This window comes from Novosphingobium cyanobacteriorum, from assembly GCF_029436685.1.
Lineage (GTDB): Bacteria > Pseudomonadota > Alphaproteobacteria > Sphingomonadales > Sphingomonadaceae > Novosphingobium > Novosphingobium cyanobacteriorum.
In genome coordinates, this window is sequence record NZ_JAROCY010000011.1 from 111,960 (window position 1) to 169,630 (window position 57,671).

The window sequence follows — 57,671 nt, forward strand, 5'->3', positions numbered from 1 at the left end:
GTGCGGTTGCCCGATGGCGTGGTGGTGGAACGGCACCTGCTCGACAACGGGCAGGCGGTGGCGGTGCTGCCCTTTGACCCGGTGCGGAGGGTGTGCCTGCTGGTGAGCCAGCCGCGCGCGGCGGTGCTGGCGGCGGGAGAGGCGCCGCTGCTGGAAGCCATCGCAGGCGGGCTGGACGGCGTGGCCCCCGAGGACCGCATCCGCGAGGAAGCGCTGGAGGAAGGCGGGCTGCGGCTGGGCACGCTGGAACCGGTGGCCAACATCTGGCCGATCCCGCCGGTCTCCACCGAGCGCGTGGCGCTGTTCCTGGCGGAATACGAATCGGCGGACCGCGTGGGCGCAGGTGGCGGCGCGGAGGGCGAGTTCGAACACATCACCGTGCATGAGGTGCAACTCGACGCGCTGCGCGCAATGGCCATGGCGGGCGAGCTGACCGATGCAAAGACGCTGGTGCTGGCGCAGGCGCTGCAACTGCGAAGACCGGAGCTGTTTGGACGCTAGAGCTGCTCCAGTTCGGAGGGGAATTTCAGGGATTTTACCCTGCCTTATCATGCGTATAACCTAAGTGGTAAGGTGACTGCTCGTGAAATGGAGCAATGTGACCTGCTTATAGTTAGGTGGATCGGTATGCTGCGACGCAACATTCGTTGCAGAGAGATGACATGCCAAAGCGCATTCCGATCCACGGCCTGGACCTGCTTCGCATGGCGGCGGCAGCGATGGTCATGCTCTACCACCTGGCGTTCAAGGCGTTGGCCATGGGTGACAACACCCTGCTGATTGCAAGCGGCAAGGCGGCGATGAACCCGCCATGGACCGGCGCAACCTGGTTTGGCTGGATCGGCGTGCAGGTGTTTTTCGTGATATCGGGGGCGGTGATCGCCTATTCCTCCACCGGAGTTTCGGCACGCAGCTTTGCCGAACGGCGATTTGCCCGGCTCTGGCCCGCGCTGGCGATCTGTGCGACGCTGGCGCTGATCGTGCCGCTGGTGACCGACGAGATGTGGGATCGGCCGGCTCTTTCCGCCTATGCGAGGACGCTGACCTTCTTCCCCTTTGGTCCGTGGATCATGGGCCAGTTCTGGACGCTGCCGATCGAGGTGATGTTCTATGGCGTGATCTGGCTGTTGATCGCGGCAGGGCAGGGGCAACGGCTGGAAGAGCTGGCCTGGGCACTGGGCCTGGCCAGTGCGGCGTACTGGGTTGTGCATGTGCTTCTTCCAATACCGGACGGGCGCATCATGGCGCTGCTGCTGGTGCAGCACGGCTGCTTCTTCGCGCTTGGCATGATCGTGGCCAAGGGGGACGCCGATGGTTTCCATTATCGCCATGGCCTGCTGGGTGGCATCTGCGTGGCGGCGGCGGCGCTGCAGATCAGGACCGCAGCGGGATGGGAGCTTGAAGGCTTCCCCGTATTGCAGGCGCGCTGGATCGTCCCCTTCTTGGCATGGCTGGCGGTGTGCGTGGCTTTGGTGCTGTCGTTCCGCGCCAAGGAGGCGATTGCCAGGTTCGTGGGAAAGCAGGCCGCCGCGCTGCGGATGTGCGGGATGATGACCTATCCGCTCTACCTGATCCACATGCACACCGGCGGGCCGGTGCTGGTGCTGCTGCGCAAGGCGGGCTTTGGCGATGCCGTGGCGATCGCCGCGAGCCTGGGCGTGGCGGTGGTGGCGGCGTGGGTGGTGGCGCGGTGGATCGAGCCACCGCTGCACGGATTGGTGAAGGATGCGTTGGCGGCGCTGCCGGGGCGGCGTTCGGCCAGCCGCGCGGCGGCCTGAAGGGGGTCAACCCTCCAGAAGGGCCCTGGTTGCGGCGGTGACATCGGCCTGGCGCATGAGGCTTTCACCGACGAGGAAGGTGCGGGCGCCGCAGCGTTCCAGCCGCAGGATGTCTGCGTGGGTGTTGATGCCGCTTTCGGCCACCAGCAGCGTGCCTTCGGGGGCGAGCGGGGCGAGGCGTTCGGTGTTGGCGAGGTCTGTGACGAAGCGCTTCAGGTCACGGTTGTTCACCCCGATCAGGCGCGATTGCAGGCGCGCGGCGCGTTCCATTTCGGCCTCATCATGGACTTCGACCAGCACGTCCATGCCCTGTTCGCGGGCGGCGGCCTCGATCTCGGCCATCTGCGCGTCATCCAGCGCGGCGACAATGATCAGGATGGCGTCGGCGCCGATGGCGCGCGCTTCGGCGCACTGCCAGGGATCGATCATGAAGTCCTTGCGGATGACCGGCAGGGTGCAGGCGGCGCGCGCGGCGACGAGGTAGTCCTCGTGCCCCTGGAAATAGGGCGCGTCGGTAAGCACGGAGAGGCAGGCGGCGCCCCCGGCCTGATAGGCGCGGGCGTGGTCTGCGGGCTGGAAATCGGGGCGGATCAGGCCCTTGGACGGGCTGGCCTTCTTGATCTCGGCAATCAGGGCATAGCCGGTGGCGGCGCGGGCGCGCAGCGCGGCCTCGAACCCGCGCGGCGCAGTCTGCTCACTGGCGCGGGCGGCAAGCGTGGACAGGCCGGTGGCGGCCTTGCGCGCGGCGACTTCGCTGCGCTTGGTGTCGCAGATTTCGGTGAGCTTGTCGGTCATGGCAGGACGCGCAATGGCGCGCGGGGGGCGGTTTGTCGAGAGGGAGGTGGTGATGGTTTCTCGCAGAGACCGCAGAGGGAAAGGAGGGCGCGGAGAAGAAGAAGGGGTTTTCGCGCGAAGACGCGAAGACGCCAAGAGGTTGGCTCTTGGAGGTGATGCTTCTTCTTGCCTGTGAGGTTGGACGTTTGGGGGCCTGCGGCGCGACATCTTTGCGTCTTTGCGTCTTTGCGCGAAACCCTTCCAACCCCTACTTCAGCGCGGCGATCCAGCAGTTGAGGAGGGCGTTGGCGAGGCCCTTGTCGAGCGCCTCGGCGGCTTCTTCCACGCCTTCGTGCCAGCTTGCCACTTCGCCCGCGACGATCAGGGCGGCGGCGGCGTTGAAGAGGACGGCGTCGCGGTAGGGGCCGGGTTCGCCCAACAGCAGATCGCGCAGGGCCTTGGCGTTGTGCGCCGGATCGCCGCCACGGATGGCGTCGATGGGGGCGGGGGGCAGGCCCGCGTCTTCGGGCCGGGCGCGGCGCATCAGGACGCGGCCGTCCTTCACTTCGGCCAGTTCGTTGCCGCCGGCGAGGCTCAGTTCGTCGAGCCCCTCGTCGCCCGAAACGACAAGGCTGTGCTGCGTGCCGAGGCGGCGGATCGCTTCGGCATAGAGCGGCACATAACCCGGCCGGGCGATGCCGACGAGCTGGCGGGTGACCTGCGCCGGATTGGCCAGCGGGCCGAGCAGGTTGAGAATGGTGCGGCGGCCCAGCGCCTTGCGTAGGGGCATGAGCCGGCCCAGCGCGGGGTGGTACTTCGCCGCGAAGAGGAAGCCGATGCCAAGATCGCCCAGCGTCATCTCGGCGGTTTCGGTGGCGCGGTCGAGATTGAGGCCGAGCGCCTCGAGCGTGTCGGCCGCGCCGGCCTTGCTGCTGGCGGCGCGGTTGCCGTGCTTGGCCACGGGCACGCCGCAGGCCGCGACGACGAGGCTGACCGCGGTGGAAACGTTGAGCGTGTGGTGCCCGTCACCGCCGGTGCCGCAGACGTCGATGGCGCCCTCCGGCGCTTGGACCGGGATCATCCGCGCGCGCATGGCGCGGGCCGCGCCGGCGATCTCGCTGGCGGTCTCGCCCCGGTCAGACAGATCGGAAAGGAAGCGGGCGATGTCCTCGTCGGCCACGCCGCCATCGAACAATGCGGCGAAGGCGGCCTCCGCCTCGTCCTCTTCCAGCGGGGTCTGCGTGACCGGGGGCAGGCGGGTCATGCCGGCTGGACCGCGTTGATCCCGCAGACCTTCAGGAAATTGGCGATCATCGCGTGGCCGTGTTCGGTGGCGATGGATTCCGGGTGGAACTGCACGCCGTGGATCGGCAGCGAGGCATGGCGGAAGCCCATGACGTGGGTATCGTCAGACCGGGCGTTGACCACCAGGCAATCGGGAATGTCGGTGACGATCAGCGAGTGATAGCGCGTGGCGATGAAGGGGCTGGGCAGCCCTTCGAACACGCCGGTGCCATCATGCGTGACCGGGCTGGTCTTGCCATGCATCAGCCCCCCGCGCACGACCTTGCCACCGAAGTGCTGGCCGATCGACTGGTGGCCGAGGCACACGCCGAGCAGCGGCTTGCCTGCATCGGCGCATGCGGCGACGAGATCGAGGCTGATCCCCGCCTCGTTCGGCGTGCAGGGCCCCGGCGACAGCAGGAACCCCTGCGCGCCCGTCTCCAGCGCCTGTGCGGCGGTGAGCGCATCGTTGCGCACCACTTCGACCTCCGCGCCCATCTCCATCAGATAGTGGACGAGGTTCCAGGTGAAGCTGTCGTAGTTATCGATGACGAGGATCATGGGCGCGGCCTAGCGACTTGGTACGTTTGCGGCAACGAGAAGTGAGCGCAGGGATTCCAGAGTGCTACTATCGAGGTCAGCCTTGCGGACGATGAAGTAATTCGCTCTCGTAAGCATCAGCACGAAGACTTGTCCGTTCTCCAGCCAGCGCTCGAATTGTGACCAATTGACGGAGCTGGTGCTGATGGCATTGCGGCTCCGAATTCCGCTTTGATCGGCCTCATAGTCAGTCTGCGGTGCAAGGCGTTTCGTATCCTCGACGGCCTTGCGAACACGCCTTGGTGTTGCCGCGATCGTTATCAAAATGAGGACAGCGGAAACGGTCAACGAGTAGACCGCAGACATCCGAAGCCAGCTTGCTAGCCACTGAGGGTGCCAGCCCGCGTTCGCAATGTCGATCCCAGCCACAAGAGCAAAGTACGCAGTCCAGACAAACACAAACGCGATGCAGATTCGCTTCCACAGCCAACGATGACGAACTGTCAGCCAATAGGCGGAGAGCCAGTCCTTGAAGTCCGGATAGGTTGTGAAGGTCACGCTCTGGTCAGACATGCTACCTCACTGCCCGAACCTCGGTTCGCTCGCCACGCGCACCGCTTCCCGCGCCGCCGCAAACAACGCCCCGCTCTTGTGTTCGCATTCGCGCTGTTCGCTGGCCGGGTCGCTGTCGGCGACGATGCCGGCGCCGGCTTGCACGTGGAGGACGCCGTCCTTGAGGACGCCGGTGCGCAGGACGATGCAGCTGTCGACCGAGCCATCCGGGGCGAAGTAGCCGACGCCGCCGGCGTAGGCACCGCGGGTTTCGGGTTCGAGCTCGGCGATGATCTCGCAGGCGCGGACCTTAGGCGCGCCGGAAACGGTGCCGGCGGGGAAGCCGGCGAAGAGGGCGTCCACGCTGTCGGCCCGGGCGGTATCGAGCTGGCCGACCACGTTGGACACGATGTGCATCACGTGGCTGTAGCGTTCGATGGTGTAGCTTTCGGTGACCTTGACCGTGCCCGCGCGTGCCACGCGGCCCACATCGTTGCGGCCGAGATCGAGCAGCATCAGGTGCTCGGCGCGCTCCTTGGGATCGGCGAGCAGCGACTGTTCGTGGTCGAGGTCTTCCTGCGGCGTCTTTCCGCGGGGGCGGGTGCCCGCGATAGGCCGGATGGTGACTTCGCCATCGCGGATGCGCACGAGGATTTCAGGGGACGAGCCGACCAGCGCGAAGCCCGGCAGATCGAGGAAATAGAGGAAGGGCGAGGGGTTGATCCGCCGCAGCGAACGATAGAGCGCGGAGGCCGGCAGCGGGAACGGCGCGGTGAAGCGCTGCGCCAGCACGACCTGGAAGATGTCTCCCGCCTCGATATAGTCCTTCGCGCGGGCGACCATCGCGCCATAGGTCTCGGGCGCCATCACCGCCGTGCGCTCCACGTCGACCGGCGCATCGAGCCGCACATCGGCAGGCGCAGGGCCGGATAGGCGGGCGAGCGCGGCGTCGATGCGGTCTGCCGCCGCGTCAACCGCGTGTTCGGCATTGCCGCTTTCGGCCCAGACCGGCGCGACGGCAACGAGTTCGTCGCTCAGCCGATCGAACACCAGCACCACGGTGGGGCGCACGAACAGCATGTCTGGCAGCTGCAGGTCGCTTTCCGGCGCGCGGGGCAGCTTTTCCACCAGGCCGATGGTTTCGTAGCCGAAATAGCCGACGAGGCAGGCCAGCACCGGCGGCAGCCCTGCGGGCACATCGATGCGGCAGGCATTGACCAGCGCGCGCAGTTCATCGAGCGCATTGCCCGAAAGCGGGGCGAAGCTGGCGCGATCGTGCCGCCAGATGCGGTTGACCTCGGCCGAATGGCCCTGCGCGCGGAACACCAGATCGGGATCGAGCCCGAGCAGGCTGTAGCGCCCGCGCACTTCGCCGCCCTGAACGGATTCCAGCAGGAAATCGCCGCGTCCCGGCTCCATCAGCTTCATCGCTGCGCCGACCGGGGTTTCGGTATCGGCAATCAGGCGGCGCCAGACGAGCGCAGGCTTGCCCGCACGCAGCGCTTCAAGCGCCTGATCCCGGTTTTCCGGAGCGACCGCCGTCAAGGTATCGACCATGCTACTGGCCCCCGTTACTGGCCGGTAAGCTGCTTGCGCATGGTGGCGACGGCGGCGGGATAGGTCTTCACGCCGATTTCCGCCTTCATCGCCGCGCGCAGCTGGTCGCTGTATTCACGGGCGACGGCCTGCGACAGTTCCCGCGCGGCCTGCGCCACGACAGGATCGTTGGCGGGGATCACGCCCGGCACCACGTCCTGCAGCGAGACGACCAGCCAGCCGGCCTTGTTCGGCGCTTCGAGACGCTTGGTGGTGCCCTTGGCCATGGCGAACATCAGCGCCAGCGGGGCGGGGATGCGCGGCTGCATGGCGCTGAGTTGTTCGCGCGTCATGGTGATGGGCTGCACCTGCGGGCCGATGACGCCTGCGGCCTTGACCGCATCGGCGAGCGGGGTCTTCTTCGCGGTGGAGGCCAGCACCTTGTCAGCAGCGGCGCGGGCACCGGCCGAACCCTGGTCCAGCGCATAGTCGCGGGTGACCTGGTCCTTGATCTCGGCCAGCGGGGCGGCGGCGGCCGGCACGATCTGGCCTACGTCAAACAGCGCCACCTTGCCGGCGTCAGGGCCGGCGGCGGGCAGCTCCGTCACCTGTGGCTGGCCTTCACGCTCCATGCCGAACGCGGCCTGCACCAGCGCGAGCACGGCGGTGGGGGCCTTTGCTTCGGGCTTGCCGAACACGGTGCCATTGGCGATCAGCGGCTCGGTGGTGGCGATCGTGAGGTTGAGCGACTTGGCGACATCGGCGAGGCTGACGCCGTTCTCGAACTGCTCCTCGGCCTTGGCCGACAGGTCGGTCAGCGCGGCGCGGCGCTTTTCGGCGCTGATTTCCGCGACGATGGCGGGCTTGGCCTGTTCCAGCGTCTTGCCGGGGATCTTGGTGACCTTGTCGACATGGATCACGAACCAGCCGAGCGGCCCCTTGGTGGGGACGGCGAAGGAACCCGGCGCGGCGGCAAACGCGGCCTGCGCCACGGCCTTTGACGTCTGCGCGGCAAACGAGTCCTGCGACTGGTCCTTGAGCGCGCTGGTGGAAAGGCCGGCGGCCTGCGCGGCGGCGGCGAGCGGCTTGCCCGACCCGATCAGCGCCTTTGCCGCAGCCTCGGTCGGCACGACGACCTGCGTCACGTCGCGCGTTTCCTTGGCGGCATAGCTGGCGGCGTTGAGCTTGTAGCGCGTGGCGATCTCCGCATCCGAAGGCGCGGGCACGTTGGGCACCGAGGCGGCATCGAGCAGGGCATAGCGCACGGTGCGGCGTTCCGGGCGCAGGTAGGCGGATTCGTGCGCCTTGTAGAACGCAGCCAGCTGCTGATCCGACGGCGCAGACTTTGGCGCATAGGCGGCAGAGGGGATGAACAGGATCTGCCCGACGCGCTTTTCCTTGAGCATGGCGGCATAGCGCAGCGCCACGCCCTGCGGCATCTTGGCGCCGAAGCTGGCGGGCACGAGCACCTGGCGCGCCATCAGCCCCTTGCCGAGGTCATCGCGCACCAGCGCGTCGGTCAACCCGCGCTGGGTGAGCAGTGCCTGGTAGGCGGCCTGGCTGAACTTGCCATCGGGGCCCTGGAACGCATCGATCTTGGCGATTTCACTGTCGACCAGACGCTTTGACACGCCGAAGCCGTATTTGCGGCCCCATTCATCCATCGCGGCACGTTCCACCAGGCCATCAAGCACCTGATCGAGCCCGCCCTGTGCGAGCAGGTCCTTCATGGTGAGGGTGGGGTTCTGCTGGCGCTGGCTGTCGAGCGCGGACTTCACCGTCTTTTCAACATCGGCGGTGGAGATCGCGGTCTTGCCGACAACGGCCGCCTTGTCGGTGCCGGAGAGCGAGCCCGAGCGCATGCCGGTGACATCCGCCCCGGCAAAGGCGAGGCCCAGCAGCACGACGAAGGCCACGCCGATGAAAGCGCCGAAGCGGGATTTGGAAAGCTTGCGGATGAAATCGAGCATGAGGGCCGTGCCGGAATGGAAAGGGATTGCCGCGTGCCTTAGGAGCCAATCGCGTTTCCCGCAATGGGGCGAGGGGCGCGCTTCCCCCGCCAAGCGCGTTCAAGCGGGCGGTGTTACGTTGCGGTGTCCGCAAGTAATCGGTCCAAGCGTTTTGCAATCCGGGCAAGTGTTTGATAGCGGCGCTTGGAATTCAGGGATTCGTTCAAACAGAGGGACTCGTCGAAGCCAATGTCGCATCGACCTTACATCGTCGGAAACTGGAAGATGAACGGCAGCCGCGCCATGCTGGCCGAGGCACGCGCCATCGACCGGGCGGCCGCGCGCCATCCGCACGTGCAGATCGCGCTGGCGCCGCCGTTCCCGCTGATCGGCCTGCTGCGCGAGGCGGTGAGCGGCATCGGCGTGGGTGGGCAGGATTGCCACACCGAGGCCAAGGGCGCGCACACGGGCGACGTTTCCGCCGCGATGCTGGCCGATATCGGCGCGGACTTCGTGATCCTGGGCCACAGCGAGCGGCGCAAGGACCATGGCGAGAGTGACGCGCTGGTGCGCGCCAAGGCCGATGCGGCGCTGGCCGCAGGGCTGGGCGTGATCGTCTGCGTGGGTGAAACGCTGGACGAGCGCGACGCCGGCCGGGCCGAGGCGGTGGTTTCGGGCCAGATCGATGGATCGATCCCGCTGGGCGAGGCGGCGGCGGAAGCCGTGGCGCTGGGCAAGGTGGCGGTGGCCTATGAACCCGTATGGGCGATCGGCACCGGCCGCGTGGCGGCGGTGGAGGACGTGGTGGCGATGCACGCCGCGATCCGTGCGCGCCTGACCGAAGCCTATGGCGAGGCGGGCGCGAAGGTGCGCATCCTCTATGGCGGCTCGGTGAACGCCGGCAACGCGGCGGACCTGCTGGCGGCAGAGGGCGTGGGCGGCGCGCTGGTGGGTGGCGCGAGCCTTACCGCCGATGCGTTCCTGCCGATCGTGGCCGCGGCTCCGCAGCAGGACGATTGACACCAAATTGCGTTGATAGGGTCCATAAGCCCCTCCCCGGCGGGGAGGGGTGGGGGTGGGGGAGCAAGGCCGCAAGGCCGAGCGTCCCCGCTGGCGCAGGTGCCCACCCCGCTGCGACTAACCCCCGCTGATGCGGGGGAAGTCTCGCTGCCCCTCCCCGCCGGGGAGGGGTGAGTCCGTATGAACGCAGCTCGGTATGAGGCACTTTCAAGGGCAGGGTTGCGCGCGGGGCCTTGCGGCCCTAGATGGCGCGCAACAGTTTCAGGCGAGAACCGATGTCGCTCTTCATTTTCCTTACCGTCGTGCAGGCGCTGGTCGCAGCCGCACTGGTCGGCGTGATTTTGATCCAGAAGTCCGAAGGCGGTGGCCTTGGCGTGGGCGGCAGCCCTGCCGGCTTCATGTCTGCGCGCGGCGCGGCGGACTTCATGACCCGCGCCACGGCGATCCTCGCCACGGCATTCGTGGTGCTGTCGATCGCGCTGGCGGCCCTGGCCGTCAGCACCACCAGCGCCAGCAAGATCGACACGTCGCTGAATCGCACGGTTCCGGCGGCGCCCGCTGATCCGCTGGCGCAGCAGCAGGCTCCGGCCGCAGCGCCGGCTGCTCCGGCCCAGACCGCTCCGGCGGCTCCGGCCGATCCGCTGGCGGGTGCCGCGAAGAAGTAACCGCTTTTCCGCATCGAGATGCCGACCTGGCCTGCCGCATGGCGCGGCGGGTTGGGGCGGTGTTGTTTGCGTTTATCCGTTTGCGTCTGTGGATTGCCGGGCTCATTTCACCGGCAACCGCTTGCGCGTGTGCAACTTCTGACGCTAAGGCCCGACTCCCATGGCGCGGTACATTTTCATCACCGGCGGCGTGGTCTCCTCGCTCGGCAAAGGACTCATGGCGGCAAGCCTCGCGGCGCTGCTGCAGGCGCGCGGGTTCCGCGTGCGGATCCGCAAGTTCGACCCCTATCTGAACGTCGATCCGGGCACGATGAGCCCCTATCAGCACGGCGAGGTCTTCGTGACCGACGACGGCGCCGAGACGGACCTCGACCTGGGGCACTACGAGCGCTTCACCGGCGTTTCGGCCCGGCAGGCGGACAACATCACCTCGGGCCGCATCTATCGCGACATCATCGCCAAGGAGCGGCGGGGCGATTACCTGGGCGCGACAGTGCAGGTGATCCCGCACGTGACCGACGCGATCAAGGACTTCGCGCAGGCGGAGACCGAGGACCTTGACTTCGTGCTGTGCGAAATCGGCGGCACGGTGGGCGACATCGAGGGCCTGCCGTTCATCGAGGCGCTGCGCCAGCTGCACAACGAGCTGGACCGCGACCAGACCTGCTTCGTCCACGTGACTCTGGTGCCCTATATCGCGGCGGCGGGCGAGCTGAAGACCAAGCCCACCCAGCACAGCGTGCGCGAGCTGACTGGCCTGGGCATCCAGCCCGACATCCTGCTGTGCCGTTGTGAAAAGCCGCTGCCCGAGGGCGAGCGCGCCAAGATCGCGCAGTTCTGCAACGTGCGCAAATCGGCGGTGATCCCGGCGCTGGACGCATCGAGCATCTATGCCGTGCCGCTGCAGTACCATGCCGAGGGGCTGGACAACGAAGTGCTGCGCCACTTCGGCCTGACCGCGCCCGATCCGGACCTGGCGCGCTGGGACGACATTGTCGACCGCTACCAGAACCCCGAAGGCGAAGTGACTATCGGCGTGGTGGGCAAGTATGTCGGCCTGCAGGATGCGTACAAGAGCCTGAACGAGGCGCTGGCCCACGGTGGCATGGCCAACCGGGTGAAAGTCAACGTCAAGTGGATCGACGCCGAGATCTTCGAGAAGGGCGACAGCGAGATCGCGGCCTATCTTGAACCCATGCACGGCATCCTGGTGCCCGGCGGCTTTGGCGAACGCGGCACCGAGGGCAAGATTGCCAGCGTGCGCTTTGCCCGTGAACGCAAGGTGCCATTCTTCGGCATCTGCCTGGGCATGCAGATGGCCTGCATCGAAGGCGCACGGAACACTGCCGGGATCGCGGCGGCAAGCTCCACCGAATTCGGCCCGACCGAGGAGCCGGTGGTGGGCATCATCACCGAATGGATGACCGCGGAAGGCCTGGAAAAGCGGTCGGAAGGCGGGGACCTGGGTGGCACGATGCGCCTTGGCGCCTATGACGCGAAGCTGGGTGGCAACAGCCGCGTGGCCAGCGTCTATGGCAGCACCGAAATCAGCGAGCGCCACCGCCATCGCTATGAAGTGAACGTGGCGTACAAGGAACGGCTGGAACAGGGCGGGCTGGTGTTCTCCGGCATGTCGCCCGACGGGCTGCTGCCCGAGATCGTGGAGCGGCCTGACCATCCCTGGTTCATCGGCGTGCAGTTCCACCCCGAACTGAAAAGCCGCCCGTTCGATCCGCACCCGCTGTTCAAGGGCTTCATCGAAGCCGCGGTAAAGCAGGCTCGACTGGTTTAAATACCGCGTCAGGGCTTCTCAAGGCGTCTCAACCCCTGTTATGGCCGTCTCAACTTACGGGGCGTAAGGGTGCGGGGGATTGGCATGGACGCGGCGAAGCTGGCTGAGACACTGACATCGCACAGCCTTTTGACGGAGTGCGAGCCGGAAGAGCTTTCCGCCATCGTGGCGCGCGCGCAGGTGCGCAGCTTCAAGCCCGGCCAGGCGGTGATGACCCAGGGCGATCCCGGCGACACGCTGCACATCGTGATGAAGGGGCTGGCGCGGGTGAGCATGGTTTCGGCCAACGGGCGCGAGATCGTGCTCGATTATGCCGAGGCGGGCCATGTGCTGGGCGAGATCGCGTTCCTGGATGGCGGGGAGCGCACGGCGACGGTGGAAGCGATCGAGCCGGTGGAGACGCTGTGCCTTTCTCGCAAGGCGTTTGACGATATCCTGCAGGATTACAGCGGTTTGGCCATGCGCCTGCTGAAGGCGATGGCGCGCCGGCTGCGGCAGAACAACGCGGTGATCGAGGCCGACCGCGCCTATACCAGCGGGCCGCGCCTCGCGCGTTTCCTTCTGCGGCTGATGATGGGCGGCGGCGAGACCGAGAGCGGCGAGGCGCGGCTGAAGATCGCGCTGAGCCAGGGCGAACTGGGCAACTTCGCCGGCATGTCGCGCGAACAGATCAACCGCCAGCTTTCGGCCTGGGCCGACAGCGGCATCGTGGCGCTGAAGACCGGGCGGGTGACCGTGCTGGACCGCGAGGCGCTGGTGGATATCGCCGAGGCCTGGTGAGGTCCTGTCCGCTCGCTCAGTGCGAGGCGACCCAGTCCTTCAACACCTGATCGATCCGCGCCTGCCAGCCTTTGCCGGTGGCGCGGAAATGCGCGACGACATCGGGCGAGAGACGCAGCGTGGTGCTGACCTTGGTCGGCTTCTTCTGCGGCCCGCGCTTGCCGATGGTGGCGGCAAGGTGGGAAAAAACTTCGGCAAAAGGACGCGCGTTGCGGAAGTCCTCCTCTGTCCATTCGGGATTGTCTGAGACTTCGTCCCAATCGGCCTGGGTGAACTTCTGGTCCGTCATGATGCCCACATCCTCCGTTCAGCGAGGTATTTGAGTGATCAAGATAGCGGGACTTTTTGTAGTAACAATTAAAGGTAGTTCAACTGGCAGCAAAAAGGGGCGAGCCTTGCGGCCCGCCCCCGGTCGTTTGCTATCCCGTGTGCCGATCAGGCGACGTTGGCTTCGCCATCCACCACGGACAGCGCCTTCTGGCCACCGATGAGGACCTTCTTGGGCTTCATCGCTTCGGGCACTTCGCGCAGGAGATCGATGGTCAGCAGGCCATCGGCGAGATCGGCGGCTTCGACGCGGACAAAATCGGCCAGTTCGAAGCGGCGTTCGAAGCCGCGGTTGGCGATGCCGACGTGGAGGAAGTTCTTGTCTTCCAGTTCAGCCTTGCTTCCCTTGATCACCAGCAGGTTCTGCTGAGCGGTGATGTCGAGCTCTTCCGGCTTGAAGCCTGCAACCGCGAGGGTGATGCGGTAGCTGTCTTCGCCGCGGCGCTCGATGTTGAAGGGGGGATAGTTGTCACCGGCATTGGCGCGAGCCTGGCGTTCGAGCAGGTCGAACAGGCGATCAAAGCCCACGGTGGTGCGGCGATAGGGGGTGAAGTCGAAACGGTTCATGGCAATATCCTCCAATGAGCAATCTGCACTGTGATGGTCGTACTGGCCCGCCGATGGACCCGATTGGCATCCGGGCGGGTTGCTACGATGGCCATGCCCGACTTGCGGCGCATGACACGAAAAACCATGTGTGTTAGCGAACCGGAAATTCAAGAGGCGACGATGAGCGATCCCAACACCGTTCCCAAGGTCGAGATCTATACCAAGTGGGGCTGCCCATATTGCAGCAGGGCCAAGGCGCTGCTGGACCAGAAGGGCGTGGCCTATGAGGAATACGACGTGACCATGGGCGGGCCGAAGAAGGCCGAGATGATGGAGCGCGCGCCCAACCATTTCACCGTGCCTTCGATATTCATCGACAACATGCACGTGGGCGGATCGGACGACCTTGCCGCGCTGAACGCGCAGGGCAAGCTTGACATGATGCTGGGCAAGTGAGCGGGCATCGCCGGGCATGACGGTGAAGGTTGCGCTGCTGCAGATGACCAGCGGGATCGATCCGCTGGCCAACGCCGCGACAATGGCGGATGCGGTTGCGCGCGCGGCGGGCGAGGGCGCGGCGATGCTGTTCACGCCCGAGATGTCTGGCCTGATCGACCGTGATCGCAAGCGGGCGGCCGCCAGCGTGGTGGCCGAAGAGGAGAGCCCGGTGCTGGCCCGCGTGCGTGAGGCGGCGGCCAAGGCGGGGCTGTGGGTCCACATCGGATCGCTGGCGGTGCGTGCCGGTGGCGACCTGTGGGCCAACCGCGCCTTCGTGATCGACCCGGCGGGGGAAATCCGCGCGCGGTACGACAAGATCCACATGTTCGACGTGGACCTGGCGACGGGCGAGAGCTGGCGCGAATCCGCCGCCTATCGTCCCGGCGAGCAGGTGGTGACGGTGGAATGCCCGGTGGGCCGGCTGGGCCTTGCCATCTGCTATGACATCCGCTTTCCCGCCCTGTTTGAAGAGCTGGAGCGGCAGCGGTGCGATGCGATCGCCATTCCGGCGGCCTTCACCGTGCCCACGGGCCGGGCGCACTGGCACCTGATGCAGCGGGCGCGGGCGGTGGAGGCGAGCGCCTTCGTGATCAGCGCGGCGCAAGTGGGGCGGCACGAGGACGGGCGGGAGACCTATGGCCATTCGCTGGTGATCGACCCGTGGGGCGATGTGGTGCTGGACATGGGAGGCGACATGGGCGGCGGGCAGGCCGCGCTGGGCTTTGCCGAGATCGACCTTGCGCGCATCGGCGAAGTGCGGCGGCAGCTGCCGAGCCTTGCCAACAAGCGTGAAATCCCTAGATCGGCGGTCCTATGATTGTCTTCGATCTGGAATGCAGGAATGGCGGGCACCGCTTCGAGGGCTGGTTCGGCTCGTCTGACGATTTTGCCATTCAGCAGGAACGCGGGCTTCTGACGTGTCCGACGTGTGGCAGCGCCGACGTGGGCAAGGCGGTGATGGCGCCGAACGTGGGCCGCAAGGGCAACCAGATGCCGGCAATGCCGATGCCGGTTCCGGCCCAGGCGGACAAGCCGCAGGCAATGGCGACAACGCCGATGCCGCCCGAGGCGGTGGCCATGCTGAAAGCGGTGGCCGCGATGCAGGCCGAGGCGCTGAAATCATCGACCTGGGTGGGCGACAGCTTTGCCGAGGACGCCCGCGCCATGCATTATGGCGAGAAGGACGCCGCACCGATTCACGGGCAGGCCACGCCGGACGAGGCAATGGCCCTGGTGGAAGAGGGCATCGAGATTGCCCCCATCCTGTTTCCGGTGGTGCCCCCGGAAAAGGCGAACTGACAAGCCGTTAGTAGATGGCAACCCCGGTTGCCTGATCGGCCAGACCCCCCTATGGAAGCGGCGGGCGCCCGTAGCTCAGCAGGATAGAGCACCAGATTCCTAATCTGGGGGCCATGGGTTCGAATCCCGTCGGGCGCACCATTTTTCCGGCAAAAGCGGCAGCGTTGTGGCGACGGGACGCGGCGAATCAGCTGGCGCGGCGGGCCCAGGGGAACAGCGGCAGTGTTTCGTTGACCGGCAGCTTCTGCGGGACGACAGAGATCGGATCGATCAGGAACGGGCGCAGCACGTCCATCGGCAGAGCGGACTGTTTGTCCAGCACGTTGTTCTGCCAGGCCTTGAACAGCTTCACCACCCCTTCATCAGCCATGCCGAAGCGGATGCGCAGCGCGCGCAGGCGGCGGGCGACGCTGCCTTCGGTGGCGCCCTGGCGCACGGCGATTTCCGACAGGGTGCGGCCCTTCGCCATTTCGTTAAGCAAATCGTACTGCTTGCCGGTGAGGCGCGCGAAGTTCATCTTGATTTCGGAGACGTCCATGGAATACGCCCTTCTTTCAGAGGTTTGGCCATGGCACAGGTCGGCGGGAAGGGCATCCTGAGTTAGCCCGGAATCCGACCAATCCGGATCGGTAGCTTGTGACAGCCAAGGTTTGCGCTAAGTATTTCTGCGGTTAAAATCATCCGAATGCGGATCAATCCTGGCGGCGCTGCCCTTTGGCCCAGGGCTTTGCCGGCGGGCCACTGCACCGGGCACAGTTCGGGGATTGCCGTTGGCGAAGCTGCCTGTGCGAGACGAACGAGGGGCGACCGAAGCCGCCCCTTGAAAAAGGTGGAACAGGATATCAGAGGACGAGATCGGCCAGGTGCAGGCTGACCGCGCCATCGACGCGCAGGGCGAAGTCGGCAGTGCCATCACCGTTCTGGTCACCATAGATGATGGTGTTGCCGTTCACCACTTCGGCGCGCAGCTCGCCAACCGTGCTGGAGAAGGCGCTTGCGCCGATGAAGGTGAAGGACTGTGCGCCGACCGTGTTGAGATCGGCATCGACGCCGGTCATGTCGATCCGGTCACCCTCCAGCGCGCTGAAGTCCATGATGCGCGCCGCTGTGGTTGCGGTGGTGCCGGCAAGGCTGGCGTTGTCGAACGTGAAGGTGTCAGCGCCGGCGCCACCATAGATGACATCGCGCCCGCCGCCCGAATGGATCACGTCGTTGCCATCCATGCCGAAGATCTTGTCCACCCCGGTGCCACCATGGATGATGTTTGCCCCGGCGTTGCCGGTGAGGCGCGCGCCATTGTCGTTACCGGTGAGCATGAGATCGGCAGAACCGGTGAGCATCACGTTCTCGACATTGGAATCGGCGGCGAGCGTGTAGTTCACCGAGGCGCGGATGCTGTCATTGCCGCCGTTCGAACCTTCAACGATACGATCGCCTGCTTCGTCAATGATGTAGGTATCGTCGCCCGTGCCGCCGACCATCTTGTCGGCACCGACCCCGCCATCGAGGATGTCATTGCCCGAGCCACCGAGCAGGGTGTCATTGCCATCGCCACCCCAGAGGTGATCGTTGCCTTCATCGCCTGACAGACGATCGGCCCCGTCATTGCCATGGATACGGTCAGCGTCGGTGCCGCCATAGACAATGTCATCGCCCGCGCCGGCTGCGATCCTATCCTGCCCTCCATCACCAAGCAGCGTGTCGTTGCCAGCGCCGCCGTTGATACGGTCGTTGTCGTCCTCGCCCGAGGCATAATCATTGCCATCGCCGCCGAAGATCACGTCCGCGCCTGCATCGCCATAAAGCGAGTCATCGCCGATGCCGCCTTCAAGCCGGTCATCGCCGGAACCACCATCCACGCGGTCGTTGCCGGCGTCGCCAAGGATGCGGTCATTGCCGGCATCGCCATAAAGCGCATCGTCTCCGTCGCGGCCGATCAGCAGGTCATTGCCGGTGTTGCCATGGACGAGATCGGCGCCGAGCCCGCCATCGATCCGGTCATCACCCGCGCCGCCGTTCAGAACATCTGCGCCATCGCCACCAATGATGTTGTCGTTGCCATCGTTGCCATAGAGGTGGTCACTGCCCGCGCCGCCGACGATGCGATCGTTGCCATCACGACCATAGAGGAAATCGTCACCGTCATGCCCGCGCAGGGTGTCGTCACCCGCGGTGCCGCTCATCACGTCAGATGCGGGGGTGGCATCGCGGACGATGGCACTGCCAGAAAGGTCGGTGAAGCTTTCACCGGTCAGGCTGAAATAGCTGGGATCGTCGGTGGTGTCGGTGGTGGGCTGGAAGGTCTGGATACGGATGTAATCGTCATAGGTCGTGGTCAGGCTGTAGTACCCGGTCACCTGGTCCAGCGTGAGCTGCTGGTTGAGGGCGAGTTCCTGCGGCGAGAAGGTGCCGTCGTTCTGGAAATAGAGGCTGGTGGAACTGCCGTTCGGGACAATCTGGTAGGTCGTATCCATGGCACAAATCCTCTCTGGCCGGACGCGGGGGTGCGTCCGGGTGGTTGGGTGGCTTGGGTCCCCGTAAGGGTTGGCGGAAGTGGGGGCGGTCCCCGGAACACCTCTTGCTGCCAGTGCTGCGTGCAATGACGGCAGCGGTTCTTATTTCCTTTTGTATCCGCAAGTTAAGGTGAAATGCCCCGTGCGGGGGACGGGCCGTTGCGCAAATCGTGTGCCGGATTGGTTAAACTGGACGTTAACCATCTTCGTCAGGAAAGCGTTAACGTGCGGCGCGCATCGCTGCGGCATGGTACGCAGGGCGCTAACCGATACGGTCTTCCTTGCCGCGGCGCTGGGGCTGGCGCTGTTCATTGCGGCGGCGGGGGGAATTGGCATTGCCGTGGGCCGTGCCGGCGGCCTGCCGATGCCGTGGGCGGCGCTGTGGCTGCCGGCGCTCTATCTGCTGGCGCTGATGTCGTTCGCGATGCTGCGGCTGAAGATCGCCGGTGCGCAGGAGAAGGCCCGGTTCGCGGTGGAAGAGGCGCTGGCGGAGACGCAGGCGCTCTATCGGCTGCTGGCCGAGAACGCGACCGAGGTGGTGCTGCGGACCGATACCAGCGGGATGATCGCCTATGCTTCCCCCGCGATGGCGCGGCAGGGCGGCACGGTGCCCGAAAGCCTGATCGGGCGGCACCTGACCGATATTGTCCATCCGACGCACGCGGGGCAGGTGATGGGCCTGCACGAAGATGCGATCGTGGGGGGGGAAACGCAGGAGCGCTGGGCCGAATTCGTTGCCGGAGGGGCGCTGAAGCCGGTTGACCCCGAAGGGCGGGATCACTGGTTCGAAATCCAGATCCATCCCCTGTTGCAGGAAGACGGGCGGATCACCGGCGCGGTTGCGCTGATCCGCAACATCGACGAGCGCAAGGCCTTTGAGGAGCAGCTGTTCGAGGCGGGGCTGACCGATCCGCTGACCGGGCTTTCGAACCGGCGAGCCTTCGTGGCGATGCTGCAGCACCATCTGGACCAGGGCGCGCAAGGGTGCCTGGCGCTGTTCGACCTCGATCACTTCAAGGCGATCAACGACCAGTACGGGCACGAGGTGGGGGACAAGGTCCTGACCATCTTTGCCCAGCTGGCCCGGTCGCAGGTGCGGCAGGAGGACATGGTGGCGCGGATCGGCGGGGAGAAGTTTGCCGTGATCCTGCCGCGCAGCACGCCCGAACAGGCGGAGCAGGTGTGTGGTCGCATCCTGACCACGTTTTCGGGCACGACACGCGTGGTGGGTGAGGCGATCGTGCGGACCACGGCGAGCGCCGGGGTGGCGCACATTGCCGGCAGCGCCGACGAGACGATGAAGGTGGCCGACCTGGCGCTCTATACCGCCAAGGCCAAGGGACGCGACCGGCTTGAGGTAGCATCACGGACACGATCCGGCGGACGGCGCTGGTAATGTGCGATTTTTTCGGCGTACCCGCTTGAATCGCGAAGCCAACTGTGATTCTGTGACCAGACGATGAAAAACCGCCGTTCCCGCCTGAAACTGCCGCGCGAGAGCCTGACCCAGACGCTGGCGCTGATGGCGCTGCTGCTGATGGGGGCTGTAGCGATTGCCGGCCCCAGCGGGGTGCTGGCCTGGACCGAAAACGCCCGTCTGCTGGATCAGCGGCAGAAGGAAGTGGCGCAGCTGAGCGCCGAGCGGGACCGGCTGCAGAACCGCGTCAACCTGCTTGATCCGCGCCACGCCGATCCGGACCTGGTGGGTGAGCTGCTGCGCAAGGATTTGAATGTGGCGCACCCGGACGAGATGGTGATCCCGCGCGAGAAGTGAGCGGGAACCCGCATCGCAGGTGCCGCGTTGCAGGGCGTTCGCGGCAGGGGGTGCGATGAACGCCGAAATTGAAAAGCAGGCAGATACGGCAGACGCAGGCGATGGCCATTCGCCCTCGGTGTGGCGCTATGCCCGGGCGAGCCGCGCGCATCTGGTGATCGATGCGGCGGATTACTTCCTGCACATGCGCAACGCCATGCTGCGGGCGCGGCAGCGCATCCTTCTGATCGGCTGGGACTTTGACACCCGCATCCTGATCGGTGACGGGCGGCGGTGGTGGAACCTGCCGCGCAGAAGGGTGAGCCCGGCCCGGCTGGGATCGTTCATGGTCTGGCTGGCCAACCGTCGGCAAAGGCTGGAAGTGCGCGTGCTGAAATGGAATTTCGGCGCGTTGAAGGCCATTTTCCGGGGATCGATGGTGTTCGATCTGCTGCGCTGGGCGCGGCACCCGCGCATCACCTTCAAGCTGGACAGCGCGCACCCGCTGGGATGCAGCCATCACCAGAAGATCGTGGTGCTGGACGACAAGGTGGCGGCGTGTGGCGGCATCGACATGGCGGGCGAGCGCTGGGACACCAGCGAGCACCTGGAGAACGATCGGCGCCGCCGCCTGCCCGGCCATCGCCGGCTGTTTCCACCCTGGCATGATTGCACGATGATGATGGAGGGCGACATTGCCCGCGCGCTGGGCGAATATGGCCGGACGCGCTGGCAGCAGGCCGGTGGCAAGCCGTTTGGCCCGTGCGCGGATGAAGATGGCAGCCCGTGGCCCGTAGGGCTGGATGCCGAGTTCGAGGATGTGGAGATCGGCATTGCGCGCACGCGATCGCAATGGGGCGATTGCGCCGAGGTGCGGGAGGTGCAGGCCCTGTTCCTGGAGCAGATCGCCCGGGCGAGGCGGTTCATCTATGCCGAGAACCAGTATTTCGCCAGCCGCAAGGTGGCCGAGGCGATCGCGCTGAGGCTGGACGAGCCGGACCCGCCGGAGATCGTGCTGGTGATGCCGCAGGCTTCGCACGGCTGGCTTGAACAGCAGGCGATGGACGGGGCGCGGGCCCGGCTGCACCGGGCGATGAAGGCGCGGGACCATGGCGGGCGGTTCAGCATGTGGATCCCGCACAACGCGGCGGGAACGCCGATCTATGTCCATTCCAAGCTGATGATCGTGGACGACGAAATCCTGCGCGTAGGGTCGGCCAACATGAACAACCGGTCGATGGGCCTGGACAGCGAATGCGACGTGTTCATCGATGCGGCGCGCCCCGGCAACGACCACGCCCGCCCGGTGATCGGCCGCATACGGGAAAGGTTGCTGGCCGAGCATTGCGGATTGCGTATCGGGGATGTAGCGGAGCGCATTGCCGCCGCGGGATCGATGGCGGCGATGATCGCGCAGGCGGGCGCGGACGGCGGGCGCAGGCTTGAACCGTTCCGCCCGCGTGAGCTGACCGAGGCCGAAAAGGCGCTGGCCGATGCAGAGGTGCTCGATCCCGAGCGGCCGGAGCAGATGCTGGCGTTCTATCGCCGGGGCGGGCTGTTTCGCAGCAGGATCCTGCGGCGGCCCGGATGACGAGATGGGAGAGCAAGGTATGAGCAGCCTGGTGGGACCGGACGAGGACGATGGCAGCGGCAAGGTTCCCGTTCCGCAGGAGGTGCAGGACGCGATCCGCACGCTGATCCGCTGGGCCGGCGACGAACCCTTGCGCGAAGGGCTGCTCGATACGCCCAAGCGCGTGGCGCGGGCGTGGAAGGAATATTGCCAGGGCTATTCCGAGGACCCGGCGGTGCACCTTGCCCGGCAGTTCGAGGAAGTGGGCGGATACGACGAGATCGTACTGCTGAAGGACATTCCGTTCCAGTCACACTGCGAGCACCACATGGCGCCGATCATCGGCAAGGCGGCGATCGCCTATCTGCCGCGTGACAAGGTGGTGGGCATTTCCAAGCTCGCGCGGGTGCTGCACGGCTATGCCCGCCGCCTGCAGATCCAGGAGCGGCTGACCGCCGAAGTCGCGCAGTGCATCTGGGACAACCTGCGCCCGCACGGCGTGGCCGTGGTGATTGAGGCGAGCCATGCCTGCATGACCGCCCGTGGCGTGCGCACCCCCGGGGTGGGCATGGTGACGAGCCGGCTGATGGGCACCTTCCTGGAGGACAACCGCAGCCGCAAGGAAGTGCTGAGCCTGATGGGCTACTGACCAAGCCAGCAAAGAAACATTACAATTCCGTGCCTTGCCCGAACTGGTTAGCCTGACCTACCTAAGCGTGCGTCATCGGTGAAGTGAACACCGGGGCGAACATGTGGTTTGCAGGAGAAAGCTGGATGAAAGGCATGGCAAAGGCCTGGCTGGCGCTGGGCATCGCAGGTGGGGCAATGGTTGCCGGCACGGCGGCGGCCGAGGCTGCGACAGGATCATTGCGCCACAGCACGGTGGTGACGCACCGGGGGGTGCCGATTTCCGCCGACTATGAAGGCGTGAGCGAGATTGCCCTTCGGCAGATCGGAAGCACGGCGCCCGGCGGCAGGGCCAGCACGCTGCGTTGCGCATGGACGGTCTCGCTGGCGGTGGAGCGCACCGCGCGGGCGGGCAAGGCGGCATCCGCGCGCCACACCATGCGGCAGGAAAACGCCCTGGCCGGTGAAGCGGCAGGATGGTGCGCCGGCGCGCGCCAGGCCATCGAGCGGACGGTTGCCGCAAGGCAGGATCGCCTGCAGGCGACGATGATGGCGCTGGTGGCGCAGGATCGCGCCGCGATCCTGGCGGAGGCCGACCGATTGACAACGCATGGCGAGGGCTGACCCGCTGCGTCGCAACTGGACGTGGGCAGCGGTGATCGCTGCGGGCGCGCTTTCGGGCGCACCGGCCTGCGCCGGGGAGATAAGTGCCGCCGTGGAGGCCGGAACCGGCGAAGTGCGCCGGGGCCTCTACTGGTCGGGCGGGAAGGGCGTGATCGGTGCGGAGGTCTATGGCCCCATCGCCGGTATTGATGCGTCGGTCCGCGTGGTTACCCTGCGCGGATCGGCGCGCCATGGCGGGGCCGACGCAGTGGCGGACCTGCGCCTTGCCCGGGAATGGCCGGTCGGCCCGGCGTTTGTGTGGGTGGAGGCGGTGGGTCATGCCTTTGTGAACGCGCAGGGGCGGATGGACTATGCCGAGGCGGGCGCGGGCGTGCGCTATGCGCTGGGGCCGGTTGAGATCGACGGGCGAGCCTATTACGCGCCACCACAGGCGGCGATCGGCGGAAGCAACGTGCATGTGCGGGCATCGGCAACTGCCGGGCTGCCGGGTACGCCGCTGACCCTGGTGGCGGCGCTCGGGCGGTCTGCGGGTTCGCAAGCAGGGGGCAGCCGGCTGCGGCCCGGCGGTTCCTACACCGACTGGAAGCTTGGCGTGGAATACAGCCGCGGGCCACTGAGCGCCGGGATCGACTATACCGGGACGTCTGGCGGATCAGGCCTTATTGCTAGGGGTGATCTGGATGACCGCGTGGTGGCGCGCGCCGCCTTGCGGTTCTGAACCCGGCGTGGCGCTTCGAAGGCGTTGACAACCGGCGGGGTTGGCGGAAGTTTTACCCAGCAGGTGGGAAGGCCAGGCGATGCGCAATCCGGGACGGTTGATGGTGGCGTGCCTCATGCTGGGCGCAGGGGGGCAGGCGCAGGCGGCGGATCTCCCGCCCGCGATCTACACCGATCCTCCGGCGGACGCTGCGCATCCCGCGCGCATGGAAGTGCTGCACATCCTTTCGGGCGGCGTGGCGATCAACGGTGTCGCCTATCTGGCCGCGGGCGCGGGTCCGCATCCGACGGTGGTGGTGTGCCATGGCCTGCCGGGGAACGAAAAGAACCTTGATCTGGCACAGGCGCTGCGGCGGCAGGGATGGAACGCAATCACCTTCAACTATCGCGGATCATGGGGCAGCCCGGGGCAGTTCCGCTTTGGCCAGAACCCGCAGGATGCGCGCGCGGCGCTGGCATTCCTGCGCGATCCCGCCAACGCGACGCGGCTGGGCGTGGACACCGCGCGCATGGCGATGGTGGGGCATTCGATGGGCGGCTGGGTTACGGCCATGGCGGGATCCGAAGAGCCTGCGCTGCGCGGGCTGGTGATGATCTCCGCCGCCGATTTCGGCATGATCGGCACGATGCCGGATGCCGACCGGATCAAGCTGATGGACGAGAACCGGGAAACGCTGGCGGTTGCCGGGCCGGGCGAGATGGCTGCGGAAGTGGCCGCGCATGCCGCCACATGGGATTACGTGACGCGGGCAGAGGCGCTGAAGCAGACGCCGCTGCTGGTGCTGACATCGGACGATGGGCTGGCTACGCACGGTGACGTTCTGGTGGCAGCCGTGCGCAAGGCGGGCGGTGACAAGGTGCAGGCGGCCCATGTCGCCACGGACCATTCCTGGTCCGACCGGCGCATCGAGCTCGAGGCGCGGGTCATCCACTTCCTCGAGCCCTTGCTGGCGCGTTAGCGCTTCGTCGCGCTGTCATACCAGCTGGCGATGTCCTGGTGCAGCTGGGGCATGATCTGCTGGTTCAGGTAGAGCATGTGCCCGCTTTCGTAATACTTGCTGGTGATGTTGGCGCGCAGCGGCGCGGTGAGCATCAGGTGGTTGATGTCGTACTCGGTGGCATAGAACTGCGTTGCCGCATCGTAATAGCCGTTGAGGAACAGCACCTTGAGCGCGGGGTTGACGCGCATGACATAGGCGAGATCGATGCCCGTATCGGGCGAGATCTGCTTGTCCCACGCTCCGGGCGCCTTGTGGCTCCAGTCCCAGTCGAAGTCATCGGCGTTGTAGGCCGAAAGCAGGTAGGGCATGTCCGTCTTGAAGCCGAGCGTCTTGCTGACATAGGTCTTGAACGCGGCGACATAGGCGCCGGTGATGGCGGTGTCCGACGGGTCTTCGACCGGCGATGTTGCGTTCGCATCGGCAACATCGAGCAGGTAGCGGGTGTCGAGCCGGCCGGTGGCGACGCCCTTTTCACGCAGCAGCTCGGTCTGGAACTGGCCCAGCGGAATGCGCAGGTTGGCCCGGCGGACGAAGGCTTCTGACAGGCCGGTGTAGGCGGCAAGCTGGCGCGCGGTGGCGTCGAATTCGGCGGGTTCGATCGCGGTGCCCTTGGCCAGCGCGGCGGCATAGGGCCCGGCGACCCAGGCGCGCACTTCATCGAGGAAGACAGGCAGGCTGGCGGGGCGGTTGGCGATCTTGTTGTGATACCATGCGGTGGCCGCATAAGTCGGCACCAGCGTCATCGGCAGCATGTCGTAACCGGGCTGCTCGACGCCATAGTTGAGGATGGTGGAGAGCATCACGATGCCATCAAGGCTCAGTCCGTGGGCCTCAAGCTTGGCGGCGACCACGCCGTTGCGCAGCGTCCCATAGCTTTCGCCGAACAGCACCTTGGGGCTCTGCCAGCGGTCGTTCCGGTCGATGTAGCGAATGATAGCGCGGGCAAAGGCTTCGCCATCCTGGTCCACGCCCCAGAAGTCCTTGCCCGTCTTGTCACCCAGCGGGCGTGACCAGCCGGTGCCGACGGCATCGATGAACACGAGATCGGTGCGATCGAGCAGCGTGTCGGGATTGGGCTTGAGCGCATAGCTGGAGGGCGCGACATAGATCGGCGCATCGGTGGCGACGCGTACCGGGCCGAAGCTGCCCATGCGCAGCCATACGGTGGAGGAGCCGGGGCCACCGTTGTAGAAGAAGCTGACCGGGCGGTTGGGGCCGCCGCCATCCCTGGTATAGGCGGTGTAGAACAGGCTGGCGGTGGGTTTGCCGGTATCATCACGGATGGTCAGGGTACCGGCGGTTGCGGTGTAGGCAATGGTGCCGCTGCGCGTATCCACCTTGCCCTTGCTGACACTGGCCTGTTCTTCCACCGGCGGGCGGGGCCAGGCCTTTTCGGCGTCTTCCTTCAGCGCGTCCTTGTGGTCCTTGGCCTCCGAGGACTTTTCTACCGGCTTGGCGTCTTCGGCAATTGCCGGAACGGCGGCAACGGCGATCAGGCTGGCGGTAAGAAGGGTTTTGGGCAGCAGGGAGCGCATCCGGAGTCCTCAGGTCTGTCAGGGTCGACCGAGACTCAGGACGAGACCCGGGAATGCGCCCTGATTGGCGTCATCGGGTTTCGTTTGCAACCGCATTTGCCCGAAAGCGCCATGCGGTGGGCCACAGTTTTGACGTGGGCCGGGGCGCACGGCGTGCAGCCCCGGCAGAACTAGGATCAGAGGTTTTCGAGCATGTATTCGGCCGAGGAGACCTTGAAGTCGCCCGGCGCTTCGACATGGAGCTGTTCGACCACGCCATCCTTCACGACCATCGAGAAACGCTGACCACGGGTGCCGAGGCCGAAGCCCGAACCGTCCATGGTGAGGCCAAGCGCCTTGGCGAAATCGCCGTTGCCGTCAGCCAGCATGGTGACGTCGGCCGAACCCGAGGCGGCGCCCCAGGCCTTCATCACGAAGGGATCGTTCACCGCGGTGCAGGCGATCTCGTCGATGCCCTTGGCGCGGATATCGGCGGCCTTTTCCACGAAGCCGGGCAGGTGCTTAGCCGAGCAGGTGGGGGTGAAGGCGCCGGGCACCGAGAACAGAGCCACGCGCTTGCCCGCAAAGTAATCAGCCGACTGCACGGCTTCCGGCCCGTCCTGCGTGGCCTTGACCAGCTTCACGTCGGGCAGCTTGTCTCCAACCGAAATCGTCATTCCCCGTATCCTTTTCTGAAGGTTTGTGGCGTGGATATAGGCCACGAAGGTGACAGCGCAACTGCACATGCGGATATAAAGAGTTCTTTATATTCATCTGGCAAGCGGCTAAGGGCCAGGCAACAAGACATTCCAGGAGACCTCCCCGTGACGACCGCAACCGCCCAGCATGATTACGTGGTGGCCGATATCGGCCTTGCCGACTTCGGCCGGGCCGAGATCGCCATTGCCGAAACCGAAATGCCCGGCCTGATGGCGCTGCGCCAGGAATTCGGTGCGTCGCAGCCGCTCAAGGGCGCGCGCATCACCGGCTCGCTGCACATGACGATCCAGACCGCCGTGTTGATCGAGACGCTGGTGGCGCTGGGCGCGGATGTGCGCTGGGCCACGTGCAACATCTATTCCACGCAGGACCACGCCGCCGCCGCGATCGCCGCGCGGGGCATTCCCGTGTTCGCGGTGAAGGGCGAGAGCCTGGCCGAATACTGGGACTATGTCGGTTCGATCTTCGATTGGGATGACGGCACCGGCCGCACCGCCAACATGATCCTGGATGACGGCGGCGATGCCACGATGTTTGCACTGTGGGGCGCGCGCGTGGAAGCGGGCGAGCCGCTGTTCGAGCCGAGCAATGCCGAGGAGATCGAGTTCGTGCGCGCGCTGAAGGAATTCCTCAAGCGCAAGCCGGGCTACCTCACCATGTCGGTGGCGCACATCAAGGGCGTTTCGGAAGAAACCACCACGGGCGTGCATCGCCTTTACCAGATCGCCAAGGACGGCAAGCTGCCTTTCCCGGCGATCAACGTGAACGACAGCGTGACCAAGTCGAAGTTCGACAACCTTTATGGCTGCAAGGAATCGCTGGTCGACGCGATCCGTCGCGCCACCGACGTGATGCTGGCCGGCAAGGTCGCCTGCGTGGCGGGCTTTGGCGACGTGGGCAAGGGTTCGGCCGCTTCGCTGCGCAACGGCGGCGCGCGCGTGATGGTGACCGAGATCGACCCGATCTGCGCGCTGCAGGCGGCGATGGAAGGCTATGAAGTGGTGACGATGGAGGAGGCGGTGAGCCGCGCCGACATCTTCGTGACCGCCACCGGCAACGAGGACGTGATCACCGCCGAGCATATGAAGGCGATGAAGCCGATGAGCATCGTGTGCAACATCGGCCACTTCGACAGCGAGATCCAGATTGCCGCGCTGAACAACTACAAGTGGACCGAAGTGAAGCCGGGCACCGACCTGGTCGAGTTCCCCGACGGCAAGCAGATCATCATCCTGGCCAAGGGCCGCCTGGTGAACCTGGGCTGCGCCACCGGCCACCCCAGCTTCGTGATGAGCGCCAGCTTCACCAACCAGACGCTGGCGCAGATCGAGCTGTTCACAAAGAACGGCGAATACGAAAACAAGGTCTATGTGCTGCCCAAGCACCTGGACGAGAAGGTGGCGGCGCTGCATCTTGAAAAGCTGGGCGTGAAGCTGACCACGCTTTCCGACAAGCAGGCGGCCTATATCGGCGTGGCGGCGCAGGGGCCGTTCAAGCCGGATCACTACCGCTACTGAGCCCTTTGCAGGCTGATTAACGCCGGGCCACCCACAGGTTGCGGGTGGCCCGGCATTGTATTTCGGGCGGGCAGACCGTAGCGAACTGGCGATGCCGCTGCTCAACCAGACCGCGTTGGTGCTGATCGCCCTGCTGCTTGCCGCTTGGACCACGGCGGCGGCCTGGGCCGTGCTGGCCGCGCGCAGCCGCCTGCGCCGTGCCGAGGCGAGCCAGCGGCAGGCCCGCCGTCTTTCCCGCATGATCGAGGAATCGCCCGCACTGCCCCTGCTGGTGCGCGCCGACGGGCGGATCGAAGGGCCATCGCGCCTTGCCGGCTGGTTCGGCTTCGACGCCATGCCCGGCTACCTCTCGGAACTCGACGATGGCGAACGCGGCTTCGACGAAGTCCAGCTCTCGCAGCTCTCCGACGCCGTCCGGCGCGCGCAGAAGAGCGGCGCGCCGTTCCGCCTCGCGCTGCGCACGCGCGGATCGAACCGCAGTCTGGGCGTGCGCGGGCACCTGGCCGATCCGCAGGTCTCGGCCGGCGGCGCGGCGCTGGTTTGGTTCTTCGACTTTTCCGACAGCGACGACGAACTGCGCCGCCTGCGCGGGGAAGCGGCCGAGGCGCGGGCGGATTTCGCAGGACTCGCCGGGCTGATCGAAGCCGCACCCCTGCCGATGTGGTTCCGCGGGCCGGACATGAAGCTGCGGCTGGTCAACACCGCCTATGTCCGCGCGGTAGGGGCCAAGAGCGCCGAGGATGTGGTGGCGCGCGGGGTGGAACTGGTCGAACCTGTCGAGGGCGTCTCCGCCCAGCAGGCCGCGAGGCAGGCGCAGGCGCGCAAGAGCCAGCTGGAGCGCGTGGTTTCCGCCACCATTGACGGCCAGCGCCGCGCGGTGCGGGTGATCGACCTGCCGCTGGGCGAGGAAGGCGTGGCCGGATACGCGGTGGACATCGAGGAGATGGAGGAGCTGATCCGCCAGTTCCGCCGCTTCCGCGATGCGCAGCGGCAGATGCTGGACACGCTGTCCGCCGGCATCGCGCAGTTCGACGCCAAGCGGAACCTCGTCTTCGCCAACCAGCCGTTCCTGCGCATCTTTGCCATTCCGCAGGCCTGGGTGGTCGACACTCCGCCGTTTGACCGCGTGCTCGACCGGATGCGCGATGGCGGCCGCCTGCCAGAAGTGCGCGATTTCCCCGAATGGCGGCGCGAACGGCAGGGCTGGTTCCTCAGCCGCGAACCGCGCGACGAGCCCTGGCACCTGAACGACGGCACGCATTTGCGCGTGGTGGGCCAGCCGATGCCCGATGGCGGGCTGCTGATGATCTTCGAGGATCGCACCGAGCAGCTGCAGCTTTCCGCCACGCGTGACACGCTGCTGCGTACCCGCACCGCCACGTTCGACAACCTGTTCGAATCGCTCGCGGTGTTCGGGCCGGATGGCAAGTTGCAGCTGTGGAACCGGCGCTTTGCCGGGGACTGGGCGCTGGAGGAAACGTTCCTCGCCACCCACCCGCGCGCCGACGTGCTGCTCAAGCGCATTGCCGGACAGCTGAAGCGCCCCGCGCAGGTCGGCACGATCGGCCATGTGATCCAGGCCGCCACGCTGGAGCGCAAGCAGAAGACCGGACGGCTTGCGCTGGCCAACGGGCGGTACCTGGAATTCGCCGGCGTGCCGCTGCCCGATGGCAACGGGCTGTTGACCGTGCTCGATATAACCGATGCGCAGAAGGCCGAGGCCGCGCTGCGCGAACGCAATGCCGCGCTGGTGGAGGCGGACGCGGTGAAGACGCGCTTCATCGCCAACATGAGCTATGAATTCCGCACGCCGCTGACCTCCATCGGTGGCTTTGCCGAGCTGCTGCAGGCGGGTGTGGCGGGCGAATTGCCTGCGCAGGCCAAGGAATATGTCGCCGCGATCCTCGCCTCGGTGGAGCGGCTGGGCGAGCAGATCGAGAATGTGCTCGACCTTTCGCAGAGCGAAGCGGGCACCCTGCCATTGGCGCGGGAGCCGGTGGAGATCTTCGCGCTGCTGACCGCCGTGGTGCAGGAACGCGCCGAGCGCATCGCCACTGCGGGCCTGACGCTGGACCTGCGCGGCAGCGCCTCGGTCGGCACCGTTACCGGCGACGAACGCCGCCTGCGACGCGCGTTTGGCCAATTGGTGGACAACGCCATAGCCGCCACGCCCGAAGGAGGACGAATCTTGGTGGAATGCGTCCGTGCCAAGGGCGGGGCGCTGCAGATCGTCGTGTCTGACAACGGACGCGGGATGGATTCGTCGGCGCTGGCCCGCGCGATGGAGGGGCTCAAGATCGCCGCCGATGGCAAGACCGCCGAACGCCGCACCGGGCTGGGCCTGCCGCTGGTGCGCCAGCTGGTGGAGGCGCACGGCGGCACCATCGAGCTGATGAGCGAGCCGGGGCAGGGCACCGCCGCGGTGGTGACGCTGCCCTGATGGCGACGACCATCGACCTGCCCGACATCGCGGCGACCGGGGCGCTGGCGCAACGCATTGCCGAGGGGCTGCGGCCCGGAGATGTCGTGGCGCTGAGTGGCGGGCTGGGCGCAGGCAAGACCACGCTGGCCCGCGCGCTGATCGCCGCGCTGGGCCACGAAGGCGAAGTGCCGAGCCCGAGCTTTGCGATCATCGAGATGTACGAGCCGCCCGCCGTCCGCCTGCCGCTGGTCCACGCCGATTTCTACCGGCTTGAGCGACCCGAAGAGGTCGAGGAGATCGGGCTGGACGATTACCGGCAGGGCGCGGCGCTGATTGCCGAATGGCCCGAGCAGGCCGGTGGCTTCGCGCATGAGCCGGGTTGCCTTTCCATCCGGTTTGAAGTGCTGGAAAACACGCGGCGGGCCATTGTCGAGCCGGGGCGCGATTGGCTAGAGCGGGGACCATGGACCTGACCATTCCCCCCGGCGTCGAACCGTTCCTCAGCGACCATGGCTGGGCCGGCGCGACGATCGAGCCGCTGCCCGGCGATGCTTCGTTCCGCCGCTACTTCCGCGTGCGCCGCACTAGTGGCTCGGCCATGCTGATGCATGCACCGCCCCCGCATGAGGACCCGGAGCCGTTCCTGCGCGCCGCCAAGTGGCTGGATGCGAACGGGCTGCGCGCGCCACAGATCCTGGCCGAGGCGGCTCCGCAGGGGTTCATCCTGCTGCAGGATTTCGGCGAGGTGCGCATGCGCGAATACCTGGACGCATGGCCGCAGGACGAGATCGAGGTCTATCGCAACGCGGTGGAAACGCTGGTCCAGCTGCACCGCCTGCCGCCCGGCCCGTTCACGCAGTATTCGCTGGCGGAATACCAGCGCGAGGCCAAGCTGTTCATCGACTGGTTCTGCCCGGCACGCGCGCTCTATGTCGACAGCCGCCGCTGGGCCACGGCCTGGGAAGAGGTGATGAGCCACGTGCTGGTGCGCCAGCGGCCGGGCGTGACCGTGCTGCGCGATTACCATGCCGAAAACATCATGCTGGACGGCGGGCTGGAGCGGCAGGGCCTGCTGGACTTCCAGGATGCGCTGAACGGGCATCCGGCCTACGACCTCGTCTCGCTGCTGCAGGATGCGCGGCGCGATGTCTCGCCCGAACTGGAAGCGGCGATGTTCGACCATTATGTCGAGCGCGCGCGCCCGCATGCCGATTTCCTGGCTGACTATGCCCGTCTGGGGGCGCAGCGGAACGCCAAGATCATCGGCATCTTCGTGCGTTTGTGGAAGCGTGACGGAAAGCCGCGCTATCTCGATTACATCCCGCGCGTGTGGGCGCTGCTGGAGCGGGATCTGACGCACCCGGCGCTGGAGCCGGTGGCGCGCTGGTTCGATGAATTCATCCCCAGCGAACTGCGCGATCCGGCGGGCATCCTTGGCGGAGCCTTTGAACTGTGAAGCCACTGGCAAGCGATGTGGCGATGGTGCTGGCCGCAGGCCTTGGCAAGCGGATGCGCCCGTTGACGGCCAGCCGGCCCAAGCCTCTGGTGCGCGTGGCGGGCAAGCCGCTGATCGACTATGCGCTCGACAAGCTGGGTGAGGCGGGCGTTTCGCGCGCGGTGGTGAACGTGCATTATCTGGCGGACCAGATGGTGGCGCACCTGGCGCATCGCGATCACCCGCAGGTGGCCATCTCCGACGAGACCGACGCCCTGCTGGAAACCGGCGGCGGGCTGGTGCGGGCGCTGCCACTGATCGATGCCGATACGTTCTTCTGCCTCAACAGCGATGCGATCTGGCTGGATGGCCCGCGCAATGCCTTTGCGGCGCTCAGCGATGCGTGGGACGAGGACAAGATGGACGCGCTGCTGCTGCTGGTCAGCCATGCGCAGGCGTTCAACTACACCGGGCTGGGTGATTTCCACCTGGATCCGCTCGGCCGGATCAGCCGACGCCGGCAGCGCCACGTGGCGCCCTATGTCTTCACCGGCATCCAGATCGTTTCGCGCCGCCTGCTGCGCGATGCGCCCGATGGCGCGTTTTCAACCACCGTGCTGTGGAACCGGGCGATGGAGGAAGGGCGACTGTTCGGACTGGCCCACACCGGGCTGTGGTATGAAGTGGGCAGCCCCGAAATGATCGCGCCGACGGAAATGGCGCTGACGAAATCCACGTGAGCGGCGGCCGGGAGAGACCGGGCGTCTATTCGATCGCGGCGCACCGCGGCTTTGCCGACGCATTGGTTGCGGGCCTGATCCCGCGGTATCGCGAAGACGGACTGGGGCTGGCGCGGCTGACCCTGCTGCTGCCAAGCCGCCGTGCCGTGCGCACGGTGACCGAGGCTTTCGTGCGCGCCTCTGGCGGCGGGCTGCTGCTGCCGCGCATGGCCGTGGTGGGAGACCTGGACCTCGACGAGACGCTGGGGCCGCTGCTCGATCCGATCGGCATGGGCGCCGACATTCCGGCGGCGGTGGACCCGATCGTGCGCCTGCTGCGCGTGGCCGAACTGCTGCGCGAGGAACTGGGAGATCAGGCACCGGGCGAGGCCGGGTTGCTGCGGCAGGCGCGCTCGCTGGTCGGATCAATGGACCGCATGGCGGTGGAAGGCGTTGCGCCCGAAGCCTTGCTTTCCATAGACATGCTTCCCGAACTTGCGGACCATTGGCAGGAATCGCTGCGCCTGTTCGCCCGCGTGCAGGCGCGCTGGCGGTTCGAACTTGAAGGTATGGGGCTGGTCGATGCGCCGGAGCGGCGCAACCGCCTTCTGGAACATGCGGCACGGCGCTGGCGGGAAAGCCCGCCGGCGCATCCGGTGGTGGCGGCGGGCGTGACCTCAGCCTCACCCGCGGTGGCGCGTCTGCTGCGCGTGGTGGCGGACCTGCCCAACGGCGGGGTGATCCTGCCCGATCTAGACCTGTCGCTGTCGGACGAAGTGTGGGAAGCGCTGGGTTGCGCCGGTGCGCCGCAGGAAGCCGGCGGCCCAGTGTTCGCCAAGGGCGATGTGGTGACGCACCCGCAGTATCACCTGAAGCTGCTGCTGAACCGCATGGGCATCCGGCGGGACGAAGTGGCGCCCTGGCACCGCGCCGGCCTCGCCGCTGCGTCGCCGGAGCGCAGCCGGGCGATTTCCAACCTGTTCCTGCCGCCAGAGGCGAGCACGGCGTGGGCAACCCTGCCTGCCGAACAGCGGCGGCTGGCAGGCGTGAGGCTGATGGAAACGGCGCATCCCGAGGAGGAGGCGCAGGCCATCGCAGTTCTGGTGCGCGAAGCGCTGTCCGTGCCGGAAAAGCGCGTGGCCGTGATCACGCCCGATCGCATCCTGGCGCAGCGGGTTGTCGCCAATCTGGCGCGCTGGAACGTGGCGGCGGATGACACCGCCGGTCGCCCGCTGTCGCAGACCCCGGCAGGGCGCCTGTTCCTGCAACTGGCGGAATGCTGGGCGGAACGCGCCGCGCCGGTGCCGCTGCTGGCGGTGCTGGGGCATCCGCTGGTGCGCAGTGGCGAAGGCCGTGCGCGCTGGCTGGAGCAGGTGCGCGCGCTCGATCTGGTGCTGCGCGGCCCCCGACCCGGCGCAGGGCTCGACGGGGTGCGCCATGCCGTGGAAGCCGCTGGCCGGGACTATCCGCGGCTTGGCCACTGGTGGGATGAGGCGAGCGGCCTGCTGGCCTCGCTGCTGGCGCTCGATGAACCGCTGCCGCTGGGCATGGCGCTGGCCTTGCTTTCGGAAACGGCGGAGGCGCTTTGCGGCACGGCGGTGTGGGCGCAGGCCGATGGCCGCTGCCTTGCCGCCTTCGTTGAACAGTGGAGCGAGGCGGCGGAGACCGTGATCCTGCCGGTGCCGCCAGCGGAACTGCCCGCGCTTTTGCGCGATGCGATGGACGAGATCGCGGTGCGCCCGGCCTATGGCGCGCATCCCCGCCTTGCCATCTACGGCCTGCTGGAAGCGCGGATGAGCCGCGCCGACCTGGTGATCTGTGGCGGGCTGACCGAAGGATCATGGCCCGGCAGTCCGGCGCCCGATCCGCTGCTGGCGCCGCCGATCCTGCGCGCGCTGGGCATTCCCGGTGCGGATTTCCGCATCGGCCTTTCCGCGCACGATCTGGCCGCCGCGCTGGGGGCGCCCGAAGTGGTGCTGAGCCACGCCAACCGCGACAGCAGCGGGCCGGCGATCCCTTCGCGCTTCCTGCTGCGTATTCGCGCCATGCTGGGCGACAACGTGCGCGATGAGGCTGACGCGGTGCGTTATGCCCGCGCGCTCGACGATGCGCCGCCAGCGCCCCCCTATGCACGGCCCGAGCCGATGCCCTCGGCCGAGCAGCGGCAGGTGGACATTGCGGTTACCGCGCTCGACCGGCTGCGCGGCGATCCCTATCAGTTCTATGCACAGGCGATCATCGGCCTGCGCGCGCTCGATCCGCTGGATGCGGACCCCACGCCTGCATGGCGCGGCACCGCGGTCCACGCCATCCTCGAAGCCTGGCACAAGGCGGGCGCACCGCCGGGTGAGCTGGTGCCGCTGGCCGAGCGAGCGCTGGCGGAAATGAGCGCGCACCCCTTCATGCGGGCGTTGTGGCAGCCGAGGCTGGCGGCGGCGCTTTCGTGGATCGACAACGAGCAGCAGGAGCTGCTGGCCAAGGGGCGCGAAGTCGTCGCCTTCGAGGAACGCGGCGAAGCGCGGATCGACGGCGTTCGCATCCATGGCCGCGCCGACCGCATCGACCGCTGCGCCGATGGAACGCTGGCGATTGTCGACTACAAGACCGGCATGCCGCCATCGGGCAGCATGGTGGAGCAGGGCTTTGCGCTGCAGCTCGGTCTGATCGGGCTGATCGCGACTGAGAGGGGGTTCAAAGGGGTTGAAGGCACCCCTAACGCCTTTGAGTACTGGTCATTGGCGCGCAACAAGCAGGGCGGCTTCGGCTATCGCAGCGAGCCGGTGAAGGAGGGCCGAAAGCTAAGCGGACTGCCGCGCGAGGACTTCCTGCCCGAAACGACACGCTTCCTGAAAGAGGCCATCGCCCGCTGGATACTGGGGAATGACCCGTTCACTGCGCGGCTGAATCCCGATCTGCCGGGCTATTCCGATTATGACCAGCTGATGCGGCTGGATGAGTGGCAGGGCCGAGCCAGCCGGAGCGATGAGGCATGAGCGGCAAGGTTTTTCCTTTGCAGGACAACCAGATGCACGCGGTGCAGCCTGCGCGCACGGTGTGGCTTTCCGCCTCCGCAGGTACGGGCAAGACGCAGGTGCTGTCAGCCCGCGTGCTGCGCCTGCTGCTGCAGCCGGGGGTGGAACCCGAACAGCTGCTGTGCCTGACCTTCACCAAGGCCGGCGCGGCCGAGATGGCGACGCGCGTCAACGAAGTGCTCGCCAGCTGGGTGCGCATGGACGACGTGCGCCTTGCCGCAGACTTGCGTGCAATCGGCGCGGCCTATGGCCCCGATGCGCTGGCGCGGGCGCGGAGCCGGTTTGCCGCCGTGCTCGATTGCCCGGGTGGGGGCCTGCGGATCGAGACGATCCACGCGTTTTCGCAATGGCTGCTCTCCGCCTTTCCGGTGGAGGCGGGGCTGCTGCCGGGTACGCGGGCGATGGAGGATCGGGACCGTGACCTGCTGGTGCGGCAGGTGCTGGCCGACCTGCTGGTGCGCGCGGAAGAGACCGGGGATGAAAGCCTGCTCGACGCGCTGTCCGACCTGTCGCTGCGGATGAGCCAGGATGCGGTGGAGGCCTTCCTGCTGCGCTGCGCCGGCGCGCGGGACCTGTGGCTGGGGCGCGGCGCCTGGCAGCCGCCCCTGCGCCCCCGGATCAATCGGGTGCTGGGCCTGGACGCCGATGAGGACGGATCGAGCGTGGCCGCGCTGTGCGAAGACGCCGCCTTCGACAGTGCCTCCGTTCGCCGCTGCATGGAGGCCAATGCGCGCTGGGGCACGCAGACCGGCGTGGATGCGGCCAACATGATGGGCGACTGGCTTTCCGTGGCGGGGAAGGGCCGCCTGATCGGTCTGGACGAGTTCGCCAAGCTGTTCCTGACAGCCAAGGGCGAGCCGAAATCGGCCAAGAACCTGCTGAAGCACGATGCCGACTATGCCGAGTACCAGAACCGCGTGATCGCCTGCATCGAGACGGTGCGCGAGCGGCAGGCGCTGGTGCAGCTGGCCGAGACGCTCGACCCCGCGCTGTCGTTGGGTCGCCGCTTTGCCATCGCGTGGGACGAGGCCAAGACCCGCGAAGGCTTCATCGACTTTGACGATCAGATCCGCGCGGCGGCGAGCCTGCTGACCGAAAAGACCAGCGCCGAATGGATCCGCTTCAAGCTGGACCGGCGCTTTGACCATGTGCTGGTGGACGAGGCGCAGGATACGAACGAGGCGCAGTGGCGAATCGTGCTCGACGGGTTGGTGAGCGACTTCTTCAGTGGCGAAGGGCAGCGGCCCGATGCCATGCGCACGCTGTTCGTGGTGGGGGACTACAAGCAGGCGATCTTCCGCTTCCAGGGCACCAGCCCGGAGAACTTCGACAAGGCGCGCGACAAGGTGGCGCGCCAGCTGTTCGCGCTGGCCGAAGCGACCAATGACGAGGCGCGTCGGCTGCTCGACCTCGGGCTCGGGCGATCCTATCGCACATCGCGCCCGATCCTCGATTTCGTCGACAGGGCGATCCACCACATCGGCGTGGCGCGGTTTGGCCTGAAGGATGCGCCGGAACCGCACAAGGGCGACGAGCGCGCCGGCACGGTGGCGCTGTGGCAGGTCGTCGGCCTGAAGGACGGTGAGGCCGAGGACGCCGAGGATGGTGTGGGCGAGGGCGAGGAATCCTGGCTCTCCCGTCCTGACCGTACGCTGGCCGACCGCATCGCGCGGCAGGTGCGCGGCTGGATCGAGCGGGGCTTCCCGCTGGAAAAACACGGGCGCAATGCCGGGCCGGGCGACATCATGGTGCTGGTGCGCAAGCGCAAGGAGCTGGCCGGGCTGATCGTGGCGCGGCTGCATGCGCAGGGCGTGCCGGTGGCGGGCGTGGACCGTCTGCGGCTGGGCGCGCCATTGGCGGTGAAAGACCTGATGGCGGCGCTGCGGTTCTGCGCGCAGCCGCTGGACGACCTGAACCTTGCCAACCTGCTGGTCTCGCCGCTGATCGGCTGGACGCAGGATGATCTGCTGCGCTTCGGATACCGGGCGAAGCGGGTGCGGCTGTGGGACCACCTGCGCGAGAGCGAGGGGCCCGAGACCTTTGCCACGATGGAGCGGCTGCGCGCGTTGCTGGCGCGCGCGGATTACGAGCCGCCGGCCTCGCTGCTGCACTGGATGCTGGTGGGGCCCTGGCAGGGCCGGCGCAGGCTGGTGGCGCGGCTGGGGCGCGAGGCGAACGACCCGATCGATGAACTGCTGAACGCCGCGATGGCCTATGCCGGGGGCAAGGTGCCCAGCCTTGTCGGCTTCCTGCAGTGGTTCGACGCGGGCGAGGGCGACATCAAGCGCGAGGCTGGCAAGAACGAGGGGCTGGTGCGGGTGATGACCGTGCACGGTTCCAAGGGCCTGCAGGCGCCCATCGTGATCCTTGCCGATGCGGCGGACGATCCGGACAAGTCTCCGCCGCGCGGGCTGGAAGTGGTGGAGCACGTGCTGGACGAGAAGCGCGCGATTCCCCTGCCGCCGCTGAAGAAGGAAGAGCGCGCCGGGCCGGTCAAGGCGGCGGAGCTGCTGGCCTTGAAGGAAGAGCGCGAGGAGCACTGGCGCCTGCTGTATGTGGCGATGACCCGGGCGGAAGAGGCGCTGTTCATCGCCGGATCGCTGGGCAAGCGCCAGACCGAGCTGCCGCCGGACAGCTGGTATGCGCAGCTGGAGCCGCTGTTCGGCACCGAAGGCTGGACGGAGGACGCGCTGTGGGGCGGGCGCAAGCAATTGGGCGGGCCGCCGGTCCATTCAGGCCGCAAGGGCGAGGTGCAGGACGCCATGCCTGTTGTCCTGCCCGAGGTCTTGACCGCACCGATCGGACCGGAACCGCGCCCGCCGCGCCCGCTGGCCCCATCGTCGCTGGGCGAGGAAGACGCGCCCGATCCCCCGGTGCGGCCGGGTCCGGGTGCCCTGCTGGCGGCGCGGCGCGGCACGCTGCTGCACAAGCTGATCGAACGTCTGCCGGAATTGCCGCCCGAACAGCGGCGCGAGGCTGCGCTGGTCTGGCTGGCGAAATCGGCAGTGGGCTTTGAACCGCAGGACCATGCGGCCATGGCCGATGCGGCAATCGCCGTGCTCGATCACCCCGGCTGGCAGGACGTGTTCGGGCCGGGTTCGCTGGCCGAAGTGCCGATTGCCGCGCTGGTGGGGGAGCGCATCGTTTCGGGCACCATCGACCGTCTGCTGGTCACGCCGGGGCTTATCCGCATCGTCGATTTCAAGACCGGCCGCCGCCCGCCGCGCGCGCTGGAGGATATCCCGGCGGCCTATATCCGCCAGATGGCGGCCTATGTCGCGGCGCTGCGGGTGATCCATCCCGGCGCCACGGTGGAGGCGGCGCTGCTCTATACCCACGCGCCGGAACTGTTCGTGCTGCCCGATGCGCTGCTCGCGGCGCAGAAGCTGGACCTTGCCCCCCGCGAGGAATCCTTTAGCGGCTGAGCGCTTGCACCCGCCCGCGCCCTGCCTAGATTGCCATCCACACCTTCAGGAGTTGCATTCCATGTCGACCAAAGCCGTCACCGACGCCACTTTCGAAACCGAGGTCCTGCAGGCGGGCAAGCCCGTGCTGGTGGATTTCTGGGCGGACTGGTGCGGCCCGTGCAAGATGATCGCGCCCGCGCTGGAAGAGATTTCCGAGGAACTGGCGGACAAGATCGACATCGTGAAGATGGACATCATGGAGAACACCGGCGTTCCCGGCGAGATCGGCGTGCAGTCCATCCCGCTGCTGGTGCTGTTCAAGGACGGCAAGGCGGTCGCGCAGAAGCTTGGCGCTGCGCCCAAGAGCCAGCTGAAGGGCTGGATCGAAAGCGTGATCTGACTATACGCCAAATGCCGGTTGGCAAGCTTCGGGCAGGGTGCAAGACATGGGTCTGCACCCTTGCTCCGGAGCCTGCCTGCCATGCCGACCCCACTATCCCGCCGGTTCGCCCTCCTGCTTGCGCCCGGCCTGATTGCCGCCGCGCCCATGGCCGCGCTGGCGGCCGACGATAGCGCCGCGATCGCGCGGATCATCGACGAAGGCATGAACCGCAGCGAGGCGATGACCACCGCCTCCGCGCTGATGGACCGCATCGGCCCGCGCCTCACCAATTCCGAAAATCACCGCAAGGCGGAAGGCTGGGCGATAGACCTGCTGAAGCAGCGGGGCCTGGCCAATGTCCATGTCGAACCCTTCGACTTCGGCGTGGGCTGGAATCTCGACAGCTATTCAGTGGCGATGGTGACGCCTCGCGTGCTGCCGCTGACGGCCATCCCGGTCGCCTGGTCGCCGCCGACGGCCGGCACGCTGCAGGCGCCGGTGGTGATCGCGCCGATGTCTCGCGAGGAGCACTTTGCCGAATGGAAGGGCAAGCTGGCGGGCAAGATCGTGCTGGTTTCGCTGCCCGGCCAGACCAGCGAGAGCAAGGACCCGGTTTTCCAGCGTTATACCGATGCCGAGATCGCCGAACTCGATACCTATACCAAGCCGGTGTTCGATCCCGATGCCCCGGCACAGCAGGTGAAGACCCGGCGCTTTCAGGGCAAGCTGGCCGCTTTCCTCAAGGCCGAGGGCGCGGTGGCGATGGTCAAGATGAGCTATCGTGACGGCAAGCTGGTGCACGGCGAAGGCTATGACTTCCAGCCCGGCCAGACGCTGGCGCTGCCGGCCATCGAACTGGCGCAGGAGGACTATCGCCGGCTGGTGCGGCTGGCGAAGACCGGGGCCGCGCCGGAAATTGCGATCACCGTTGCCGCCCGCTTTGACGAAAGCAACCTGCGCGCCGAGAACGTGGTGGCCGAGATTCCGGGCAGCGATCCCAAGGCAGGCTATGTGATGGCCGGCGCGCATTTCGACAGCTGGATCGCCGGCGATGGCGCAAGCGACAACGGCGCAGGCAGCGTGACCGTGCTGGAAGCGGCGCGGCTGATCGCGAAGCTGGGCATCAAGCCCAGGCGCACCATCCGTTTCGTGCTGTGGAGCGGGGAAGAGCAGGGCCTGCTGGGCAGCCGCGCCTATATCGATCAGCACCTGGCGACGCGGCCGGTTGATCCTTCGCTGAAGGGCATCGATTCCTACGTGGCGTGGCGCAATGCCTTTCCGATCACGCCCAAGGCGGAATACGGGCAGCTGAAGGCCTATTTCAACATGGACAACGGATCAGGCCGGTTCCGCGGCATCTACAGCGAAGGCAACCTGGGTGCGGAAAAGCTGCTGAAAGACTGGCTGAGCCCGTTCAACATGCTGGGCGCGGACAAGCTGGTGGTGAGCAAGACCAGCGGGACCGATCACGTCTTCATGCAGGCGATCGGCCTGCCGGGATACCAGTTCATCCAGGACCCGCTGGATTACGATACCCGGGTCCACCACACCAACCTCGACACGGTGGACCACATGCGCGCCGACGACATGCGGCAGGCGGCGGTGATCATGGCGGGGATGCTGTGGCAGGCGGCCAACAGCGACAAGGAACTGCCCCGCGCCGTGCTGCCCACGCAGCCCGCACCGACCGACCCGTTCAAGGTGAAGGACCCTTCGCAGTGAGGATCACTGGGCGGTTGTGGTCGGCTCAGTTCCCCCACATCCGCTCACCCTGAGCTTTTCGAAGGGTGCCCGCGCTACGGTTGCGCGAGATTCTTCGACAAGCTCAGCATAAGCGGATCTTGGGCGGTCCGAGTCAGATCTAGGCGCTCACGCGCTTCACAAACTCTTCGAAGAGTGAGGGTGAAGAGGCTGCAAACAGGCCTTTTTGCCCGTGCTGGTCGGTGCGATAGGGCGATCCGTCGGGCCGCGCAGCCATGCCGCCGGCCTCGTTGACGAAGAGTACGCCTGCGGCATGGTCCCAGGGCAGGGTGCGTTCGAACACCGAGATGTCGTTCACGCCCAGGACGAGGCGCGGATACTGTTCGGCCGCGCAGCGCGGGATATCGACGAGAGAGTAGAAAGGCGCGATGCGGGCCTGTACCTGCGCGCGCTGCGCCGGATCGAGGAACACCGTGCTGATCGCGGCGATCGGCGGAGTCTGGCCGGTTGGCCGCGCCATGACGCGTTCGCCATTGACGAAGGCGCCCAGGCCCTTGTGCGCGATGCACAGGCGGTCCTGCAGCGGGTCATAGATCCAGCCCGACCGGATATCCCCGCCGTCGCTCAAGGACAGGATGATCCCGAAGGGCGGCTTGCCCGCGGCAAAGTTATTGGTGCCGTCCACGGGATCGATGATCCAGCACAGGCCATTGTCCAGCCGCGCGGACAGCGCGGGATCGGCGTGGACGGCTTCCTCGCCCACGATGGCAGCCTCCGGCAGGATCGCCGAAAGTCCTTCGGCCAGCAGGGCCTCGGCCTCAGTATCGGCAATGGTCACCATGTCGTTCGCCGCCTTGGCGATCACTTCATGGTCGGCCAGCGCCTGGTAACGCGGCAGGATGGCGGTTTCGGCCACCCGCCGCATCAGCGCGGCGATCTGGCGGTCGAGCGCGGAAAAGCTGGTCATGTCAGGGGAATCATCACGTTGTCGGCATAGCCGGGGCGGGTCTGCAGGCGGGCGTACCACTCTTCCAGCCGGGGCAGCGGGGCGCGCGCGACGGGGAGGGAGAAGTAGGTGTGCGCATAGACCCCCATCGGAATGTCGGCGATGCCGAAGTCCGGCCCGGAGAGCCAGTGGCTCGTTTCCAGTTCGGCCTCGAGAATCTGCATCATCTGCGTGGCGGCGGCGGCCGAGGCGGCAACCACTGGATCGGTGCCGTCCTTGCCGTGACGCACGCAGCCGAGGAAGGCGTCGCGCTGCGCATCGGCGAAGTGGAACTGCCGGTCCATCCATTTGTCCCCCGCGGCGCGGACGCGGGCATCCTCACTGCGGAACGCGGGGGCATAACGATCGGCAAGGTAGCGCAGGATCGCGTTCGATTCCCAGAGAGCGAAGCCATCGTCCTCGATGGTGGGGATCATCCGGTTGGGATTCATCGCCAGGTATTCGGGGGTGAAGCCGAACGGCCCGCCGATGTCGCGCCGCTCGAACGGCAGGCCCATTTCGACCAGCGCCCACGCCACCTTCTTGACGTTATGCGAATTGAGGCGGCCCCAGAGCGTGATCATCGGCGATCAGCTCCGGTAATCGGCGTTGATCGAGATGTATCCGTGGGTGAGGTCGCAGGTCCACACCGTGGCGCGGCCTTCGCCAAGGCCGAGATCGACCTCGATGGAGATTTCCCGGCCCCGCAGGTGCGCAGCGACCGGGGCCTCGTCGTAATCGGCGAGCGGCTGGCCTTCGCGCGCGGCCCACGTGCCGCCAAAGCCGATGGACAGCCGGTCGCGGTCTGCCGGTTCGCCGGCCTTTCCCACGGCCATGACCACGCGGCCCCAGTTGGCGTCCTCGCCCGCGATGGCGGTCTTCACCAAGGGCGAGTTGGCTATGGCGAGGCCAACCTTGCGCGCGCTTTCGTCGCTTACCGCGCCGGTGACCGAGACGGCGATGAACTTCTGCGCGCCTTCGCCATCCTTGACCACCAGGTGCGCCAGTTCGCGGCAGACCTGTTCCAGCGCGGCGGCAAAGGCGTCCGCGCCGGCGCTGTCGAACGAGGCAAGCACGGGATTGCCCGCCTTGCCCGTGGCGAAGGCGAGCACGGTGTCGCTGGTGGAGGTGTCGCTGTCGACCGTGATGCACGAGAAGGTGCGCAGATTCGCCTGCGACAGGCACTGCTGCAGGATTGCCGGATCGACCGCGGCATCGGTGAATATGTAGCCCAGCATCGTCGCCATGTCGGGCGCGATCATGCCGCTGCCCTTGATGATGGCGGAGAGGGTGACCTTGACCCCGCCGACCATGGCAGTGGCGGTGGCACCCTTTGCAAAGGTGTCGGTGGTGCCGATGGTCTGCGCGGCGTCTTCCCAGTTGCAGGGTTCGGCCAGCAGCGCCGCCTCGATTCCGGCGCGGGCCTTGTCCTTGGGCAGGGGCACGCCGATCACGCCGGTGGAGGAGACGAAGACCTGCTCGGCCGGGCAGGCGAGATGCGCGCTCACTTGTGCCATGATCGCCTCAACCGCCTCACGCCCGCGATAGCCGGTGAAGGCGTTGGAGTTGCCGGCATTGACCACCAGCGCCCGTGCTTGGCCCTGCGCCACGTTCTGCCTGCCAAGCTCTACTTCAGACGAGCAGCAGACGTTGCGGGTGAACACGCCGGCCACGACCGTGCCTTCGGCCAGCTCGACATAGGTCAGGTCGCAACGGCCCCAGTCCTTGTAGCCGGCGCGGGCGACGCGCGGGGTTACCCCGGCGATGGCCGGAAGCGGAGGAAACGGAACGGCGAGCGGGGAAACGGCGTCGGACATGGCCGAGCGCCTAGCGCGTCAGGCAGCGCCCTGCAATTGCTTCACGCGCGGGAGGGGCAGGGGAATGCCCCGGCTGAGCGGCGACTTTGCGATAAGGTGCGCGATCCACACGCAGGCTGCGAGCGCGCAGAGGAACAGGGGCGCGCGCAAGGCGAGGGGCAGGGTATCGCCGACCACGTGCGCGGCTTCCAGGATGGGGAAGTGCGTGGCGTAAAGCGGGAAGGAGATGCCGCCGAGCCAGCTGAAACGCTGGGCGATACCGGGCGGGACATTTGCCAGAGCCCCGGCCGCCAGCACCGCCGGAAACACCAGCAGCGCCAGCAAATCCATCAGCGCATCGGGCAGGCCGGGGAGCGATGGGAGAAGCAGGACGGCAAGCAGCAGGGCCGGAGCAACCAGCCAATGGGTTGCCCGGCGCGTTGCCGTGAAGCAATGCCGGCCCAGCACGACCCCCAGCGGATAGGCGAACCCGGCCCGGACGAACCCGTAGATCCAGTCGTCCCCCTGCGAGCCCAGCTGCATCGAGCCTTCGCGCAGCGAGACCGGCAGCAGGACGATCCAGCAGGAAGCAGAGATCAGCAGCAAGCCGGTGACCGAAAGCCTGCGCAGCAGCAGGAGATGAGCGGCATTGGCGGCCAGCTCCACTTCCAGCGACCACTGCGGCTGGTTGAGCGGGAAGGTCATGGCATTGCCATCAAGGCGCGGGACATGGAACAGCGCCATCGCGATCAGCGGCAGCACCGGCGCAAAGCCCCAGGCCGAGGCATGGGTGGCGATCCCCAGCAGCACGCCCAGCGCCATCAATGGCCACAAGCGGGCGACACGGGCCACCATGAACCGCAGGGCCGAATTCTGCCGCGGCGCCGCCTCGATCGGCGCAACCAGCACGAAGCCGCTGAGCATGTAGAAGAAATCGACCGCCAGATAACCGTGCGCAAACACCCCGCGCACGCCGGAAAGATCATCGAAATGGAGCATCAGCACAAAGATCGCGGCAATGCCACGCAACCCATCGAGCCCGACGAGACGCCCGCCTCCTGCGGTTCCGGATGCCCCCTCCCTTGCCATGGATAGGGCATGGCATGGCTTGGGATAAGGATTGGTGAACATCTCGCAAGAACGGGCCAAAAACGGGATTGCGGCAAAGGGGGCCGGCGGGAATAGTCGACCGATGCAGAAACACATCCGTCTTGTCTGGCCCGCGATTGCAGGCGTTGCCCTTGTCGCCGCTGATGCCGCCCGGGCGGCGGAGCCCACCGCCCCGGTCCCGGCAAGCAACCCGGGTTTCTGGGTCACGACGGAGGACTATCCGGCGCGGGCGCTGCGCGAGGAGCGCGAGGGTGTTGTCCGATTTGCGCTGACCGTTTCCGCAGAGGGTACGCCCACCGGTTGCGAAATCGTGCAGAGCACCGGTTCGCCCGATCTCGATACCCAATCCTGTGCCCTGATCATGGAACGCGCACGGTTTACTCCCGCCACGGACAAGAAGGGCCGGCCTGTGGAAGGAACCTATCGCAGTTCGGTGCGCTGGGTGATCCCGCGCACGGCCGAGCCACCCAAGGCCGGGACGCTTGAGTTCTCCTTCATCGTCCAGCCCGATGGCTCGATGACGGATTGCAAGGTCGTCCGCATGGAGGGCGAGGCGACGGAAGAAATGAAAAGGAAGGCCGATGGGGACGGCCCCTGCGACAAGCCCGCATCGTATGATCCCTATCGGGACGCGAACGGGCAACCGGTGGCGCGGCGGGTAAAGGTCATGTTCTCCACCGTGGTCGAGGCGCCCTGAGGACAGAGAGGAACTTGCGCGCAGAAAAATGCGCGTTCATGCATGGACGAGAAAGGATTGCTCGCCTATCTCGGCGCGCGATGCGCTTTCTGCTCGTCCTTCTTGCCATGCTCAGCGGGCTTTCGCTGCCGGGGAACGCGGTTGCGGCCTCGCGCGCGCAGGTTGTGGCGGCCAGCGTGGCCGGCGCGCAGGCGCAGGAACGCGCGGAATGCCCGGTGCGTGCGGCAGTCGCCAAGGCGGCGTTCCGGATCGAACGCGCGTTTCCGGCGTTTCCGCCTGCGCCCGTCGCGCGCTGTGGCGTAATCGTTTCGGTCGATCGCGCCCGCGAATAGCGCCTCGCGCATTCGCTTTTTTCCGATTTCCGCCTGCGCATGGCGTCGCGGGCTCTCGACCCATTTTGCAGACAGGATTCCGCCTATGTTCGGCGCAGTTGCCAAGGCCATTTTCGGCTCGTCCAATGATCGTTACGTCAAGTCGCTCGACAAGATCGTGCGCCGGATCGCGGCTTACGAACCGGCGATGCAGTCTCTTTCCGACGAGGAACTGACTGCGCAGACCCAGCTTTTCCGCAACCGGCTGGCGCAGGGCGAGACGCTGGACGATATCCTGCCCGAAGCCTTCGCCACCTGCCGCGAGGCATCGAAGCGCGTGCTGGGCATGCGCCACTTTGACGTGCAGATGATCGGCGGCATCGTGATGCACCGTGGCGAAATCGCCGAGATGCGCACCGGTGAAGGCAAGACGCTGGTGGCCACGCTGGCGACCTATCTCAACGCCATCGAAGGCAAGGGCGTCCACGTCGTGACCGTGAACGATTATCTGGCCAAGCGCGACGCGGAATGGATGGGCCAGCTCTACAAGTTCCTGGGCCTGAGCGTGGGCGTGATCGTGCCGAACCTGAGCGAGTACGAACGGCGCGAAGCGTACAACGCCGACATCACCTATGCCACCAACAACGAGCTCGGCTTCGACTACCTGCGCGACAACATGAAGCACGAGCGGGGCCAGATGGTGCACCGCCCGTTCAACTACGCCATCGTCGACGAGGTGGATTCCATCCTGATCGACGAGGCGCGCACGCCGTTGATCATTTCTGGCCCCACCGACGACAAGAGCGACCTCTACATCGCCGTCGATGCGGTGGTGAAGACCATCGATCCGTCGCTGTACGAGGCGGACGAGAAGACCAAGAACATCTCGCTGACCGAAGACGGCGTGGAATGGGTGGAGCGCGCGCTCGAAACCGCGGGGCTGCTGGTCGGCTCGAACCTCTATGACATCGAGAACACGATGGTGGTCCACCATCTCGACCAGGCGCTGAAGGCCAATGTCATGTTCAAGCGTGACATCGACTACATCGTCAAGGACGAGAAGGTGGTGATCATCGACGAGTTCACTGGCCGCATGATGGACGGCCGGCGCTGGTCGAACGGCCTGCACCAGGCGGTGGAAGCCAAGGAAGGCGTGCGGATCGAGCCCGAGAACCAGACGATGGCCTCGATCACCTTCCAGAATTATTTCCGCATGTATCCCAAGCTGGGCGGCATGACCGGCACCGCAGCGACCGAGGCTGCGGAATTCTTCGACATCTACAAGATGAACGTCGTCACCATTCCCACCAACGTGCCGGTGCAGCGCGTGGACGAGGAGGACGAGTTCTACAAGAACACCACCGACAAGTTCGGCGCCATCGCCAAGCTGATCCGCGAGAAGTACGAAAGCGGCCAGCCGGTGCTGGTTGGCACGGTTTCCATCGAAAAGTCGGAGATGCTGTCAGACTTCCTGCGCAAGGAAGGCGTGAAGCACGCCGTGCTGAACGCCCGCTTCCACGAGATGGAGGCGCATATCGTGGCGCAGGCGGGCCGGCTGGGCGCGGTGACCATCGCCACCAACATGGCGGGCCGTGGCACCGACATCAAGCTGGGTGGCAACCTGGAATTCCGCGTGGAAGACGAGTTGCGCGACGTGCCGGAAGGCCCCGAGCGCGAAGCAGCAATTGCGAAGATCGCCGCCGAGATCGAAGAGGAAAAGGCCAAGGTGCTGGCCGCCGGCGGCCTGTGCGTGATCGGCACCGAACGGCACGAAAGCCGCCGCATCGACAACCAGCTGCGCGGCCGTTCGGGCCGTCAGGGTGACCCGGGCCTGTCGAAGTTCTACCTGTGCCTTGAGGATGACCTGCTGCGCATCTTCGGGCCGGATACGCTGTTTGCCCGCATGATGAATTCGAACCTCGCCGATGGCGAGGCGATCGGTTCCAAGTGGCTATCAAAGGCGATCGAGACCGCGCAGAAGAAGGTCGAGGCGCGCAATTACGACATCCGCAAGCAGGTCGTCGAATACGACAACGTGATGAACGACCAGCGCAAGGTGATCTACGAACAGCGCGCCGACATCATGGATGCCGAAACGATCGGTGAAGTGGTGGAGGACATGCGTGCCGACACCATCAACGCCATCGTCGCCGATGCCTGCCCGCCGGGATCGTATCCCGAACAGTGGGATGTGGAACAGCTCAAGGCGCGCGTCGATGGCGTGCTCGGCATTCCCGCACCGATCGATGATTGGCTGCAGGAAGACCAGCTGGAGCCCGAGACGATCGAGGAACGCCTTGTCGCGCTGGCCGATGCGCACATGGCGGAGAAGATTTCGAACCTGGATGAAAGCTCATGGCGCGGGCTGGAAAAGTCTGTCCTGCTGGAGCGGCTCGACCACCACTGGAAGGAGCACCTCGCGACGCTTGATGCGCTGCGCCAGGTGGTGTTCCTGCGCGCCTATGCGCAGAAGACGCCGATCAATGAATACAAGCAGGAAGCGTTCGGCCTGTTCGAAAAGATGCTCGAAGTGATCCGCGAGGATGTGACGCGCATCCTGATGACCGCCGAATTCCGCATGCGTCCGCCCGAAGATTTCCAGCTGCCCGAGCTGCCTGATTTCCTGACCAGCCACATCGACCCCTTCACCGGCGATGACGATACCCAGTCGGTTCCGGGCGCAGCGGCGATGCTGGGCGCGCTTGGTGCCCAAGGTGCGGCGCAGGCCGCAGGACCGGGGCAGGGCGGGGCAGACCCTTATGCCGGCACGGGCATCAGCCGGAATTCGCCCTGTCCGTGCGGATCCGGGCAGAAGTACAAGCACTGCCACGGGGCGGCTGACTGACCTGCTGCCTGTGCCAGATTGAACCATTTCGGAGGGCGCGCGGGGAAACCTGCGCGCCTTTTGCGTGGAAGGTGCCAATGCGGTTTTGGAAATTCACGACAATTTTTGCTTCGTGACTGAAGCATATGATAATAATGGTTTTTCGTGATATCTCCAAAGTGGTTTGACAGTGATCGCGCGCACTTGCTAGGCCGCGGGCAACGATAAGAATACGGGCCGCGTCGCAGCACACGACGGCGGGGGCAGAAATGACGAATGTGGTACACCTTGGGGGGGGACGTCAGCCGGTTTCGGCGCTGGCGGTGTGCCTGCTTGCCTTGGCTTCGATGGCTAGTTCCGTTCACGCGCAGGTTGCGGCTCCGACGCGCGACGAATTGCGCGGTATCACGGCCCCTGCGCCTGAAGCGGCTGCGCCGCAGCTTAAGATCGAGGGCGGGATCGAGCGTTCGCCCTGTCCGCTGGCCGATCCGCGTTATGCCGATATCAAGGTCAACATTGCCGATGTGGTGTTCAACAACCTGAAGGGTGCGACGCCGCAGGACCTGGAGCAGGCGTGGAAGCCCTTGTCCGGTCAGCCGCAGCCAATTTCCGTGCTGTGCGACATTCGCGATGCTGCGGGCACGATCCTGCGCAACAAGGGCTATCTGGCGGCCGTTCAGGTGCCGGTGCAGCGCATCGAGAACGGCCACGTGCAGATGGAAGTGCTCTATGCCCGTGTCACGGCGGTGCGCGCGCGTGGCGAAACGCGAGGCGCGCAGCGCAAGCTGGAGCAGTACCTGCAGCATCTGGGCGGCGAGGAGATTTTCGACCGCAACAAGGCCGAGCGCTACCTGCTGCTTGCCCGTGACTTGCCGGGATACAATGTGCAGCTCACGCTGCGGCCCGCTGGGACCGCGCCGGGTGACCTGATCGGCGAAGTGACCGTGCTGCGGCAGCCCTATGCCGTGGATCTCAACGTCCAGAACCTCGCCAGCCGGGCAACGGGCCGCTGGGGCGGGCAGGTGCGTGCGCAGCTGTTCGGCATCACCGGCATGGGCGATGCGACGACGCTGTCCTACTATGCGACAGCCGACTTCAAGGAACAGCACATCCTGCAGGCGAGCCACGAGTTCCGCCCCGGCCGCGAAGGGTTGGTGGTGGGTGGCCAGTTCACCTACGCCTGGACGCAGCCCGACATCGGCCCCGTGGGGGGTGGCGCAAAGCTTGAGGCGCGCACCTCGTTCGGCAGTCTCTATGCGCGCTATCCCGTGATCCGGTCGCAGCGGCGCAACCTGTGGCTGTCCGCCGGGCTTGACCTGGTGACGCAGAACGTCCGGCTGATCGCGCCCTTGACCCGTGACAAGGTGCGAGTCGGCTGGCTGCGCTTGGATACCGATGCGGTGGATCTGGCGCATTCCCAGCCGCGCTGGCGCTATTCCTCGTCGCTGGAATTGCGGCAGGGGCTTGATATCCTCGATGCGACGCGGTCTTGCCTCAGCCTCGGCTGCCTGCTCGCCACGCCCACAGCGCGGCTTTCGGGATCGCCGACTTCCACCGTGGTGCGGGCCGAGATGGATCTGGAGCACGCCTTCGGCAACGTCGCCTTCGCGCTTCATCCGCGCGGCCAGATCGCCTTCGGTCCGGTGCAGAGCTTCGAGGAGTTCTCGGCGGGCAACTACACCGTTGGCCGCGGCTATGATCCGGGCGAGATTTCCGGTGACAGCGGCGTCGGCTTCTCCGCCGAACTGCGGGGCCCCCGCCTGCGCGCGGGCGAGGGCGTGCATCTGCAGCCCTATGGCTTCTTCGATGCGGCCTGGGCCTGGAACCGCGGGCGCAAGGTCACGCTTGACGGACGACCGTCAGATGACCGGCTCTATTCTGCCGGCGGCGGCGTTCGCGCCGAGCTGAGCGATCGCTTCCGGCTTGATGCCGCACTGGCCGTGCCGCTGCGCGCGGCGGGACTGCAGGCGCGCAAGAGCGATGCCCGTTTCCTGCTGACACTGACGACACGCCTGCTTCCGTGGAGGGCCCTGTGATGGCCGCGACTGGTTCCAACCTGCCCAAGCCGACCGTACGCAAGCGGAGCCGCAAGGAGACGTGGACGGCCTCTTCGCTGGCCATCGCCGCCACGCTGGCGGCAGGGGCCATTGCCGCACACGCGCAGTCCCTGCAAGGAACCGGCACTTTCACCAACCCGGCCAACGGCAGCATTTTCGCGACGTTGACGACCACCGACGTGACGCTGAACAGTCCGCAGTCGGTGATCAACTGGACACCCACCGATACCAGCGGCACCGGCACCATCCTGTTCCAGCCGAACGGAACGACCACCACGTTCCACAACAATGCCGGGTCCACCGCAGACTTCGCCGTGCTCAACCGAGTGATCCCGGTCGATGCTTCGGGCAATCCCGTGCTGAACCGGCCCATCCGTTTTGACGGGCGCACGGTTTCGGAAATCCAGTCAGCGGCCGGTGGGCCTGCCACGCGCGGCGGCACGGTGTTCTTCTACACGCCGGGCGGCATCATCATCGGGTCGACCTCGGTGTTCGACGTCGGCAACCTGGTCCTGACCACGTCCGACATCCCCTATGACGCGGCGACCGGAAACTTCGGGTCGGGCAGCACCTACCAGTTCCTTTCCGCGCAGGCGGGGACTTCGGTCACCGTCGAGGCGGGGGCGCAGATCAATTCGTCGGTAGGTTCGGCCGCCAACGCCTATGTCGCGCTGGTCGCGCCGCGGATCGTGCAGGATGGTGCGATCAGCGTGGATGGTTCGGCGGCGCTGGTGGCGGCCGATGCGGCGACGATCCAGTTCTCGCCCGACGGGCTTTACAACATTCAGGTCGACAGCGGCACCAGCGCGACCGGCAATGTCATCTCGAACAGCGGCACGATCACCAATGTCGCCAGCGCGGGCGGCACGGTGGTGCAGGGCATCTACATGGTTGCCGTGCCCAAGAATACCGCGATCACGATGGCCATTGCCGGGGGCAGCCAGCTTGGCTTTGCAGTGGCAGGCGGGGCCAACGTGGTGGGCAACACCGTGGTGCTGTCGGCCGGGCAGGACATCGTGGGCGGCGCTGTCGGAAACACGGCCTCTGCCGGAGGAGGCACCGGGCAGGCAGACATCCGCATCGGCGCGATCACGTCGAACTCGGCACTTGCGGCGGTGGCCAGTGGCAATGCCGTGGTCGGCGTCGGCCCCGGCGAGACGGCGACTTTCGGTTCAGATCTTTCGGTCGCGGGCGTGGTCCATCCCGGATCGCCCGATACCAATGCCGCGCATGTGCTGGTTTCCGGAGCCGGTTCCACGATGACGGTGGCGGGCAACCTGTCCGTGATCTCGCGCGACGCAGCGGCGGTTTTTACCGGCGCACCGTCTGACACATCGCAGGCCACGCTCGATCTCAACCAAGGGTCGCTGACTGTCGGTGGCAGCGTCTTCATCAGTGCAAACCGCAGCGGCCTTACCGAAGGTGCTTCGATCACCGGAGGGACGGCCTATCTCGGTCTGACCAACGGTTCCACGCTCGACGTTACGGGCGATCTGGCGTTTACCGCGCAAGGACAGGGTGGCCCAACTTCCGCCACGTCTGCAAACGCGGGTTCGGGCACCGGTGGCGCAGTGCTTCTGGCCTATGATGGCGGGTCCACCATCACGGTGGGCGGTGGAATAACCGCAAACGCCAGCGGCAGTGGTGGCAGCGCTTTCCCTGCCGGCTTTGCGGGCGGTGCGGGAACGGGCGGTAACGTGACCTTCTTCGGTCTTGCCGGGGCTGGCGCACTCGACGTTGGCGGCGGCGTGACGATGACGGCCGAGGGCATCGGCGGGTTCGGCAATGCTACACTGCCTACCGACCAGTCCGGCGGCGATGGTACGGGTGGCGCGGTCAACTTCTCGATCCAGGGCGCCACGGCGCAGACCATTACCATTGGCGGCGACGTGAACATGAGCGTCGTGGGTGCCGGCGCATCGGCCAACACCGGCCTGGCCGGCAATGGGCAGGGCGGGCAGGCGACGCTGTCGCTTTCCGGCGGCAAACATGGGCTGACGGTGGCGAATGTGTTCATGTCCGCTGCCGGTTCAGGCGGATCGGGCACCGACGTGACCGCGGGCAACGGACAGGGCGGGATCGCATTTGCCGCGCTGGATGATGGCGCGCAACTGACCACCGGTATCCTGTCTGTCACGGCAAATGCCCAAGGTGGCGATTACTTCAGCACGGGAGCGGGCGGAACCGGGATCGGCGGCAACGCGGCCATTTCGATCGGCGGCAACGGCGGCGGGATTTCGGCCTCCATCATCAACGTGGAAGCCAGCGGAACAGGCGGCTTGGCGGCCGACAGCTTCAGCGGTGACGGATCGCTCGGCCGGGGTGGCACCGCCACGGTCTCTGCTGGGGCAGGGACGCTATCGGGGCAGAGCATATTCGTGCTGGCTTCGGGCACTGGCGGGGACGGCATCGACAACGGTGGCGCGGGCCAGGGCGGTACGGCGCAACTGCTATCGACGGGCGGCACGATCCAGTCGTCCGCCGATTCCTCGGTAACGGCTGAGGGCAAGGGCGGTTTCGGAGAGGTGTTGGGCGGGGCAGGAACCGGTGGCAATGCCATCATTTCGGCCTTGACCGGCAACGTAACCCTTGGAGGGTCGTCACCCGTGTTCGTCAGCGCCGCCGGGTTTGGTGGTTCGGCGGCACCTTTCGGGGCAACGGGCGGCACCGGGCATGGCGGTCAGGTGCAGATCGTCGCCAACAACGGTTCGGTCAGCTTTACAGGTGGTGCCAACGTGGGCGCCAACGGGGCTGGTGGCGTCGGCTCCAATGGCGGTAACGGCGGTGGTGCCATTGGCGGCACCGTTTCGATCGACGCGCAGTCCAACGCGGCAGGCGGATCGCTGATCGCGCTGTTCGATTCGACGATCAATGTCAGCGGCGTCGGCGGAGCAGGCGGAGATGCGATCAGTCCCGACATCGCCGGTGGCAACGGCGGCAATGGGCAGGGCGGCACGCTCAACTTCAACGGTTCGACCTCGAACGGAACGCTTTCGGCCGGGACGCTGACCGTGAATGCCTTCGGGCGGGGCGGTGCGGGCGGCATCGGTGGGGTGGACGATGTTGGAAATGGCTTCAACGGCGGCAACGGCGGCAGAGGGCAGGGCGGCACGGCGAACTTCACCAGCAATGGACTGGTGGGTGGCGTTGCGCCCACGGGAACGACGACGCTCGGCGCGCTGACCGTTGATGCATCGGGCAACGGCGGCGCGGCGGGCGCGCCGGGCGTGGGACCGGGCGTGCCCGCCAATGGTGGTTCGGGCGGCAACGGCACGGGTGGCACCATCGGTATCCTGGCCGAGGTGGGCGGCTCCACCTTCCAGGTGACCAATGACGCTCAGCTGACGGCAGACGGGATCGGCGCAAGTGGCCTTGGATGCATCACCTGCGCGTTCGACGGTGGCGCGGGGCAGGGCGGTGCGATCTTCATCGGCTCGACGACAGCGACCACCGGGAACAGCATTTCTGCCGGAAACCTGACGCTGTCTGCCATCTCGCGCGGCGGCAACTCGCTGGTCGGCGTTGGCGGGGCCGGCTCGGGCGGCTCATTGGTGATCGCAGGATCGGGCTTTGCGCTGAACACCGGCACGCTCTCCATGGCGGCGGTTGCCTATGGCGGTGGTGCGTTCGGAACCAACATTGCCGGGGCCGCGCAAGGCGGCGATGCGCGCATCAACCTGGGCACGGGCGCAACGCTGGGCAGCACCTCGGCCGCCCTGATCACCTCTGCCTTTGGTGGTGGCAACGCCGATGCCGGGGGCAAGGGTGGCGTGGGCACCGGCGGCGTCAGCAGCTTCATCTCCACCGGCGGCGCAGCTTCGATCATCAATGGCATTTCGCTGCAGGCCGATGGCAACGGCGGCCTTGGAGACTTCGGGTCACCGCTCGGCATTGGCGGCGATGGCGCAGGCGGCTCGGTGTTTCTTTCCGCGGGCAGCGAAGGGGCTGGCAACAGCGGCAACGGCGGTTCGATCACCAACGGCGGCGCGACCAGCATCAGCGCATCGGGTTTCGGTGCGCTGGGCGGCACCGGTGGCAACGGGCTGGGCGGCGATGTCCTTGTCAGCGCCAGCAACGGATCGTTGGCGCTGCAGGATTTGACCGGTACAGCCAATGGCATCGGCGGCCAGGGATTGGTCGGCGGCGCGGGCGGCAACGGGCAAGGCGGCACTTTCGTGATCGCGGCGCTGAATGACCTTGGCGGCGCTGCAGTGATAAATGGCACGACCGTTCAGGTGGGCGCCAACGGCCTTGGCGGCGACGGTGGCAACGGCATCTCGGGCGATGGCGGCAAGGGCGGTGACGGACTTGGTGGGCTCGTCTCGATCCTCGGCGCTGCGGGCAATGGCGTGCTCAACCTCGGCGATGTGACCGCGCATGCCCGCGGCTTTGGCGGGCTCGGCGGTAACGGCGTATCGGTGATCAGCGTTGGCACCGGGGGCAACGGCGGCGCCGGTGGTTCCGCTGTAGGCGGCGGCGTCCAGGTGGGCACGCAAAGCCATGTCGATACCGGGGCCCTGAATACAGGGTCAGCCAGTTTTACCAGCGTGACTGTCATCGCGGACGGCAACGGTGGAACTGGCGGAAGCGGTGGTACTGGGCCTATCCAAGGTAATGGGGGCGCAGGCGGTGATGGCAGTGGCGGCGGAACCGTGCTCCTGGTGCGGGGATCGCCGGTAACGATCAACGGCGCAGGTGTATTCTTTGCCGACGGTGCGGCCGGGTTCGGTGGTGTCGGTCTGGTCGATGGAGCAGGGGGGGATGCCTTCGTCGGCGGACCTGTTCCCACGGGAACGTCGCTCGCCGCCGCGGCACTGGTGGTGACCAATCGTTCCGGGCAGCCGACGCAACGTGGGTCGCTCGTGGCGCAGGATCTCACCTTCTATGCGCGCGCGCTGGGTGGTCTTGGCAGCACCAATGGTACGCAGACCGATCTCGGCAATTCCGTCCGCTTCACCTTGAGCGGTGCGGATGTATCGGCGACAACTCTTTCCTTCACCTCGACCGGCACGCCAACGCTTACCGGACCGGCTTCTGCCATCCAGCTGCAGGACGGGCTGGCCACGATCAGCGGTGGCTTCTCGTTCGACACGCAGGGATCGCTTTCGCTGCAGAGCGCCAATGGCGGGCTGACGGCGGCGGCGGTCAACATCAGTGGCGGCAACTGGATCGATGCGGGGCCTCTGGCGGGAACACCCGGTGTCCTATTCGGCACGGGATCGGTCAACCTGGTCACCGGGCAGGACCTGATCGCCAATGCCTCGTTCCAATCGGGCGGCAACCTGTCCATCGGCGCAGCTGGCGCGGTGGCACTGGGCAATCTTGTTGCCGCCGGGCAGATAAACGGCTCGGCCGGCACGACGATGAACCTTGCCAACGTGACCGCTGGTGGTCTCGTCGGACTTGGCGCGACAGATGACCTCACCGTTGGCAATGTCTCAACGGGCTCGAACGCGTTCCTTTCGAGCGGCGGAGTGCTGACCACGGGAGCGATCGGCGCGGCGGACACGGCGACCATCTTTGGCGACGGTGGCGTGACGACGGGCAACGTGACGGTGGGCAATGCCATCGCCATCGGTTCGGTCACAAGCGTGACGACCGGGGCGCTTTCGGCGGGGCTTGTCAGCCCGCTGGGCAGCAGCCTTGCGACCTATGACATCACGGTCCAGTCCGACGGTGCGATTGCCCTGGGCGATGCGCAGGCCGCAGGTGACCTCGCGGTGTTCGGTGGTTCGTCGATATCGGCCGGGACGCTGGGCGGTCGCGACATTGCGGTGCTTTCCACCGGCAACCAGACGCTTGGCGGGATCGGTGCGACCGGTCGCGTTCTGCTGGCGGACCAATCAATGTCCAGCCTGGGCGGTGCGCCGTTTTCCAGCACGTATGATCTCAACGCGGTCTTTGCGGCGGCACCCGTTGGAACGGCCGGCAGCATAACGCTCAACGGTCCGGTCACGGCCGGGCAATTCACGGCGGTTACGCTGTCCGGATTCGGAGGTCAGTCCATCACCGCCGGAGACGCGATCAGGATCGATGCCGGGGCTGCAGGGCTTTCTGCCGGTGCGATCGGATCCGCTGCAGGTTCCGTCACGCTCACCTCTGGAGGGAATATCGCCGTCGACGATCTGGCGGCGGGGTCGGGATTGTCGGTCAACGCCACTGGTAATCTTGCGATGGGTGCGGGAACCAGTGCTGCGGGCGATGTCACGCTCTTCTCGATCGGCAATTTCGCGGCGTCCGGGCCGATTGATGCGGCAGGCGGCAATCTCTCGCTCATCTCGGCGGGGTCTGTCGTGGCGGGCGATCTGCACGCACAGGGCACGTTAGGGACGGTTGCGCTGAGGGTGCAGGGCGCGGCAACGACCGCGCTTGGCGCGCTGTCTGCGGATGCGGGCGACATCGAGGTTGGCAGCGTCCGCGCGCTTTCGCTTGGAAACCTGGTTGCGCAGAACGGCGCGGTTGCGCTTGCCTCGGTCGGCACGCTCGACGCTGGCTCGCTGACCGTCATCGGGGGCGATCTCCAGCTCACCAGCGGGGCTGACACGACGGTTGGCGCGGTTTCGCTGACAAATGGAACGCTTTCCACGACCATTGCGGGCGCGCTTACGGGGGCATCGCTGACGGTGACCGGTGGCAGCCTTGTAACGCTCGATCCAACGGGCAACCTGTCGCTGGGGACGGTGCAGACGGATGGCGATCTGGTTGCGACGGGCGTTGATGTCAGCCTGGGTGCGGTAAACGCGGCGAATGTCGTCCTGAATGCGGCGGGGACGCTGTCGACGCTTCAGATCAATGCCGTCAACGGCGTGGACGTGCGTGCCGCAGGCATCCTCAACACGGGCGTGCTCAGCGCTACGGGGGATGTCAGCGCCAGTGCGACAGGAAATGTGGCCA

46 protein-coding genes and 1 tRNA gene (2 of these 47 cut by a window edge) are annotated in these 57,671 nt (G+C 66.5%); 31 read left to right on the forward strand and 16 right to left on the reverse strand.

Going from position 1 to position 57,671, the window contains the following annotated elements:
- Window positions 1-501, forward strand: partial view of an NUDIX hydrolase gene (locus tag POM99_RS12810; RefSeq protein WP_277278409.1) — the 3' portion only. The gene continues 132 nt to the left of window position 1, outside the view; 501 of the gene's 633 nt are visible here — the last part of the coding sequence; its start codon lies off the left edge, out of view; it ends in the stop codon at window positions 499-501.
- 161 nt (window positions 502-662) lie between these two features.
- Window positions 663-1,778 (forward strand): acyltransferase family protein, encoded by a 1,116-nt coding sequence (locus POM99_RS12815; RefSeq protein WP_277278411.1) that lies wholly within the window; start codon window positions 663-665, stop codon window positions 1,776-1,778.
- 6 nt (window positions 1,779-1,784) lie between these two features.
- On the opposite strand, the gene trpC is transcribed toward POM99_RS12815, so the two are convergent.
- The 6 genes from trpC to POM99_RS12845 all read right to left on the reverse strand — a co-directional run bounded on the left by trpC (window position 1,785) and on the right by POM99_RS12845 (window position 8,434).
- Entirely contained in the window at window positions 1,785-2,573 is a 789-nt protein-coding gene (trpC, locus tag POM99_RS12820) for an indole-3-glycerol phosphate synthase TrpC (protein ID WP_277278412.1), read from the reverse strand.
- A 247-nt stretch (window positions 2,574-2,820) separates the two neighbouring features.
- Window positions 2,821-3,816 carry an anthranilate phosphoribosyltransferase gene (gene trpD / locus POM99_RS12825; protein WP_277278414.1) on the reverse strand — a complete coding sequence of 332 codons (996 nt, stop codon included), beginning with the start codon at window positions 3,814-3,816 and terminating at the stop codon, window positions 2,821-2,823.
- Window positions 3,813-4,397: an anthranilate synthase component II gene (locus tag POM99_RS12830; protein ID WP_277278416.1), complete on the reverse strand. Its 585-nt coding sequence runs from the start codon at window positions 4,395-4,397 to the stop codon at window positions 3,813-3,815. Before POM99_RS12830 ends, trpD begins: the two co-directional genes overlap by 4 nt.
- A gap of 9 nt (window positions 4,398-4,406) precedes the next feature.
- Window positions 4,407-4,949, reverse strand: coding sequence for a YcxB family protein (locus POM99_RS12835; RefSeq protein WP_277278418.1), 543 nt, complete (start codon window positions 4,947-4,949; stop codon window positions 4,407-4,409).
- 6 nt (window positions 4,950-4,955) lie between these two features.
- Window positions 4,956-6,485, reverse strand: coding sequence for an anthranilate synthase component I (trpE, locus tag POM99_RS12840; protein ID WP_277278420.1), 1,530 nt, complete (start codon window positions 6,483-6,485; stop codon window positions 4,956-4,958).
- 14 nt (window positions 6,486-6,499) lie between these two features.
- Window positions 6,500-8,434, reverse strand: a complete 1,935-nt coding sequence (locus tag POM99_RS12845; protein WP_277278422.1) for a peptidylprolyl isomerase — start codon at window positions 8,432-8,434, stop codon at window positions 6,500-6,502.
- A gap of 228 nt (window positions 8,435-8,662) precedes the next feature.
- Between POM99_RS12845 and tpiA the strand changes: the two genes are divergently transcribed.
- From tpiA to POM99_RS12865, 4 genes are all read left to right on the forward strand, one after another.
- Window positions 8,663-9,433 (forward strand): triose-phosphate isomerase, encoded by a 771-nt coding sequence (gene tpiA / locus POM99_RS12850; RefSeq protein ID WP_277278424.1) that lies wholly within the window; start codon window positions 8,663-8,665, stop codon window positions 9,431-9,433.
- A gap of 275 nt (window positions 9,434-9,708) precedes the next feature.
- Window positions 9,709-10,098, forward strand: a complete 390-nt coding sequence (secG, locus tag POM99_RS12855; protein WP_277278426.1) for a preprotein translocase subunit SecG — start codon at window positions 9,709-9,711, stop codon at window positions 10,096-10,098.
- A 160-nt stretch (window positions 10,099-10,258) separates the two neighbouring features.
- Complete coding sequence (gene pyrG / locus POM99_RS12860) at window positions 10,259-11,890, forward strand: CTP synthase (protein ID WP_277278428.1); 1,632 nt, start codon at window positions 10,259-10,261, stop codon at window positions 11,888-11,890.
- Between the two features lie 84 nt (window positions 11,891-11,974).
- Window positions 11,975-12,670 (forward strand): Crp/Fnr family transcriptional regulator, encoded by a 696-nt coding sequence (locus tag POM99_RS12865; protein WP_277278430.1) that lies wholly within the window; start codon window positions 11,975-11,977, stop codon window positions 12,668-12,670.
- 16 nt (window positions 12,671-12,686) lie between these two features.
- On the opposite strand, the gene POM99_RS12870 is transcribed toward POM99_RS12865, so the two are convergent.
- Both POM99_RS12870 and POM99_RS12875 read right to left on the reverse strand, forming a co-directional pair.
- On the reverse strand, window positions 12,687-12,959 hold the full coding sequence (locus POM99_RS12870; RefSeq protein WP_277278432.1) for a BrnA antitoxin family protein: 273 nt from the start codon (window positions 12,957-12,959) through the stop codon (window positions 12,687-12,689).
- Between the two features lie 146 nt (window positions 12,960-13,105).
- Entirely contained in the window at window positions 13,106-13,564 is a 459-nt protein-coding gene (locus POM99_RS12875) for an Hsp20 family protein (RefSeq protein WP_277278434.1), read from the reverse strand.
- Window positions 13,565-13,726: 162 nt separating this feature from the next.
- On the opposite strand from POM99_RS12875, the gene grxC reads away from it, so the two are divergent.
- The 4 genes from grxC to POM99_RS12895 all read left to right on the forward strand — a co-directional run bounded on the left by grxC (window position 13,727) and on the right by POM99_RS12895 (window position 15,484).
- Entirely contained in the window at window positions 13,727-14,002 is a 276-nt protein-coding gene (grxC, locus tag POM99_RS12880) for a glutaredoxin 3 (protein WP_277278436.1), read from the forward strand.
- A 16-nt stretch (window positions 14,003-14,018) separates the two neighbouring features.
- Entirely contained in the window at window positions 14,019-14,861 is an 843-nt protein-coding gene (locus tag POM99_RS12885) for a carbon-nitrogen hydrolase family protein (protein WP_277278438.1), read from the forward strand.
- Window positions 14,858-15,343, forward strand: a complete 486-nt coding sequence (locus tag POM99_RS12890; RefSeq protein ID WP_277278440.1) for a DUF1178 family protein — start codon at window positions 14,858-14,860, stop codon at window positions 15,341-15,343. Before POM99_RS12885 ends, POM99_RS12890 begins: the two co-directional genes overlap by 4 nt.
- 64 nt (window positions 15,344-15,407) lie before the next feature.
- Window positions 15,408-15,484 (forward strand) — tRNA-Arg (locus POM99_RS12895).
- A gap of 46 nt (window positions 15,485-15,530) precedes the next feature.
- Here the strand turns inward: POM99_RS12895 and POM99_RS12900 are convergent.
- Together POM99_RS12900 and POM99_RS12905 are read right to left on the reverse strand one after the other, a co-directional pair.
- On the reverse strand, window positions 15,531-15,881 hold the full coding sequence (locus POM99_RS12900) for a helix-turn-helix transcriptional regulator (protein ID WP_277278442.1): 351 nt from the start codon (window positions 15,879-15,881) through the stop codon (window positions 15,531-15,533).
- A gap of 304 nt (window positions 15,882-16,185) precedes the next feature.
- Window positions 16,186-17,817 carry a calcium-binding protein gene (locus POM99_RS12905; RefSeq protein ID WP_277278444.1) on the reverse strand — a complete coding sequence of 544 codons (1,632 nt, stop codon included), beginning with the start codon at window positions 17,815-17,817 and terminating at the stop codon, window positions 16,186-16,188.
- A 286-nt stretch (window positions 17,818-18,103) separates the two neighbouring features.
- On the opposite strand from POM99_RS12905, the gene POM99_RS12910 reads away from it, so the two are divergent.
- The 7 genes from POM99_RS12910 (at window position 18,104) to POM99_RS12940 (ending at window position 24,106) form a co-directional block, all read left to right on the forward strand.
- Window positions 18,104-19,252, forward strand: a complete 1,149-nt coding sequence (locus tag POM99_RS12910) for a sensor domain-containing diguanylate cyclase (RefSeq protein ID WP_277278446.1) — start codon at window positions 18,104-18,106, stop codon at window positions 19,250-19,252.
- Window positions 19,253-19,315: 63 nt separating this feature from the next.
- A complete protein-coding gene (locus tag POM99_RS12915; protein ID WP_277278448.1) occupies window positions 19,316-19,630 on the forward strand; it encodes an FtsB family cell division protein in 315 nt (104 codons plus the stop codon).
- Window positions 19,631-19,685: 55 nt separating this feature from the next.
- Complete coding sequence (locus POM99_RS12920) at window positions 19,686-21,200, forward strand: phospholipase D-like domain-containing protein (RefSeq protein ID WP_277278450.1); 1,515 nt, start codon at window positions 19,686-19,688, stop codon at window positions 21,198-21,200.
- A 19-nt stretch (window positions 21,201-21,219) separates the two neighbouring features.
- Window positions 21,220-21,828, forward strand: a complete 609-nt coding sequence (gene folE / locus POM99_RS12925; protein ID WP_277278452.1) for a GTP cyclohydrolase I FolE — start codon at window positions 21,220-21,222, stop codon at window positions 21,826-21,828.
- A gap of 125 nt (window positions 21,829-21,953) precedes the next feature.
- The gene (locus tag POM99_RS12930; protein ID WP_277278454.1) at window positions 21,954-22,430 is read left to right on the forward strand and encodes a hypothetical protein; all 477 of its coding nucleotides are present in this window, start codon (window positions 21,954-21,956) and stop codon (window positions 22,428-22,430) included.
- Window positions 22,417-23,148, forward strand: coding sequence for a TorF family putative porin (locus POM99_RS12935; RefSeq protein ID WP_277278456.1), 732 nt, complete (start codon window positions 22,417-22,419; stop codon window positions 23,146-23,148). The genes POM99_RS12930 and POM99_RS12935 overlap by 14 nt, the downstream gene beginning before the upstream one ends.
- 79 nt (window positions 23,149-23,227) lie before the next feature.
- Window positions 23,228-24,106 carry an alpha/beta hydrolase family protein gene (locus POM99_RS12940; RefSeq protein WP_277278458.1) on the forward strand — a complete coding sequence of 293 codons (879 nt, stop codon included), beginning with the start codon at window positions 23,228-23,230 and terminating at the stop codon, window positions 24,104-24,106.
- On the opposite strand, the gene POM99_RS12945 is transcribed toward POM99_RS12940, so the two are convergent.
- Together POM99_RS12945 and POM99_RS12950 are read right to left on the reverse strand one after the other, a co-directional pair.
- Entirely contained in the window at window positions 24,103-25,683 is a 1,581-nt protein-coding gene (locus POM99_RS12945) for a S10 family peptidase (protein WP_277278460.1), read from the reverse strand. The genes POM99_RS12940 and POM99_RS12945 overlap by 4 nt on opposite strands.
- A 176-nt stretch (window positions 25,684-25,859) precedes the next feature.
- The gene (locus POM99_RS12950; protein WP_277278462.1) at window positions 25,860-26,339 is read right to left on the reverse strand and encodes a peroxiredoxin; all 480 of its coding nucleotides are present in this window, start codon (window positions 26,337-26,339) and stop codon (window positions 25,860-25,862) included.
- Between the two features lie 147 nt (window positions 26,340-26,486).
- Between POM99_RS12950 and ahcY the strand changes: the two genes are divergently transcribed.
- The 9 genes from ahcY (at window position 26,487) to POM99_RS12995 (ending at window position 41,018) form a co-directional block, all read left to right on the forward strand.
- Window positions 26,487-27,899, forward strand: a complete 1,413-nt coding sequence (gene ahcY, locus POM99_RS12955) for an adenosylhomocysteinase (RefSeq protein ID WP_277278464.1) — start codon at window positions 26,487-26,489, stop codon at window positions 27,897-27,899.
- Window positions 27,900-27,990: 91 nt separating this feature from the next.
- A complete protein-coding gene (locus POM99_RS12960) occupies window positions 27,991-30,339 on the forward strand; it encodes a sensor histidine kinase (RefSeq protein WP_277278466.1) in 2,349 nt (782 codons plus the stop codon).
- A 26-nt stretch (window positions 30,340-30,365) separates the two neighbouring features.
- Window positions 30,366-30,794: a tRNA (adenosine(37)-N6)-threonylcarbamoyltransferase complex ATPase subunit type 1 TsaE gene (gene tsaE, locus POM99_RS12965; protein WP_438823012.1), complete on the forward strand. Its 429-nt coding sequence runs from the start codon at window positions 30,366-30,368 to the stop codon at window positions 30,792-30,794.
- Window positions 30,785-31,777: an aminoglycoside phosphotransferase family protein gene (locus tag POM99_RS12970; protein WP_277278470.1), complete on the forward strand. Its 993-nt coding sequence runs from the start codon at window positions 30,785-30,787 to the stop codon at window positions 31,775-31,777. Before tsaE ends, POM99_RS12970 begins: the two co-directional genes overlap by 10 nt.
- Before the next feature lie 23 nt (window positions 31,778-31,800).
- Window positions 31,801-32,496: a nucleotidyltransferase family protein gene (locus POM99_RS12975; RefSeq protein ID WP_279644629.1), complete on the forward strand. Its 696-nt coding sequence runs from the start codon at window positions 31,801-31,803 to the stop codon at window positions 32,494-32,496.
- Entirely contained in the window at window positions 32,493-35,468 is a 2,976-nt protein-coding gene (addB, locus tag POM99_RS12980) for a double-strand break repair protein AddB (RefSeq protein ID WP_277278473.1), read from the forward strand. The genes POM99_RS12975 and addB overlap by 4 nt, the downstream gene beginning before the upstream one ends.
- Entirely contained in the window at window positions 35,465-38,932 is a 3,468-nt protein-coding gene (addA, locus tag POM99_RS12985) for a double-strand break repair helicase AddA (protein WP_277278475.1), read from the forward strand. The genes addB and addA overlap by 4 nt, the downstream gene beginning before the upstream one ends.
- 61 nt (window positions 38,933-38,993) lie before the next feature.
- Window positions 38,994-39,314 carry a thioredoxin gene (gene trxA, locus POM99_RS12990; RefSeq protein ID WP_277278477.1) on the forward strand — a complete coding sequence of 107 codons (321 nt, stop codon included), beginning with the start codon at window positions 38,994-38,996 and terminating at the stop codon, window positions 39,312-39,314.
- 81 nt (window positions 39,315-39,395) lie between these two features.
- Window positions 39,396-41,018, forward strand: a complete 1,623-nt coding sequence (locus POM99_RS12995) for a M20/M25/M40 family metallo-hydrolase (RefSeq protein WP_277278479.1) — start codon at window positions 39,396-39,398, stop codon at window positions 41,016-41,018.
- Window positions 41,019-41,157: 139 nt separating this feature from the next.
- Here POM99_RS12995 and POM99_RS13000 read toward each other — a convergent pair whose 3' ends face one another.
- The 4 genes from POM99_RS13000 to POM99_RS13015 are packed head-to-tail and all read right to left on the reverse strand — an operon-like array spanning window position 41,158 to window position 44,909.
- Window positions 41,158-41,964, reverse strand: a complete 807-nt coding sequence (locus POM99_RS13000; RefSeq protein WP_277278481.1) for an inositol monophosphatase family protein — start codon at window positions 41,962-41,964, stop codon at window positions 41,158-41,160.
- Complete coding sequence (locus POM99_RS13005) at window positions 41,961-42,566, reverse strand: glutathione S-transferase family protein (protein ID WP_277278483.1); 606 nt, start codon at window positions 42,564-42,566, stop codon at window positions 41,961-41,963. The genes POM99_RS13000 and POM99_RS13005 overlap by 4 nt, the downstream gene beginning before the upstream one ends.
- A gap of 6 nt (window positions 42,567-42,572) precedes the next feature.
- The gene (gene argJ / locus POM99_RS13010; protein WP_277278485.1) at window positions 42,573-43,799 is read right to left on the reverse strand and encodes a bifunctional glutamate N-acetyltransferase/amino-acid acetyltransferase ArgJ; all 1,227 of its coding nucleotides are present in this window, start codon (window positions 43,797-43,799) and stop codon (window positions 42,573-42,575) included.
- 18 nt (window positions 43,800-43,817) lie between these two features.
- Window positions 43,818-44,909, reverse strand: a complete 1,092-nt coding sequence (locus POM99_RS13015) for an acyltransferase family protein (protein WP_277278487.1) — start codon at window positions 44,907-44,909, stop codon at window positions 43,818-43,820.
- Window positions 44,910-44,970: 61 nt separating this feature from the next.
- Here POM99_RS13015 and POM99_RS13020 point away from each other — a divergent pair, with 61 nt between their 5' ends.
- The 5 genes from POM99_RS13020 to POM99_RS13040 all read left to right on the forward strand — a co-directional run.
- Window positions 44,971-45,585: a TonB family protein gene (locus POM99_RS13020; RefSeq protein WP_277278489.1), complete on the forward strand. Its 615-nt coding sequence runs from the start codon at window positions 44,971-44,973 to the stop codon at window positions 45,583-45,585.
- Window positions 45,586-45,665: 80 nt separating this feature from the next.
- Complete coding sequence (locus POM99_RS13025) at window positions 45,666-45,917, forward strand: hypothetical protein (protein WP_277278491.1); 252 nt, start codon at window positions 45,666-45,668, stop codon at window positions 45,915-45,917.
- A gap of 85 nt (window positions 45,918-46,002) precedes the next feature.
- Entirely contained in the window at window positions 46,003-48,741 is a 2,739-nt protein-coding gene (gene secA, locus POM99_RS13030) for a preprotein translocase subunit SecA (RefSeq protein WP_277278493.1), read from the forward strand.
- Window positions 48,742-49,067: 326 nt separating this feature from the next.
- Window positions 49,068-50,756, forward strand: coding sequence for a ShlB/FhaC/HecB family hemolysin secretion/activation protein (locus POM99_RS13035; RefSeq protein ID WP_277278495.1), 1,689 nt, complete (start codon window positions 49,068-49,070; stop codon window positions 50,754-50,756).
- Window positions 50,756-57,671, forward strand: partial view of a hypothetical protein gene (locus tag POM99_RS13040; protein ID WP_277278497.1) — the 5' portion only. It continues 1,931 nt past the right edge of the window; 6,916 of the gene's 8,847 nt are visible here — the first part of the coding sequence; it begins with the start codon at window positions 50,756-50,758; its stop codon lies beyond the right edge, outside the window. Before POM99_RS13035 ends, POM99_RS13040 begins: the two co-directional genes overlap by 1 nt.

Coding starts and splice junctions, on each gene's coding strand:
- POM99_RS12815 (WP_277278411.1), top strand. CDS start 663: ATGCCAAAGCGCATTCCGATCCACGGCCTGGACCTGCTTCGCATGGCG.
- trpC (WP_277278412.1), bottom strand. CDS start 2,573: ATGACCGACAAGCTCACCGAAATCTGCGACACCAAGCGCAGCGAAGTC.
- trpD (WP_277278414.1), bottom strand. CDS start 3,816: ATGACCCGCCTGCCCCCGGTCACGCAGACCCCGCTGGAAGAGGACGAG.
- POM99_RS12830 (WP_277278416.1), bottom strand. CDS start 4,397: ATGATCCTCGTCATCGATAACTACGACAGCTTCACCTGGAACCTCGTC.
- POM99_RS12835 (WP_277278418.1), bottom strand. CDS start 4,949: ATGTCTGACCAGAGCGTGACCTTCACAACCTATCCGGACTTCAAGGAC.
- trpE (WP_277278420.1), bottom strand. CDS start 6,485: ATGGTCGATACCTTGACGGCGGTCGCTCCGGAAAACCGGGATCAGGCG.
- POM99_RS12845 (WP_277278422.1), bottom strand. CDS start 8,434: ATGCTCGATTTCATCCGCAAGCTTTCCAAATCCCGCTTCGGCGCTTTC.
- tpiA (WP_277278424.1), top strand. CDS start 8,663: ATGTCGCATCGACCTTACATCGTCGGAAACTGGAAGATGAACGGCAGC.
- secG (WP_277278426.1), top strand. CDS start 9,709: ATGTCGCTCTTCATTTTCCTTACCGTCGTGCAGGCGCTGGTCGCAGCC.
- pyrG (WP_277278428.1), top strand. CDS start 10,259: ATGGCGCGGTACATTTTCATCACCGGCGGCGTGGTCTCCTCGCTCGGC.
- POM99_RS12865 (WP_277278430.1), top strand. CDS start 11,975: ATGGACGCGGCGAAGCTGGCTGAGACACTGACATCGCACAGCCTTTTG.
- POM99_RS12870 (WP_277278432.1), bottom strand. CDS start 12,959: ATGACGGACCAGAAGTTCACCCAGGCCGATTGGGACGAAGTCTCAGAC.
- POM99_RS12875 (WP_277278434.1), bottom strand. CDS start 13,564: ATGAACCGTTTCGACTTCACCCCCTATCGCCGCACCACCGTGGGCTTT.
- grxC (WP_277278436.1), top strand. CDS start 13,727: ATGAGCGATCCCAACACCGTTCCCAAGGTCGAGATCTATACCAAGTGG.
- POM99_RS12885 (WP_277278438.1), top strand. CDS start 14,019: ATGACGGTGAAGGTTGCGCTGCTGCAGATGACCAGCGGGATCGATCCG.
- POM99_RS12890 (WP_277278440.1), top strand. CDS start 14,858: ATGATTGTCTTCGATCTGGAATGCAGGAATGGCGGGCACCGCTTCGAG.
- POM99_RS12900 (WP_277278442.1), bottom strand. CDS start 15,881: ATGGACGTCTCCGAAATCAAGATGAACTTCGCGCGCCTCACCGGCAAG.
- POM99_RS12905 (WP_277278444.1), bottom strand. CDS start 17,817: ATGGATACGACCTACCAGATTGTCCCGAACGGCAGTTCCACCAGCCTC.
- POM99_RS12910 (WP_277278446.1), top strand. CDS start 18,104: ATGGTACGCAGGGCGCTAACCGATACGGTCTTCCTTGCCGCGGCGCTG.
- POM99_RS12915 (WP_277278448.1), top strand. CDS start 19,316: ATGAAAAACCGCCGTTCCCGCCTGAAACTGCCGCGCGAGAGCCTGACC.
- POM99_RS12920 (WP_277278450.1), top strand. CDS start 19,686: ATGAACGCCGAAATTGAAAAGCAGGCAGATACGGCAGACGCAGGCGAT.
- folE (WP_277278452.1), top strand. CDS start 21,220: ATGAGCAGCCTGGTGGGACCGGACGAGGACGATGGCAGCGGCAAGGTT.
- POM99_RS12930 (WP_277278454.1), top strand. CDS start 21,954: ATGAAAGGCATGGCAAAGGCCTGGCTGGCGCTGGGCATCGCAGGTGGG.
- POM99_RS12935 (WP_277278456.1), top strand. CDS start 22,417: ATGGCGAGGGCTGACCCGCTGCGTCGCAACTGGACGTGGGCAGCGGTG.
- POM99_RS12940 (WP_277278458.1), top strand. CDS start 23,228: ATGCGCAATCCGGGACGGTTGATGGTGGCGTGCCTCATGCTGGGCGCA.
- POM99_RS12945 (WP_277278460.1), bottom strand. CDS start 25,683: ATGCGCTCCCTGCTGCCCAAAACCCTTCTTACCGCCAGCCTGATCGCC.
- POM99_RS12950 (WP_277278462.1), bottom strand. CDS start 26,339: ATGACGATTTCGGTTGGAGACAAGCTGCCCGACGTGAAGCTGGTCAAG.
- POM99_RS12960 (WP_277278466.1), top strand. CDS start 27,991: ATGCCGCTGCTCAACCAGACCGCGTTGGTGCTGATCGCCCTGCTGCTT.
- POM99_RS12970 (WP_277278470.1), top strand. CDS start 30,785: ATGGACCTGACCATTCCCCCCGGCGTCGAACCGTTCCTCAGCGACCAT.
- POM99_RS12975 (WP_279644629.1), top strand. CDS start 31,801: ATGGTGCTGGCCGCAGGCCTTGGCAAGCGGATGCGCCCGTTGACGGCC.
- addA (WP_277278475.1), top strand. CDS start 35,465: ATGAGCGGCAAGGTTTTTCCTTTGCAGGACAACCAGATGCACGCGGTG.
- trxA (WP_277278477.1), top strand. CDS start 38,994: ATGTCGACCAAAGCCGTCACCGACGCCACTTTCGAAACCGAGGTCCTG.
- POM99_RS12995 (WP_277278479.1), top strand. CDS start 39,396: ATGCCGACCCCACTATCCCGCCGGTTCGCCCTCCTGCTTGCGCCCGGC.
- POM99_RS13000 (WP_277278481.1), bottom strand. CDS start 41,964: ATGACCAGCTTTTCCGCGCTCGACCGCCAGATCGCCGCGCTGATGCGG.
- POM99_RS13005 (WP_277278483.1), bottom strand. CDS start 42,566: ATGATCACGCTCTGGGGCCGCCTCAATTCGCATAACGTCAAGAAGGTG.
- argJ (WP_277278485.1), bottom strand. CDS start 43,799: ATGTCCGACGCCGTTTCCCCGCTCGCCGTTCCGTTTCCTCCGCTTCCG.
- POM99_RS13015 (WP_277278487.1), bottom strand. CDS start 44,909: ATGTTCACCAATCCTTATCCCAAGCCATGCCATGCCCTATCCATGGCA.
- POM99_RS13020 (WP_277278489.1), top strand. CDS start 44,971: ATGCAGAAACACATCCGTCTTGTCTGGCCCGCGATTGCAGGCGTTGCC.
- POM99_RS13025 (WP_277278491.1), top strand. CDS start 45,666: ATGCGCTTTCTGCTCGTCCTTCTTGCCATGCTCAGCGGGCTTTCGCTG.
- secA (WP_277278493.1), top strand. CDS start 46,003: ATGTTCGGCGCAGTTGCCAAGGCCATTTTCGGCTCGTCCAATGATCGT.
- POM99_RS13035 (WP_277278495.1), top strand. CDS start 49,068: ATGGCTAGTTCCGTTCACGCGCAGGTTGCGGCTCCGACGCGCGACGAA.